A 55,173-nucleotide genomic window follows, 5' to 3' on the forward strand; every position below is an offset into this window, starting at 1 on the left:
TCACCCTGTCCCTCTCCCGCACGGGAGAGGGGAGTTGCGTCTCATGCCGGGGCGCAGGCCTGTCGGTGACGGCGCCTGCACGCGTGTTCTCTGATGTCGACGGGGCAACCGATCAGAAAAACCGCAAACCCTCAGAACGCATGGAAAGGTTTGGATGGCCCGCAGAGCGCGCTGCCGCCATTCATTGTGAACGAAGCAAAGCAAGCCGGCGCAACGCGCGCTCCGCGAACGTCGCGCGGCGCGATCCGATCGAACTCACCGCCCCTCGGACTTCTTCACCGCCGCGGAGACGGTGTTCTTCTGCGACGGGGCCGCCGCGTTCATCTTCGGCACGGCCTTCTTCGGCTTCTTGGTTTCGCGATTGCCGCGCTGCTTCTCGGTGGCCATGCTGTCGATCCTTCTTGTCGGTGAGGGTGACGTATCGGCGCGGTCCGGGCAGCGTTTCCCTACGGTTTGACGTGCGCGATGAAGCGCCCGCGGGCCCAGAGCTCGATCCGGTGCCCGTCGAGCAGGGTGACGGCGTGACGCTCGGCCGCGTCGTCGTTCAGGGCATCCACCGGGACGGTCGAGCGGACGCTGCCGTTCGATGAGAACCGGTAGGCCTGATAGGTCGCCGCCGCGCTGGACGACGCGATCGGGAATACGAGGAGATCTGCCATGTGTCCGGCCGCCGAGCACAGGCGGGGACATGCCGTCCTCAGTCACCGGAGCCTGTGGCCGCTTTTCCGATGATCGGGCGATCCTGCGCCCAGGCGGCGGTAAAAGATAGTCTCTTCGCGGTTCGGCGACGGAGATCGGCTCGGGACCGTCTGCCCGGAGCCGCAGGGCACTTTTGCGGTATCCCGCGCCTCATCTATGAACGAGGCGTCGATTTCACCGGGATGCGTCCCTGATCTGCCGGCCGTCGCCGTCGCGGCCCGTTTTGTTGGGAGGACATCTTTCATGAGCCTCGAATCGGTCCGCGCATTCTTCGCCGAGAAGGCGCCCGACATCGCGGTGATCGAACTGGCCACCAGCACGGCGACCGTGGCGGAGGCCGCCGCCGGCCACGGGGTCGCGCCCGCCCAGATCGCCAAGACGCTGTCGATCCGCATCGGCGACCAGGTCGCCCTGGTGGTGACACGGGGCGATGCGCGGCTCGACAACCGCAAGGCCAAGGCGATGTTCGGCGCCAAGGTCCGGATGCTCGATCTCGGCGAGGTCGAGGCGATCACCGGGCATCCGGTCGGCGGGGTCTGCCCATTCGGGCTGATCGCGCCGTTGCCGGTCTATTGCGACGTCTCGCTCAAGGCCTTCGACGAGGTCGTCCCCGCCGCCGGCAGCACCCGCAGCGCCGTGCGCATCGCGCCGGATCGCATGGCCGAGCTGGCCAGGGCGGTTTGGGTCGATGTGTGCCAGGAGCCGAGGTGAGCGAGGGTTTCTAGCGCCCCGTCCAGGCCGGCGTGCGCTTGCCGAGAAACGCCTCCATCCCCTCGCGAAAATCCTGGCTCATGTAGCAGAGGAGGATCAGGTCGTCGCCCGGATGAGGGGCGCCATCGGCGGTGGGCTCCTCCTCGGCGAGGCGGCGCAGGCCCTCCTTGGTGGCCTGCATGGTCAGCGGCGCGTGGCCGGCGAGCAGCTCGGCCAGGACGTCGACTCGCTCAGTCAGGGCCGCGCGGTCGTCCACGACCTCGCCGACCAGGCCGATGGCGAGCGCTTCTTCCGCGCCGACCAGACGGGCGGTGAAGAGGATGTCCTTGACCCGGGCCGGGCCGATCAGCCCGGAGAGGCGCTTGAGATTGCCCTGGCTGAGGCAATTGCCCAGCGTTCGGGCGATCGGGAAGCCGAACCGGGCGTCGCGCGTGGCGATCCGCAGGTCGCAGGCGGCCGCGATGGCCGCACCGCCACCGGTGCAGGCCCCCGCGATCGCCGCGATGGTCGGCACGCGCAGCCGCTCCAGGGCGCCGAGCACCCGGTCCATGAACCGCTCGTAGCCCAGCGCATCCTCGGCGGTCTCGAAGCTGCGGAACTGGGCGATGTCGGTGCCGGCCGCGAAGGCCTTGTCGCCGGCGCCGGTGATGATCAGCGCCTTCAAGGCCGGGTTGGCAGCGATCGCCTCGCAGCAGGTGATCAGGCCCTGGTACATCGCGAAGGTCAGCGCGTTGCGAGCCTGCGGCCGGTTGAGGACGATCCGGGCGATCCCGGCCTCGTCGGTGGTGAACAGCAGCTCGTCGGTGGCGGGCTTGGCACTCATCGCAGATCCTCCCGGTATCGGGCTCAAGCCACGGTCTCGCGGACGACGCCCCGGTCGATCAGGCCGTCGATCTCAGAGGCGGTGTAGCCAGCCTCCGCCAGGATCGCCCGGGAATGCTCGCCGAGCAACGGCGCCGGGCCGTGGACCCGGCCGGGCGTGTCCGAAAACTTCACCGGCAGACCGAGCGTCTTCATCCGGCCGACCCGGCTGTGCTCGACCTCCACGACCATCTCGCGGGCGAGCGCCTGCGGGTCCCGGTGCATGGCGTTGACGTCGAGCACGGGGCCCGCCGGGACGCCGCCGGCTTCAAGACGGGCCAGCCAGATCTCCGAGGTTTCCGCCTTGAAGACGGGCGCCAGGGTGGCGGAGAGGTCGTGGCGGTTGGCCATGCGGTCGCGGTTGAGGGCGAAGCGCGGATCCTCGGCCAAAGCCTCCGCGTCGATCGCCTTGAGCATCCGCAGCCAGTTGGTCTGGTTGGCCGCCCCGATGGTGATCCAGCCGTCCGCCGTCTCGAACGCCTCGTAGGGGGCGTTCAGCGGATGGGCCGAGCCCATCGGCCCCGGGGCGATCCCGGTCGCCATGGCGATGGCCGATTGCCAGTAGGTGTGGGTGATCCCGGCCTCGAACAGCGACGTGTCGACCGCCTGGCCCTTCCCGGTCCGGAGTCGGTGCGAATAGGCCGCGAGCACGCCCATGGCGGCCAGGATCCCGGCGGTGATGTCGGTCACCGGCGGACCGCACTTCATCGGCGGCCGGCCCGGCCCCTCCCCGGTCACCGACATCAGCCCGCTCATGCCCTGCGCGACCAGGTCGAACCCGGCCCGGTCGGCATAGGGGCCGGTGCGGCCGAAGCCCGAGAGCGAGCAATAGACCAGCGCCGGAAATTCCTGCCGCAGGGTCTCGTAGCCGATGCCCAGCCGCTCCATGGTGCCGCCGCGGTAATTCTCGATCAGCGCGTCGGCATTCCCGAGCAGGCGGCGCAGCACCGCGACGCCGTCCGGGCTCTTCAGGTCGAGGCTGAGCCCGCGCTTGCCGCGGTTCATCATCATGTAGGCGGCGCTCTCGCCCTCCAGCGCCGGCGGGACGGTGCGGCGGGTGTCGTCGCCGTCCATCTTCTCGACCTTGATCACCTCCGCGCCCATGTCGGCAAGCATCAGCCCGCAGACCGGGCCGGCCATGATATGCGCCAGCTCGATCACCCGCATGCCAGCGAGCGGCCCCGAACGTCCCGTCTGTTCCGCCATCGCGGCGCTACTCCCCGGCCGGCACGGTCGCCACCGGGCCGACCGGCCCGGTGGCGGGCTCCACGAACTCGCGCTCGGGATGCATGGTGAAGGCCAGGGCGGCGCCGAGCAGGCACAGGCCGACCGAGCCGACGAAGGGCAGCGTCCAGCTCCCGGTCAGATCGACGATGAGGCCGAACACGATTGGCGAGACGATCGCGGCCACTGCCGAGCCAGTGTTCATCAGGCCGCTGGCGGTGCCGGCATATTTCGGCGCGATGTCCATCGGCACCGACCAGATCGGCCCGATCACCAGTTCGGCGAAGAAGAACCCGGAGGAGAGCAGCAGGGCCACAAGGGTCAGGTCGCGGGTGAGGAACACCCCGGCCAGGCTCGCGGCCGAGCCCAGGAAGCCGATCACGATCACCGACAGGCGGGCGAGCTTCACGTTGCCGGTGCGGTGGAGGATCGAGTCGCTCAGCATGCCGCCGACCGTATCGCCGACGACGCCCGCGAAGAAGACCCCCGAGGCGAACAGGGCCGAGTTCTTGAGATCGAGCCCGTAATTCTCCTTGAAGAAGCTCGGCAGCCAGCCGAGGAACAGCCACAGGGTCCAGCCGTAGCAGAAATACGTGACCGTCACCGGCAGCATCCGCCGGGTCAGTGCGCCCCACGGCACCGATTGCTTCGCTCCGACCTTGCGCGGCGGCGGCAGGGCCTCGAGTTCCCGAGGCGTGATGGTCGGGTGGTCGGACGGGTCGTCACGAAAGTACAGGTACCAGATCACCACCCAGACGAGGCTGACCCCGCCCAGGATCACGAAGCTGGTCCGCCAGCCGAAATGGATCATCAGGAAGGCCACGATCGGCGGCGCCACCGCGTTGCCGAGCCGGGCGAAGGCGTGGGTGATGCCCTGCGCGAAGCCGCGCTTGCCCGGCGCCGTCCAGTTCTGCATCGCCCGGGTCGCGGTCGGGAAGGTCGCGCCCTCGCCGAAGCCGAGCAGCACGCGGGCCAGGAACAGGCTGATCAGGCCGCCGACCAGGCCGGTCAGGATCGTCGCCGAGGCCCAGATCATGCCGCAGACCAAGAGCGTGCGCCGGGCGCCGAACTTGTCGCCGACCGAGCCGCCGATCACCTGGAAAATCGCGTACGGGTAGGCGAAAGCCGAGAGGATCAGGCCGAAATCGGTCTTCGACATGCCGAATTCGCGGATGATCTCGGCACCGGCCGTGGCGACGTTCACCCGGTCCAGATAGGTGATGAAATACATCACGCAGAGCAGGCCGAGCACGCCATGGGTGGCGCTCATGCGCTTCAGCATCGACCATTCCTCCACACTGACGATGCCGCGTTTCGCGGTCGCCCGGCGCCTCGTCGCGGGGACGGACGCTCTTTGGTATTCGTTATTCAAACGCCTCTTAAGCCGGAAGGCAACCGTGCGTCGAGGGGATCGGCAGGAATTCAATCGCCTCCGTGAAACGCAAAACGGGAGCCTCGTGGCTCCCGTTCGGTTTTTCTGATCGATCGTCGGTATGGCGTTCAGACCGTCGCCGGCCGGAGCTGCCCGGTCTCCGTCTCGGTGCCCAGCGCCTTGCCGCGGGGACCGACCCAGCTGCCGACCCATTTGCGCTGCCACAGCATCAGGCAGCCGAGCACGGCGGCGGTGAACACCGCGTAGCCGATGAAGCCGGTGGAGAACGAGCCGGTATACTGCTTCGACAGACCCATGACGTTCGGCAGGATCGCGCCGCCCAGCGCCCCGACCTCGCCGATCATCGAGCCGGCGACCGCGGTGTTGCTCGGCCAGCGCAGGGGCACGAGCTGGAACAGCGCGCCGTTGCCGGCGCCGAGCGCCGCGAAGCAGAGCATGAACAGGAGGGTGGTCACCGCGAGCGAGGGCGTCGCCATCAGCGACAGGAAGGTGGCGATCGCCGCGAGCAGCACGACCGACAGGACCGCGATCCCGCCCATCCGGTCGGCGAAGTAGCCGCCGACGATGCGGATACCCGAGCCCATGAAGGCGGCCAGCATGGTCAGCCGCCCGGCCTCGACCTTCGTGACCGAGAACTGCTCGTAGAAGAAGGTCGGCAGGAAGTTCGACAGGCCGACGAAGCCGCCGAAGGTGATCACGTAGATCAGCGAGAACGCCCAGCCGTCCTTGGTGAACAGGCAGGAGATGTGATCCCTGAACGACTGGTGGGCATTGTCCGGCGGCTCCTTGGCGAACACGATCATGACCGCGAGCGGGATCAGCATCACCAGACCTGCGAAGGCGTAGGTGGTCTGCCAGCCATAGGCCTGCGCCAGCGGCGGGGCGAACAGCACGGCGAGCACGGTGCCCGAGTTGCCGGCGCCCGCGATGCCCATCGCCAGGCCCTTGTGCTCCGGCGGGAACCAGCCCGAGCCGAGGGACAACGCCACGCCGAAGGAGGCGCCGGCGATGCCGAGCAGCACGCCCATGGCGAGCACATCGTTGTAGGACGAGACCACGAAGTATCCGTAGGCCATCGCCAGCATGATCACGCTCATCTCCGTGATCGCGGCGTTCTTGCGGCCGATATACTGAGCAAGAACGCCGAGCGGGAAGCGCATCAACGCTCCTGCGAGGATCGGCAGCGAGATCATGAACCCGGTCTGGGCGGGGGTCAGCTTGTAGGTCTCGGTGATGAACGGGCCCATGGCGCCATTCAGGACCCAGATGGCGAAGCAGAAATCGAAATAGAGGAATGCCGCGAACAGCGTCGGGGGGTGCCCCGACTTCATCACCGTCTTGAAGCTCGCCATAGCTGGTGCTCGTCTTGAGAGAGGCGAACCGTCACGCGGTCGCTCATGCCGGGGATCCGGACTCACACCGTCCGCTGTTTTGGAGCGTCGTTGCTCCGCCGCCGCAGCAGGCGCGGCATGGTTCGGCAATGCAGCATGCGTGCCAGGTTTTCTTGAGCGTCGCGGATCGGCGACGACGGTTTCCGCCCGCCACAGCAGGGCGGACCGCCTGTCCGCACCTGCGGTCTCAGTCGCGTGACGTTCGAGGGGGCGCGCGCATGAGCTTGCGCCATCATCGCGAATGCGGCGAGGGGGAGGTCTTGAGATGAGGAGGTTGACGGGACAAATCCGTCGACCAGATTCCGAGAAAGCCCGTCGTTTCTCAGAACTGGCTCCGGCTCACGGCAGGAATGCCATCGATCAAGGCAACCCTGCCGCTGAAACGGGCGGATGCTGAAACCCCGCGCGTCAGCGTCGACCGCTCACCGGCACGACAACACGCTGCGGACGATCCAGCCTTCTTCGGGCAGCCAGAACTTGCGGCGGGCGCGGCTGCAATCGCGCTCGGGCTGCTTGCCCGAGGTCCAGGTTCCGACCGGCTCCGCGACCTTGGGCGGCTCGGGCGTCGCATCGCGACGCGCCTCGGCCGTAGGGCCGAGAACCAGGCTGGCGGCCAGGATGGTAGCGCTCAGAAATAGTCTCGCGCGCACGGCCCAAAAACCCTCGTCCGGCGGGGATGCCGGTGGGGGACATCAACTCTGCGTTGAGGATCGGCGCAAGGCCGTTTCGTCCGGGAACCGGGACCGTCCCGCGTGATCGCGTGGCAGGGTAAATGGGCGGATCGTCGGTTGAGGCAGGAACGCAACACAGGCGAAGAGAAGTACCGGCCGAGACATCAGACTTCGACCATAGGGGACTCGCGCAACTTGGCGGTACCGCGCGATCTTTGCTAAGGCTTGGAATGAGCCTGGCCTTGTATTCGTGTTGGCCTGCTCGATCGCGCGCCGCCGCACGAGTTCGGTGACGCCGCGCCATCCAGGGAAATCCGAACCATGTCCGCCCCGATCCGCCGCCTCGTCCTGGCCGGCTTCACCGTCCTCGCGCTCGCCTCGACAGCCCACGCTCAGGGCCGCGGCCCGGTGGCCGAATCCGGTATCGACGGGCTCGGCGATGACGGCCAGCTCTACCAGGACCAGAACGGCGCCTTCTACGTGCGCCGCGGCGACCGTTACCTGCCCTATACCGGCCGCCCCCCGGTGGTCCGCTCCGCGCCGCAGGCAGCCCCGACGTCGCAGGCGGCCCCGGTCTACGCGCCGCAATCCGCTCCGGTCTACGCGCCGGACTACGACGACCCGACCGCGCCGCCGCGCCGGGCCGCCGGAGCGCCGCCGGCCGAGGGTCTCTCGCCGATCGAGGCCGCCAAGGCGAAAGCCGTGCTGCGCACCCCCGATGACGGGCCGATCGACTACGCCAAGGCGTATGGGCCGATTCAGGACGACGTGTTCCCGGTCCAGGCCTTCAACTACAAGAAGATGAGCCCCGCCTTCCTCCGGCAGGAGATCGCCTATAACGGCCCCTACGAGCCCGGCACGATCATCGTCGATCCGCGCGCCCACCAGCTCACCCTGGTCGAGACCGGCGGTCGCGCCCGCCGCTACGGGGTCGGTGTCGGCAAGCAGGGTTTTTCGTGGTCCGGGACCGCCACGGTCAATTCCAAGCAGGCCTGGCCGGATTGGTACCCGCCCAAGGAGATGATCGCCCGCAGCCCGAAGCTCGCCAGCGAGGTCGACAAGCTCCAGAGCGGGCTCGGCGTCGAAGGCGGCCTGCGCAACCCGCTCGGCGCGCGCGCCATGTATCTGTGGCAGGGCAACAAGGACACGCTGTTCCGCATCCACGGCACCCTTGAGCCGTTCTCGATCGGCAAGAGCGTGTCCTCGGGCTGCATCCGGATGATCAACCAGGACGCGATCGACCTGTTCAGCCGGGTGAATGTCGGCTCGAAGGTCGTCGTCCTGAACTGATCCTGTTCGGGACTTGGGGGCGCCGTCAGGCGAGGCCGCGGCGGTGCTCCCCCAGGATCCGCCGGACCGTGCCGGCCTCCGAGCGATAGACCACCGTCTCGGTCTGGATGCGGTCGGGCCGGAACCGGACGCCGCGCAGCAGCGCGCCGTCGGTGACGCCGGTGGCGGCCACGATCACGTCGCCGCTGGCGAGATCGACCAGATCGTATTTCCTGTGGAGGTCGTCGATGCCCATCTCGGCGGCCCGGCGGCGGCGCTCCGGCGTGTCGAGGATCAGCCGCCCCTGCATCTGGCCGCCGATACACCGCATCGCCGCGGCGGCTAAAACCCCCTCGGGCGCGGCGCCGGTGCCGAGATAGATGTCGATGCCGGTTTCGGCCGGGCTCGCCGTGAAGATGATGCCGGCGATGTCACCGTCCGAGATCAGCCGGACCGCGGCGCCGGCCGCGCGCACCTCGGCGACCAGGGCTGCGTGGCGCGGACGGTCGAGGATCAGCGCCGTGATCTGGTCGGGCTCGACGCCCTTGGCCCGGGCGAGCGCCGCGATGTTGTCGGCGGGGCTGGCGTCGAGATCGACCAGACCCGGCTTGTAGCCCGGGCCGATCGCGATCTTCTGCATGTAGACGTCCGGGGCGGCCAGCAGCGAGCCGCGCTCGGCCATGGCCATCACGGCGATGGCCCCGGGCATATCCTTGGCGCAGAGCGTCGTGCCCTCCAGGGGATCGACCGCGATGTCGACCTCCGGCCCCTCGCCCTGCCCGAGTTGCTCGCCGATGAACAGCATCGGCGCCTCGTCCCGCTCGCCCTCGCCGATCACCACGGTCCCGCGGATCGGCAGGCTGTTGAGCTCGTCGCGCATCGCGTCCACGGCCGCTTGGTCGGCGGCCTTCTCGTCGCCCTTGCCGCGAAGCCGCGCCGCCGCGATGGCGGCCCGCTCCGTAACGCGGGCGAGTTCAAGGGCGAGCGTGCGCGGGACGCCACGCGGTTCGGACTTGGGGGCCACGGCCATCGTTTCCTAACCTGTGTCCGGGCCCGATCTTGGAGTCGGATCCCGTCTTGATCGTCGACCGGCACCGGTCAACCTACACGAGGCGTAACATTATCACTTATCTTGCATCAAGATTTAGGCACTTTGCCCATTTGATGCACTCTTATTCCCGCTCGATGCGGATCACCTGCGGCGGTTCGGCCAACAGGCCGTCGGCGTCGATCGCGTCGAGGGCCGCGCGAATCGTGCCCTCGGTGGCTGCATAGGTGATCAGAACCAGTGGCACCGGCCGGCCCGAGCGCCCGCGCGGATCGGACCCAGCGCTCTCGGTCCGGCGCTGCAGGATGCTTTCCAGGGAAATCTCCCGCTCGGCCATCCGCTGCGCGACGCCCGCGGCGACGCCGGGCCGGTCATGCACGGTGAGGCGAATGTAGTAGCCGCCCTCGTGGCGCTGCATCTCGACCCGCTCGCTGGCGCGCATCGCGGCGGCCGGCACCCCGAAGGTCGGGCGCACGATGCCACGGGCGACGTCGGCGATGTCGGCGACCACCGCGGAGGCGGTCGCCTCGCCGCCGGCGCCGGGGCCGATCAGGGTCAGCTCGCCGACGGCGTCGGCATCGATGGTGACCGCGTTGGTCACGCCCATCACCTGGGCGATGGCGGAGGATTTCGGCACCATGGTCGGGTGGACGCGCTGCTCGATCCCAGCCTCCGAGGCCTGGGCGACGCCGAGCAGCTTGATCCGGTAGCCGAGCTCGTCGGCCATGCGCAGATCGAGGGGCTGCACCCGGGAGATGCCCTCCACCGATACGCCATCGACATCGATGGCGGTGCCGTAGGCGAGGCTCGTCAGGATCGCGAGCTTGTGCGCGGTGTCGAAGCCCTCGACGTCGAAGGTCGGATCGGCCTCGGCATAGCCCAGGGTCTGCGCATCCCTGAGGCAGGCCTCGAAGGTCAAGCCCTCGCGCTCCATGCGGCTGAGGATGTAGTTGCAGGTGCCGTTGAGGATTCCGTAGACGCGGGCGACGGCGTTGCCGGGCAGGCCCTCGCGCAGGGTCTTGATCACCGGGATGCCGCCGGCCACCGCCGCCTCGTAGGCGAGCGCCACGCCGTTGGCCTCGGCCAGCGCCGCCAGCGCTGCGCCGTGGCGAGCAAGCAGGGCCTTGTTGGCGGTCACCACAGTCTTGCCGGCCTGGAGCGCCGCCTCGACCACCTCTTTGGCTGGTCCCTCGGCGCCGCCGATCAGTTCGACGACGCAATCGACCTCTTCCGAGCGGGCGAGCGACACCGGATCGTCGAACCAAGTCACCCCGGCGAGATCGAGCCCGCGGTCGCGGCCCCGGTCGCGCGACGAAACGGCGGCGACGCGGATGTCGAGGCCCGAAGCGCTCAGGGTGTCACGGCGGCGGGCGATCATCCGGACGACGGACGCGCCGACGGTGCCGAGCCCGGCGACGCCGATGCGGTAGCTCACTGTCATGATTCCTTCCGTGCCGGGCGCCCGCAGGAAACCGGGTCTCCGATGCGCCGCATCTCTGCAAGAATTCCGTCCGGCCCGCAAGAAAACCGCAGGCCGGCTCAGCCCGCGACAGCGCGGTGCCGGATCGCCGTAGCAACGAGGGCGTAGAGCACCAGGGCGTTGAGGAGGTGCCACAACGCATGCGTGCCGGTCGGCAGCACCGCGCAGGCGGCCCGGTCGACGGTGCGCGCGGTCAGCGAAATGAGGAACAGCACGCCCACGATCATGAGTCGCCGGCCGGTGCCGACGAAGCGCGTCTCGGGACGATCGAGCGCCGCCACGGTGAACAACGCCAGCACGGCGGGCAAGTAGTCGATCGAACCGTTGGTGACGGCGGAGATGTCCGAGCCGGTCAGACCGTCGAGGGTCGGCACCAGCGTGAAACTGAACAGGACGAAGCCCGCGGTGGCCGCCTCGACCCGAAGGCGGGGCAGCTTCAGGAACCGGTGCAGCGCCAGCGCCAGATAGGCGACGATGAACAGCGTGATCGGCAGGATGTCGGCATACATCGCCCAGGTCACCGCCAGCGTGTGGAACAGGAATGAGCCGATCCCGACCAGAGCGATCAAACCGGCCAGCCCCAGGCAGGCGCGATCCGGCGGCTCCGCAGCGCGGGCCCGACGCGCCGAGGCGGCGGCGGCCAGCAGGAAGGCAACGTTCGACGCCGCATTGACCGGCTCGGCCCAGAAATCCGGCCCGGTCCGCTCGCAGTACGCCATCACCGGCTCGAACCACTCCATCGTCATCCCGGCGCCCATACCGCCCCAATCTTGCGCGGTGGTGGCCTTGTCAGCGCGCCGCGAAGCGCGGATGACGGCCAGGCGACCATCGGAAGCGAGGCGATGCGGATCACCACCTGGAACGTCAACTCGATCAAGCAGCGGCTGCCGCATCTGCTCGGCTTCCTCGACGAGGCGAAGCCCGACGTGGTCTGCCTGCAGGAGTTGAAGTGCCAGGACGAGGCGTTCCCCCGCGCCGAGGTCGAGGGCGCCGGCTACGCGGTCGAGACCCTTGGCCAGAAGGCCTATAACGGCGTGGCCCTGCTGGTGCGTGCGCCGCTCGCGATGAGCGAGATTCAGCGCGGCCTGCCGGGCGACGAAACCGACGAGCAGTCCCGCTACATCGAGGCCCTGATCTCCGGCGCCGACACCAAGCCGGTGCGGGTGGCCTCGATCTACCTGCCGAACGGCAACCCGGTGGACAGCCCGAAATACCCCTACAAGCTCGCCTTCATGGAACGGCTGCAGCGCCACGCGCGCGCCCTCATGGCGGACGAGAATGCCGTGGTGCTGGCGGGCGATTACAACGTCATCCCCGAACCCGCCGACGCGGCCGACCCGGAGGCGTGGCGCTCGGACGCGCTGTTCCTGCCCAGCACCCGGGCGGCGTTCCGCGCGCTCCTGGCCGAGGGCTACACCGACGGCCTGCGCGCCTGCGACCCGCGCGACGGGCTCTACACCTTCTGGGATTACCAAGCTGGCTGCTGGCAGCGGAATGCCGGCATCCGCATCGACCACCTGCTGCTCTCACCCCAGGCCGCCGACCGTCTGGTCTCGGCCGCCGTACAGAAGCACCTGCGCGGTTTGGACAAGCCGTCCGACCATGTGCCGGTCACGGTGGAGCTGACGGCGGGGTAGAGCGCGCTCCCGGGGCGTGAACCGTGGCGCCCCGTCCAGGGCCTTCGTGTCCACCATAGGGCGGTCGGTGTACACAACGGTCGTTTCACCAGCGGATCCGATAGGCGCGCAGCGTCGCAAACGGACTAACCAACCATGCCGGCCCGCCCCCTCGTCCTGTTCCCTGATTCTCGGCTCTCACTTCCGGCCGCCCCGACCGATGCGTTCGGGCCCGATCTGAAAGCCGTTGTGGACGATGTGTCGGACACGCTCATGGCCGCGAGCGCCATCGGCCTGACGGCACCGCATATCGGCATCTCCGAGCGCGTCATGGTGATCCGGCTGTCGCCGGATGAGGATCTGCGCCTCTACGTGAACCCGGAAATCCTCTGGGCCTCCCCCGACACGGAGACCCACGACGAGGGCAGCGTCAGCATGCCGGGCGTGCGCGAGCGGATCACCCGGCCAGCCCGCATCCGGTTCGGCTTTCGCGACCTCGACGGATCGACCCACCAGGAGGAGGCGGAAGGCTTTTTCGCTGCCGTCGTCCAGCATGAGATCGATCAGCTCGACGGCGTCTTCTGGATCGATCGCCTGTCCCGACTGAAGCGGGATCGTCTGCTCAAGCGCTTCGAGAAGCTGAAATCGGCTTCTTCCCTGTAAGCGATTGCCAAAGCGCGCGCCGACGAAGTCAATCTCAGCGCTGCGCAAGCAACTATGGAAGATCAAAGGCTTAGACGCACGCCGCCGATTGCAGCGCGATCGGCATCGGGTCTAGGAATCCACCGATTTTTCGGGGGATTCGATCATGATCGTCTATGGCAGCAGCATTTCGCCCTTCGTGCGCAAGGTCCTCGTGGCTCTGGCCGAGAAGCGTATCCGGTACGAGCATCGTCCGGTGGCCCCACAGGCGGAGGATCCGGGTTTCCGGACCGCGAGCCCCCTGGGCAAGATCCCAGCAATCGACAATGGCGGTTTTCGGCTGGCCGATTCAAGCGCGATCCTCGACTATCTCGAGCGCCAGTCGCCGCTTCCCGCGCTCATCCCGGCCGACCCCGAAGACGCCGCCCGCGCCCGCTGGTTCGAGAAGTTCGGCGAGGTCGAATTCAACCGTCAGCTCTCGGTCGTGTTCACGGAGCGCTTCCTGAAGCCGCGGCTGTTGAAGGTGCCGGGCGACGAGGCGCTGGCGCAGCAGGCGATCGACACGGATCTGCCGCCGCTGTTCGATTACCTGGAATCGCAGATCTCCGGACCGTTCCTGGTCGAGAGCGCGTTCGGGATCGCCGACATCGCGGTCGCGGCCCCGTTCCACAATCTCCGGCTCGGTCAGGTCGAAGTCGACGCCGCGCGCTGGCCGAAGTTGGCAGGCTGGGTCACCCTGACTCTCGACCGGCCCTCCTTCGTCACGGCAATCGCCGCCCCGGCTTGGTGAGCTCCGTAACCTGATCGTAAATCACTGAGGGTGGCCCGGTCGGCAGGCCGACAATCGGCCCTATCTCCACCGCTATGGATCGGCGGATCGACATCCGGCGGTCCCGTCCCCGATGGAGTTCCAATGATCGTCTACGGTACCGGTTATTCGCCCTACGTCCGCAAGGTCCTGGTCGCGCTCACCGAGAAGAACGTGCCCTACGAGCATAGGCCGGTGATGTTCCACGCACCGGACCAGGACTTCCAGGCGGCCAGCCCCCTTGGAAAGATTCCGGCCATCGAGGATGGCGGATTCAAGCTGGCGGATTCCTCGGCGATCCTCTGGTATCTGGAGCGCAAGCATCCGACCCCGGCCCTGGTCCCGGCGGACCCGCAGGCGCTCGGCCGCGCGGTCTGGTTCGACAAGTTCGGTGACACCGAGCTGTTCGCGAAGCTCGTCGTGCCGTTCGTCGAGCAGGTCCTGAAACCCAATATGATGGGCCAGCCCACCGACGACGCTGCTGTCGCCAAAGCCCTCGACAAGGACCTGCCGCCGCTGTTCGACTATCTGGAGCGGCAGATCTCGGGGCCATACCTCGTCGGCGACGCGTTCAGCATCGCCGACATCTCGATCACCACCGGCTTCTACAATTTTCACTTGGCCGACGCGCAGGTCGATGCCGGCCGCTGGCCGAAGCTTTCGGCTTATGTCGCCGAGATCCTGGCGCGCCCCTCGTTCAAGGCCGCGCAAGACGCCAAGAAGGGCTGAGCCCGCACGGCGGCGGCTTCAGAACCTGCCGCTGTTTTCCGGAAACAGCGGCAGGGTCCTGCTCTTTCTTATCGCATGATGATTTCGGAAAACCGGAATCCACTTTTCCGCATCAGGCTTCAGTGCCGCCGCCGGATCGATCCGACGGTCTGGAGCTGGCTCTGGGCCTCGGCTCGGTCGTCCTCGTTGGCGGCCGCCCAGTTCTTGTCGTAGAGCGCCACGATCCAGTCGTCCTTGCGGCCCTCGGCACCCTCGCGGGCCAGAGACAGCCACATCAGGCCCTTCACGCGCTGGATCGGCACGCCGCCCAGCCCGTTCAGGAGCATGTCGCCAAGGAGCGCCTGAGCCGGGTGATGGCCCTTCTCCGCCGCCAAGTTGAACCAGCGCGCCGCCTGCCGGGGATCGGCCTCGACGCCGGTGCCGTCGAGGTAGAGGCGGGCGAGGTTGTACTGCGCGTTCGGCTCGCCGTAATACGACGCCGCGTAGTTGAACATATCGTAGGCGCGCTCAGGGTTCGGACGCACGTAGGTGCCCTTGATCCCCTCCAGGAAATAGGTGCCGAGCGCCGTGAACGCGCTGCCGGTCACCGCGGAATTCTGCGGATCCGGGCCATCGTCGGTGCTAGCATCCGCGATCCGGGAGAAGAACTCGAACGCCTTCAGGTCGTCATGGGGCACGCCGTCGCCCTCAGCGTACATCCGGCCGAGCTTCCACAGCGCCAGCGCATGACCCTGGCCGGCGGCGTATTCGAGGGCGCGGGCGGCGCCCTGCTTGTCGCCGGCATTGTACTCGCGCACGCCGGCGCGCAGCGCGTCCTTGGCCGAGCGGTAGCTCTTGTCCGCCACCGGCACCTGCACCGGCGTGCGAACGCTGGCGTCGAGCGCCCGGGGGGCATCGGTGGGCAGGGCAAGCAGGACCAGGACGCCGGCCGCCGCCGCGATCTGGCCGAGGAAGCGGGACCGACCGGGATCGGCCCCGGCCGGCGCCCTGCGCCGGCTGAGGTCAGTCCTAGACGTCCGCATAGCTCTCCATCTCCTTGGCGCCCCCAGGATGGGTGACGGCGCCGTACAGTGCTGGGCCGACGCCCTGCGCGTATTTCCACAGATAGCCGGAGGTCGCCGTGTTGGTCCGGGGCGCCCAGGCCTTGCGGCGCTCGGCGAACTCCTCGTCGGATAGCGCGACGCTGAGCGTGCCCTGGATCGCGTCCAGGGTGATGATGTCGCCGTCTTGGATCAGGCCGATCGGGCCGCCCACCGCCGCCTCGGGGCCGACATGGCCGACGCAGAAGCCGCGGGTCGCACCGGAGAAGCGCCCGTCCGTGATCAGCGCGACCTTGTCGCCCATGCCTTGGCCGTAGAGGGCCGCGGTGGTGGACAGCATCTCGCGCATGCCGGGGCCGCCGCGCGGACCCTCGTAGCGGATCACGAGCACGTCGCCCTCCTTGTACGTCCGCGACTGCACCGCCTCGAAGCAGGCCTCCTCGCCGTCGAACACCCGGGCCGGGCCGGTGAAGACCTGTTTCTCGGCCGGCATGCCGGCGACCTTCACGATCGCGCCCTCAGGAGCGAGGTTGCCCTTAAGGCCGACGACGCCGCCGGTGGGGGTGATCGGGCGGTTGGCCGGGTAGACCACGTCCTGGTCCGGGTTCCAGGTCACCCGGTCCATGTTCTCCGCGATGGTGCGGCCGGTGACCGTCAGGCAGTCGCCGTGCATGAAGCCGTGGTCGAGCAGGGTCTTCATCAGCAGCGGGATGCCGCCGACCTCGAACATGTCCTTGGCGACGTAGCGGCCGCCGGGCTTGAGATCGGCGATGTACGGCGTCCGGCGGAAGATCTCGGCGACGTCGAACAGCGTGAATTCGATCCCGCATTCATGGGCGATGGCCGGCAGGTGCAGGGCCGCGTTGGTCGAGCCGCCGGAGGCAGCGACCACGGTGGCGGCGTTTTCCAGCGCCTTGCGGGTGACGATGTCGCGCGGGCGGATCTGCTTGGCGAGCAGCTCCATCACCTTCTCGCCGGCGGTGGCGCAGAACTTGTCCCGGATTTCGTAGGGCGCCGGAGCGCCGGCCGAGTAGGGCAGCGCCAGGCCGATCGCCTCGGAGACGGTCGCCATGGTGTTGGCGGTGAACTGCGCGCCGCAGGCGCCGGCCGACGGGCAGGCGACCTGCTCGAGCTCGTCGAGGTCTTCCAGGCTCATGTCGCCGACCGCGACCTTGCCCACCGCCTCGAACAGGTCCTGCACGGTGACCGGCTTGCCGCGGAACGAGCCGGGCAGGATCGAGCCGCCGTAGATGAAGATCGACGGGACGTTGAGGCGCACCATCGCCATCATCATGCCGGGCAGCGACTTGTCGCAGCCGGCCAGGCCAACCAAGGCGTCGTAAGCGTGGCCGCGCATGGTCAGCTCGACCGAGTCGGCGATGACCTCCCGGGACGGCAGCGAGGCGCGCATGCCGCCATGGCCCATGGCGATGCCGTCGGTGACTGTGATGGTGCAGAATTCGCGTGGGGTGCCGTGGGCGGCGGCGACGCCCTTCTTCACCGCCTGCGCCTGGCGCATCAACGAGATGTTGCAGGGGGCGGCCTCGTTCCAGCAGGAGGCGACACCCACCAGCGGCTGGTGGATCTGCTCCCGGGTCAGGCCCATCGCGTAGAGATAGGAGCGATGCGGGGCACGGTCCGGACCCTCCGTGACGTGACGGCTGGGCAGCTTCGACTTGTCGTTCAAACGCGTGTCCATCAACCCGAACCAAGCCTTCGCGCCGCCAGTCCCGAGGGTGCAGGAGACCGCGGCGCGTCGCCGTTCGCGATGCGCCGGGAGGGCCGTCCGCGTGCTCGGGAAATCCTCGTTTCGAAACGGTAAATCGTTGTCGAACTTGCCGTTTACCGCGGATGCTGAGGTGGGCTCGGACTATGGCGGGATCGCGGCGTTTGCGGGCAGGTCTCGGGGCAGACCCGGGATCGTTTTACGGTGTTGCGACCCCGCCACAGCCACGCTTCGGGTCGATTGCCGCGCGAGATTAGGTTAAGGATAATCCTTCACCCAACAATTTGCGGGCCGCCCTGTACAGGGGCTGGTTTTTGGCGGCCCGAGCCGGGGCGGCCCCGGATCGCCGGGCCGCGAAGGTGCGCGCAACGCTCTCAGCCGGTGGTGGAACCCGGCAACGCTTGTGACGCGACGCCGGCCTCGAGGGCGCGGTCGCTCTCATCCTTCAGCGTCACGCCGCTGAGGCCGAGGGTGAGCGCACGGGCGAGCAGCCAGTGCAGCTTGAACGCGGCGCGCGCATGGGTGAGGCCAGCCATCCGCACGTTCGAGATGCAGTTGCGCTCCGCATCCGAGCGGCCGATCCTGGGACCGAAGGTCAGATAGATGCCGAGGCTGTCGGGCGAGGACAGGCCGGGCCGCTCGCCGATCAGCACCGCCACTGCCCGAACCTCCAGGGCCTCGCCGATCGCGTCGCCGAGCGCCACACGGGCCTGACGGGCGATCACCACCGGGGCGACGTGCCAGCCGGCCTTCTCCGCCAGGGGCTTGAACGCGTCGATCAGCGGCGCCGCGTTCTCGTGCACGGCTCGGGCCGAGAGCCCGTCGGCCACAACCAGGGCGAGATCGGCGGCCTCGGCTGCGGCCTGCAGTTTCGAAAGATCCGCCGGGTCGAGCCGGCGGCCGAGATCGGGGCGGCGCAGATAGGTCGCCCGGTCGGGGGCCTGCGAGGCGACGGGGATCGTCGTAAAGCCGAGATTCGCGATGGCGCCGGCCAGCGCCTCCGCATCCATCGGCGCGTGCACGGCGTCCCGGGCCTGAGCGTGGTCGAGGCCGAAGCGCAGCACCTCCCGGGTCGGTAATCCGCTGCCGGCGCGGCCGAGACCGATCCGGGCCGGCGTCAGCCCGGCGAGCCGCGCCCAGATCTCCCGGGTGTCGCTCACGCGGCGAGGTCCGGTGCGGCGGCCAGGAGCGGGGCACCCGATCCCGGCACCAGGACGCCGGCCTCGTCGGTCAGGCCGATCCCGTGCAGCCACGCCTCGAATTCGGGGGCGCGCTTCAGGCCCAGCACCTCGCGCAGGTAGAGGGAATCGTGGAACGACGTGGATTGGTAGTTGAGCATCACGTCGTCGGCCCCCGGGACGCCCATGATGTAGGTGCAGCCGGCCGCCCCGAGCAGCGTCAGCAGCGTGTCCATGTCGTCCTGATCGGCCTCGGCGTGGTTGGTGTAGCAGACGTCGACGCCGAGCGGCACGCCCATCAGCTTGCCGCAGAAATGGTCCTCCAGCCCGGCCCGGATGATCTCCTTGCCGTCGTAGAGGTATTCCGGCCCGATGAAGCCCACGACGGTGTTGACCAAGAGCGGCCGGAACGGCCGGGCGACCGCGTAGGCGCGGGCCTCCAGGGTCTGCTGGTCGATGCCGTGATGGGCATCGGCCGAGAGTGCGGAGCCCTGTCCGGTCTCGAAATACATGCAGTTGTCGCCGAGCGGACCGCGCTTGAGCGCCAGGGCCGCCTCGTGGGCTTCCCTGAGCAGGTCCAGCGTCACCCCGAAGCCGGCGTTCGCCTTCTCGGTGCCGGCGATCGACTGGAACACGAGATCGACCGGCAGCCCCCGCTCCATCGCCGCGAGGGTGGTGGTGACGTGGGTGAGCACGCAGGCCTGCGTCGGGATGGCGTGCTTCTGGATCAGCCCGTCGAGGAGCTGGAGCAGGTCGCCGAGCGCCTGGACGGAATCAGAGGCGGGATTGATGCCGATCACCGCGTCGCCGCAGCCCAGCGTGAGCCCATCAAGGATCGCAGCGGTGATGCCCTTCGGATCGTCGGTGGGGTGGTTGGGCTGCAGCCGGACCGCGAGCGTCCCGGCCAGGCCGATCGTGTTGCGGAAGCGGGTGACCACACGGGCCTTGCGCGCCACCGAGATCAGGTCCTGGTTGCGCATGATTTTTGACACGGCCGCGGCGATCTCGGGCGTGACGCCCGGGGCGATCCGGGTGAGCACCTCCGGGGTGGCCGTCAGCAGGAACTCGCGGAAATCGCCGACCGTCAGATGCGTGATTTCTCTGAACGCAGCGGCGTCGTGCGTGTCGAGGATCAGCCGGGTGACGTCGTCCTGCTCGTAGGGGATCAGCGGCCGGGCCAGGATCTCGGACAGCGGCACCTCGGCGAGGCACCAGCGTGCCGCCGCGTTCTCCTCGGCGGATTCCGCCGCGACGCCGGCGAGCCGGTCGCCGGAGCGAACCGGCGTCGCCTTGGCCATCAGGGTGGCGAGGTCGGCGAAGACGTGGGTGCGGGGGCCGACGACGTGGCGGTAGGCCATGCGGTTTCACCCCGTATCTGCTTCCGAGGATCACAGGATAGCGTGATCCGGTGCGGCTGTCCGGTCAGGCGGCGCCTGCGTTCGGCGCCGGGACCTCGGTGGAGATCGCGTCGACCGTGCGAGGCATCGGGCTGCCCTGCCCGTCCGAGCGCTGGATCCGGACCTGCTGGTTGACCGGCTGCATGTTGCCGAACGGCGTCGAGAAGGCGATCTCGGCGGCGTCACGGCCGACGCCGATGCGCACCAGCCCGTCGAGATCGGCCTGGCGGGTCGCGTCGAACAGCCACCAGCGCCCGTCGAGATAGGCCTCGAACACCGCGTGAAAGTCGCTCGGCACGAGACCGTGGGCGTAACAGCTGACGAACCGCGCCGGGATCCCGAGCGCCCGGCAGAACGCCGTGCCGATATGCGCGAAGTCGCGGCAGACGCCGGCTCGCTTCAGCAGCGACTCGTCCGCCGTGGTCTCGCCGTCGCTGGTGCCGGGCTGGTAGGTGATGTGGTCGTGGATCCAATTGCAGATCTCGTTCACGCGGCTGTGGCCCTTGGGCAGCGCGCCGAATTCGGCCTGCGCGAAGGGCGTCAGCCGGTCGGAGGAAACGAACCGGCTCGGCAGCAGGAACGGCAGGATGTCGAGGGGGAGCACCCCGATCGGCGTCTCGTTGATGGTCGCCGGGTCGGCCCGGTGGACGGTCAGGTCCACCTCCGCGTTGTACTCCAGCGCGAACTGGCCCATCGGCACGTTGACGCCGAGATAGCGGTTGAGCAGGTCCGGGGTGGTGTAGAGGTCACGCTTCAGGTTCGGCGTGAGCACCAGGCTCTCGCTGAGGATCTCCACGCTTCTCAGCTTAGCGACTTCCAGGTTGAAGATGAAGGTCGTGTCCGAGAGTATATTGTAGGACAGACTGCAACCGAGGGTATAGCGCATCGGATCTCCTTGCCGGGCGACGAGATGATCGCTGCCCAAGCAAGCGGCGCGCCCGATCGCGGTTCCCGGTCAGCGCGGCAGCAGCAATACCGTGAGCGAGCGAACCCCCTGCGCTCCATGGATCAGCACACCCTCGATATCGGCAGTGGCCGAGGGTCCGGTGTGCAGCACCGCGTAGGCCGAGCGGCCGAATTCCGGGCGCTTGTAGGCGGCCTGCACGTTGGGCAGGATGTCGGCGGGATCGAGTAGCACGATCAGGTGTTGGGCGAGGTAGGCGACCGCGTTCACGATCAGCTCGCCCTCGGTGAACAGCACCGAGCCGGTCTCGGCGATGCCGAAAACCGCGCGCACCACCGCCACGTCGACATCCTCGACCTCCTGCGGATAGCGCACCGCCCGCAGGTCGCGGTTACCGTCGATCTCCGGGACGGCAGATGCGATCACCTTGGCCTCGGCCAGCCGCTCGCGCACGCCCGCCAGCGGCTCGCCGGTGCGGCCATCGGCGATCCGGCCGCCCATCTTTTTCAGCCGCTCGCCGAATTCTTCGAACAGATCGTCGCCGACGAGCGGCGTGAAGGACGGCACAACCGGCAACGGGTAATCGCCCGCCGGACGGTTCGCCTTGAGCGCCGCGAGGATCCCGTCGCGCGCGCTCATTGGCCGGTGTCCTTCGGGGCCGCGTCCTTTGCCGGCTTCTGCATCCGGTTCTGCTTGTACCAGGCGTGGAAGGTCTGGCGCGGCGCGTCGGGCATCTCGCGCTTCTTCCCCCAGGTGTTGAGCGGGTTGTAGACGGCGAAACGCGGCAGCACCTTGAGCGCCGAATCCGCCGCGCCGATCGCCGCCCGGTAGGCGGCGGGCCGGGACAGGACCGCGCCCGCGGCCTTCATCATGCCCTGCTTGAGCGCCGGGATGTGATGTTCCTCGACCAGCACCTTCCGCCAGGCGAAGATCTGCTCGTGGATGTTGATCTTCACCGGGCAGACGTTGGTGCAGGACCCGTTCATCGTCGAGGAGAACGGCAGGGTCGAGTATTTCCGCTTGTTGAAGGTCGGGTCGATGATCAGCCCGATCGGCCCCGAATAGGTCGCCCCGTAGGAGAGGCCGCCGGAGCGCCGGTAGACCGGGCAGGTGTTCATGCAGGCGCCGCAGCGGATGCATTTCAGCGAGGTCCAGAACTCCTCCAGCCCGAGCCGGGCCGAGCGTCCGTTATCGACCAGCACCATGTGCATCTCGGTGCCCTTGCGGGGGCCGCGGAAATGCGAGGTGTACTGGGTGATCGGCGAGCCCAGCGCCGATCGCGACAGCAGCCGGATGAACACCCCGAGATGCTCGACCTTCGGGATGATCTTCTCGATGCCGATCGAGTGGATCTGCAGCGGCGGGACATTGCCGGAGAGATCGGCATTGCCCTCGTTGGTGCAGGTGACGACCGTGCCGGTCTCCGCGATGGCGAAATTGCAGCCGGTCATGCCGGCATCGGCCTTCAGGATGTAAGGCCGGGTCGTCTCGCGCTGGCTCTCGGCGAGATAGTGGGCGTCGTCGTTGTCCGGGTCGGTGCCGAGCGTCTTGGCGAAGACTTCGGCCACATCCATCCGAGTCTTGTGGACCGCCGGGGCCACGATGTGGCTCGGCTCCTCGTTGTCGAGCTGCTGGATGCGCTCGCCGAGATCGGTCTCGATGATCTCGATGCCGTTGGCCGCCATGTGGTGGCGGAAACCGCATTCCTCGGTGAGCATCGATTTCGACTTCACCAGGGTCTTGGCGCCGCGGCTGCGCAGGATCTCCAGGACGATGCGGTTGTGGTCGGCGCCGTCCGCGGCCCAATGGACCTGCACACCGTTGGCCTTCGCAGCGGCCTCGAACTGCTCGAGATACTGGTCGAGATGCGTAAGCGTGTGCGCCTTGATGGCGGAGGCCAGCTCGCGCAGCTCCTCCCATTCTGGGATGCCGTGGGCCGAGGCATCGCGCTTCTTGCGTAGATCCCACAGGCGCTCGTCATGGGCGGCCTGGTGGAGCGGCGCGGCGAGGAAGCGCTCGGCAGCCTCGGCCTGGTCGATCGGCCTGTCGCCGCGGATCTTGGCGCCCCGGGGCTGCGCCTCGCGGGTCTGCGGTGCCCGGATCGGCTTGGTGGCGGCCTCGGCGTGCTGGAGGCGGCCGCCATCCTGGCCGCGCTCGCTCTCGTCGTCGCCGGCGCGGACCTCGGGGTGGATGACGCCGTCGCGGGCGCGCGGGTTCAGATCCTCGACGCTCATGCGGTTGCTCCGTTCAGCACTTGCGCGATGTGGATGTAGCGGAGCGGCAGCCCGAGACGCTCGGCGCAGCCCTTCTGGTGCATCAGGCACGAGGAATCCGCCGAGACCACGTATTCGGCCCCGGCCCGGTTCTGATCGGCGACCTTGTCGTAGCCCATCTTGGCCGAGACCGCGGGCTCGAACACTGAGAAGGTGCCGCCGAAGCCGCAGCACTCGTCGGGCCGGGCGAGGTCCACCAGCTCGACGCCCTTCACCAGGCGGAGCAGGTCGAGGGGCTTGGAGAAGTACGGCTTCACGATCTCGGACGGCCGGGCGTGGTGGATGCCGCGCAGCGCGTTGCAATTGCCGTGATAGGCGACCTTGTGCGGGAACTCGGCCCAGGGCAGCGCCTCGATCTTGAGCACGTCGTGCAGGAACTCGACCAGCTCGTAGGTGCTGGCCCGGACCTTCTTGACCGCGTCCGTCTGTGGGATCGCGGTCAGGTGCTCGCGCACCTGATGCACGCAGGAGCCAGAAGGCGCCACCACGTAGTCGAAGCCCGAAAAATTCTTGACGAACAGGGCCTCGGTGGCGGCGGCCTCGGCGTGGCAGCCGGTATTGGCCATGGGCTGGCCGCAGCAGGTCTGGTCGAACGGGTATTCGACGGTGCAGCCGACCCGCTCCAGCAGTTCCAGCGTGGCGATCCCGACTTCCGGCTCGAAGGCGTCGACGTAGCACGGCACGAACAGGCCGACCCGCATGGTCCGGAACCTCCCAGGATCGCCCGCCCCAGCGGTCTGGAACGGGTCTAGATTATCCTGTGAGGTCTACCGGATGAGGTTGGTTTTGGCGAGGTCGAGAACTGCGTCACCGCGCCCATCCATGACAGCTCGCAGCACATAGAGGCTGAAACCCTTCACCTGCTGCCCGTCGATCTTGGGCGGCATCGACAGCTCGTTGCGGGCGGTGCGGACATCCAGCAGCGAGGGGCCGTCGAAGGCGAGGAACTCGCCCATGGCGGCCGGCAGATCGGCCGGGTCCTCGACCCGAATCGCAAAGATGCCGGCCGCCCGGGACATCGCGGCGAAGTCCGGATTGTCGAGGGCGACGCCGGTCTCGAGATAGCCCGCAGCCTTCATCTCCAGCTCGACGAAGCCGAGGGTGCCGTTGTTGAACACCACGACCTTCAGCGGCAGGCGGTGCTGTCGGAGCGTCAGGAAATCGCCCATCAGCATGGCGAAGCCGCCGTCGCCGCAGAGCGCGATCACCTGCCGGTTCGGCTCCGCGGCCTGGGCGCCGATGCCGTGCGACAGGGCGTTGGCCATGGAGCCGTGGACCCAGGAGCCGAGCAGACGGCGCTTGCCGTTCATCGCCAGGTAGCGCGCCGCCCAGATCGTCGGCGTGCCGACATCGGCGGTGAAGATCGCGTCGTCCGCGGCCGCCTCGCTGATCGTCTTCGCCAGATATTGCGGGTGGAGCGGGCCGCCGGCCTTGCCGGTGGCGAGCTCGTCGAGGCCGGCACGGGCCTTGGCGTAGTGCTTCAAGCTGGCATCCAGGAACGACCGGTCGGCCTTGGGCTTCAGGCGCGGCAAGAGCGCCCGGATCGTCGCCCCGACATCGCCGACCAGCCCGTGCTCGATCCGGCAGCGGCGGCCGAGCTCCGACGGGCGCAGGTCGACCTGGGCGATCTTGGCGTCCTGCGGGTAGAACTGCTTGTAGGGAAAGCCGGTGCCCAGCATCAGCAGGGTGTCGCAGGCCATCATGGCGGCGTAGCCGGACGCGTAGCCGATCAGGCCGGTCATCCCGACATCGTAGGGATTGTCGAACTCGACATATTCCTTGCCGCCGAGCGCGTGGACGATCGGGCTCTTGAGCGCCTCGGCGAGCTGCAGCAGCTCGGAATGCGCGCCCGCGCAGCCGCGCCCGCACAGCAAAGTTACGCGCTTGCCGGCGTTGAGCAGGGCTGCCAGGGCGTCGAGCTCGGAATCGGCCGGGCGCACCACGGGCTTGGCCGGGATCAGCCCGGCATGGGGGGCGAGCGCGCGCTTGGGCGCGTCGCGCAACGCCACGTCGCCCGGGATGACGATGACGGCGACGCCCCCCTCCCCCACGGCGGCGCGGATCGCGTTCTCCAGCACGAACGGCATCTGCGACGGGTCGGAGACCAGCTCGCAATAATGGCTGCACTCGCGAAACAGCTCGGTCGGCCGCGTCTCCTGGAAATAGCCCGAGCCGATCTCGGCGGAGGGGATCTGGGCAGCGATCGCCAGGACCGGGGTCCGGCTGCGATGCGCGTCGTAGAGGCCGTTAATCAGGTGCAGGTTACCGGGGCCGCAGGAGCCGGCGCAGACAGCGAGCTTGCCGGTGACCTGCGCCTCGGCGCTCGCCGCGAAGGCCGCCGCCTCCTCGTGGCGGGTGTGGATCCAGTCGATCCGCCCGCGCGCGCGCAACGCCTCGGTGATCCCGTTCAGACTATCGCCGACCACTCCGTAGATGCGGGCGACGCCCGCCTCCTGGAGGGTCTCGGCGATGAGGTCGGCGACGTTCTCGATGCGCATGGTTCGGCACTCCGTCTTTTCGGATCCGAACCGCATGGCCGCTAACGATGTTCCGCCGCCGGCCGCCTCATGGTGCAATGCACACCTGACCGCGGCGGCGGTCGTCCCGCTGCGGGCTCAGACCTCAATGCCGAACGGCGTCGACATCCCGGGCAACGACAGCGAACAGGTCGCCCAAAGCCGCGAGGCTGGCCGCCTGGAGCTGCGCCGCCGACACCACCGAGCCGTCCGGCGCCGGGAGATCCCGCGTCGCGGTTGCGGAGGCGATCACGGTGGGCTGGAAGCCGAGGTTGAAGGCCGAGCGGGCCGTCGAATTCACGCACATGTGGGTCATGAAGCCAGCCAGGATCAGGTCGGTCACGCCAGCGCGCTTGAGCCGATCCTCCAGGTCCGTGCCCACGAAGGCGCTGGGGAAGGCCTTGGTGATCACCGCCTCGCCGTCCAGCGGCGCCACCTCCTCGGAGATCTGCCCGCTCGCGGCCGTGAGGTCGTAGGGTGAGCCAGGCCCGGCATTGTGCTGGATATGGAACACCGGCGTTTCGGCCTCCCGCGCCCGCCGCAGCAGGATCTTGGCCTGCGCAACCGCCGGTTCGACACCGGACAGGCGCAGAACCCCGTCGCGATAGGTGTTCTGGATGTCGATGAGGATGAGCGCGGCCTTCTTCAGGCTCGCGGGCTCCGGGCTGAGGCCGGAAAGGCCGCGCAGGGTCTTCAGATCGCTCACCCGTGTCTCCCAATGCATGTGCGGTCGATCCGCCGGTGAGGCCGAACGGCGGCGGCCAGAATCGCCGCACCGTCGGCTACCCAGTTCGGACCTTAAACCGGTCCTGCTTCGCCGCCTACGAGGCCATTGCGCGCCGCGAGCCGGCAAAGTTGGATCTCTGATTGCGCAGACCGGCGCCTCTCGGGCTCAGCGGCACGGTTTCCCAGGGAAGTCGGGACGCGCGCTTGATTTCCGGCGCCTCAGAGTCGAAGGACGTCTGGAAACGTTCCGAAGAGATCAGCGTCATGGAAGAATTGCTCGCCCGCGTCACCGCCCGCACCGGGCTCGACGCCGCGACCGCACAGACGGCCATCGGGCACATCCTCGCCTTCCTGCAGAAGGAGGGTCCCGAGACCGAGGTCAATCAGCTTCTGGCCGCGTTGCCCGGCTCCGAATCGCTGGTGGCCGAATCGAATGCCGGCGAGGGCGGCGGCGGCGGCTTGATGGGCATGCTGGGCGGGATGATGGGCGGTGGCGGCGTCATGGCGCTCGGCCAGAAACTGATGGCGGCCGGCGTGCCCATGGGCCAAATGCAGCCGCTCGGTCAGGAGCTGTTCGCCTTCGGCCGCGAGAAGGTCGGCGAGGACGCGATGGGGCCGATCATCGGCTCGATCCCGGGGCTCAACCAGTTCATCTGACGCGACCATCGTCCCGAATGTGCGAATCACCTTTCGAGGTGCATCGAGGATTGGAGGCATGTGTGCGGCCGCACTGTTTTCGGGCCGCTCCTGAACGATCGTAAAAATGTGGTTTCGCCGCGCAAGCTCGGCGGAACCCCTCCACGCGATCCCCGTTATTCGGGATGCGATCCGGGCCAGCGCCATCGGCGGATGACCGGGCCGCACTCATGCAGGCCGGCCATGCCCGTCTTCGAAGCCAAGAATTTGGACAGCGCGTTCGAGGGCCAGGCGCTCCTCGCCGCGATCCTGCATCCGACCCGCGCCGCCCAGACCCGGGCCCTGCGCCACGGTCGCCGGCGGGCCGAACGCGCCGCCGTGATGGCCGATCCGTTGACGATCGAGCCGCGCTTCCCAACCGCCAATGACGAACTTGCCATGGCCACCTTCCACGGTCGCTGAGCCCTCCGGTCGCTTACCAGGGCTGGGGCGTCACAAGGCCCTGGCGGGTCACCACGACCCATTCCCGGCCGCGGCGCTCGACGCCCTCGACCCGTCCGACACCCGGTAGTACGTCGCCCGGACCGACCTCGACGATGCGCCGCCGACGGTTCTCCAAGACGGCAGCGCCGTCGTAGACATCGCGGACCGCCCAGCCGTCGATCACCGGCGGCTTGTCCGCCGCGACGGGCTTCGGCTTCGCGTCCGCTACCTTCGCCTCTGCACTCTTCAGATCAGTCGCCTTCGCTTCGGTGACCTTCGCGTCGACGCTGCGCGTCTCGGCGAGGCTCCCGGTTTGGGTCGGCTCGGCCTTCACAATCGCCAGCGATGCGGTGCGCCGCTCGAGCTGGGTGGCCAGGTTGGCGATCCGGCCGCTCTGCTCGCGCTCGACTTGCTCGAGGCGCTCGCCCAGGGCGGCGGTCTTGGCATTCAGGTTCTTGTCGAACTGCGCCAGCCGTTCGCCCAGCGCGCTGCTGCGGCTGCCGGCCTCCTTGCGGGCGGTGTCTGTGGCGGCGCGCAGGTCGGCGAGTACCTGATGGAGCTGGGCGATATCGGCACCGAGCCGGGCGGTCTCGGTCCGGCCGGCATCAACAGTGGCGCTCAGCGCCACGACGGCATCGCTCGGCACGCCACCGGACCCGGAACGGGCCGCGACGCCGGCCCCGAGCACCAGCCCGACCGCGAGGGCGGCACCCGGGATTGCGTAGCGCCGCAGGTCGATCCCGGCGAGCGACGGCATCGCGAAGCGCGGCGCCACCGGCGCGGCGACGGGATCGGCCTTCGGCTCCGCCTTGCCGGCCACGACGGCCTTGAGCAGTTCCTCCGGAGAGAGGGCCGGCTTGGCATCACTCTTCGTCATCGCCCCCAACTCCGCCTGCAGGGATTCTCTGCAAGCGTTCGTTAAGGACGTTTGTTTACGAAACCCTTACCGGCCATCCTCGCGTCAGGCGGCAAGCCCCCGCTTCTTCAGCAGCGGCGCGATGCTTGGCATGCGGCCGCGGAAGGCCGTGTAGGCGTCGCGCGGATCGCGCAGGTTGCCGGCGCCGTACACGAAGGTGCGCAGGCGCTTCGCCGTCTCCGGATCGAAGATGTCGCCGGCCTCCCGGAAGGCGTCGAAAGCGTCGGCGTCCAGTACCTCGGACCAGAGATAGCTGTAATAGCCGGCGGCATAGCCGTCGCCCGAGAAGATATGGGCGAAGTGCGGCGTCCGGTGGCGCATGCTGATTTCGGCCGGCATGCCGATCCGCTGCAGGGCGTCGGCCTCGAAGGCCGGCACATCGAGGCCGGATTCGCCGCCCGACGAGAGGTGGAGCGTCATGTCGACGATCGCCGAGGCGGTGTATTCCACCGTGGCGAAGCCCTGGTTGAAGGTGCGGGCCGCGAGCAGCTTGCGCAGCAGGGCGTCGGGCATCGGCTCGCCGGTCCGGTGGTGGCGGGCATGGGCCTTCAGCACTTCCGGCTGCTCCAGCCAGTGCTCGTAGAGCTGCGACGGCAACTCGACGAAGTCGCGCGATACCGATGTTCCGGAGAGCAGCGGGTAGGTCACGTCCGAGAGGAGCCCGTGCAGGGCGTGCCCGAATTCGTGGAACAGGGTGCGGGCGTCGTCGAAGGACAGCAGCGCGCTCTCGCCGGCGGGTGCCTTGGCGAAGTTCATCACGTTGACGATCACCGGCGTGACCGTGCCGTTCAGACGCTCCTGCGAGCGGAACGCGCTCATCCAGGCGCCGGAGCGCTTCGAGGACCGGGCAAAGTAATCGCCCAGGAACAGACCGACCTCGGACCCGTCCGGGTTGCCGACCCGCCAGACGCGCACGTCCGGGTGGTAGCGCGGCACGTCAAACAGTTCCTCGAAGGTCAGCCCGAACAGACGCGAAGCCGTGTCGAAGGCCGCCTGGATCATCCGGTCGAGGGGCAGGTACGCCTTGACCTCGCTCTCGTCGAGGTTGTGCTCGGCCCGCCGCAGCTTCTCGGTGTAATGGCGCCAATCATGCGCCTGGAGCGCGAAGTTGTGGCCCTCCTGCTGGACCAGCGCCTGAAGTCGCTCGCGCTCCTCGCCGGCCCGCGCCCGGGCCGGTGTCCAGACATCGCGCAGCAGGTCCATGGCGGCGTCGGGGTTCGCCGCCATCGTGTCGTCGAGCTTGAAATGCGCGAAGCTGTCGAAGCCCAGCAGCCGCGCGTGCTCGGCGCGCAGCCCGACCATCTCGACGATGATCGCCCGGTTGTCGGTGGCGCCGCCATTCTCGCCGCGCCGGGTCCAGGCCGCGTAAGCCTTCTCGCGCAGGTCGCGCCGGGTCGAGCACACCAGGAACGGCTCGATCAGCGAGCGCGACAGGGTGATGACATGGCCCTCGAGCCCGCGCTCCCGGGCCGCGCTCTCGGCGGCGGCACGCAGGAACGGCGGCAGGCCGGCCAGATCGTCCTCTCTGGTCAGCGGCAGGGTGAAGCTGCTCTCGTCGGCCAGCAGATTCTGGCTGAACTGGGTGCCGAGTTCCGACATCCGGGCGGCAATCTCGGCGATGCGCGCCTTGTCGGCCGGCGCGAGATCGGCGCCCGCGCGGCGGAACCGGATGCGGTAGCGGTCGAGCACCCGGCGTTCCTCCGGCCCAAGGCCCTCCGCCCCGGCATCGACCGCCGAGATCCGTGCCCAGAGCTGCGGGTTCAGGTAGATGGCGCTGCCGTGCCGGGAGAGTTTTGGGCCGATCGTCCGCTCGATCGCCTGCAGATCCGGATTCGTGTGGCTGCCGGTCAGATTGTAGAAAACGCCGGCCACCCGTTCGAGGGCTTGGCCCGCCCGCTCCATCGCCGCGACGGTGTTGGCAAAGGTCGCGGGCGCCGTGTCGGAGGCGATACCCTGGATCTCGGCATCGTGGGCAGCGAGCGCGGCGTCGAAAGCCGGCAGGTAATGCTCCGGCTGTATGCGCTCGAACGGCGGCAGGCCGTAGGGCGTGCTCCACTGCGCGTCGCGGAAGGGGTTGTCCTGCGGCAGGCTCGGGAGCCCGGCATCGGCGACATCCGGCATTCGGTCCTCGGTGGTGTGTGGGTCCGGCGGGTGGTTCGGGCCGCGAGAGGGTATCCGCGGCCGCTTGAGGGAAGACAGAGGCTCCTTCGGTAGCCCCGTCAACCGGATTGGAGCGATCCGAATGCGGTTCCGTTCGTTTCCACACGGCCCGCGCCCGCGCTTCGAGGATCCATGCCGCTCCGCCGACCGACGATCTTTCTGGCCCGAAGCACCCTCGGCCTCGGCCTCTGGGCGCTGGCATCTTCCCCCGGCTTGGCAGCCGAGGCTCCGGCCGTCCCGGTGCCGCCCCCGCTTCCGCCGGAGCGGCCGAGCGAGCTGAAGCCGGCCCAACCGGCGGAGCAGAAGCCGGCCCCGACATCCGAACCCGCGATGCCGACACCACCGGTCCGACCGGCGGAACTGACGACGCCCGCCAAGGATCCCGCTCCGGAGGCGCAAAAGCCGGAGATCCCGACGCCGCCCCCGACCCCGCCGGAGCGGCCGGCCGAACTCTCCGGCGAGGCGGCCCTGGCCCTCAAGGTCGCACCGCCCGACGACACCGCCTGCCGCGCACGCCTCAGGCGCCTCGGCGTCGCCTTCGAGCCGCTGCCGGCCATCGCCGAGGGCCAGTGCACGGCTCCGCTGCCGCTGAAAGTGACGAAGCTCGCCGACGACATCGCGCTGCCGGGCGGCGCGACCCTCACCTGCCAAGTGGCCGAATCCTTCGCCCGCTGGGCCACCGAGGTGCAGGTCGTGGCGGATCGGACGCTCAAGCATCCGCTCACCGGGCTTGACCTCGGCGGGACCTATGTCTGCCGGGGCCAGAACCACGATGTCGACGCCAAGCTGAGCGAGCACGCCTTCGCGGCGGCCGTCGACGTGATGGGTTTTGCCTTCGCGGGGCACCCGAGCATTGCGGTCAAGGCGATGCCGGCGGGGTCCGAGGAGGAGGAGTTCTTGACATCCGTCCGCGGCAAGGCCTGCGGGTTCTTCCGCACGGTTCTGGGCCCCGGCAGCAACGCCGCCCATGCCAACCATTTCCACCTCGACGACCGCGAGCGCAACGCCGGCCATCGGCTGTGCGAGTAGGGCGGCCGTGGCAGCGGAACGTTCAAGCCGGCTCGATGCTTGTGCGACCGGAGCGCGCCCGCTCCCGGAGATTTTGACGGCGATGATGCAGAGAACCACGCGGCCGGTTTGCGCGGCTCTGCTGGCGATGAGCCTCACGGCACCGGGAGCGTCGGCGCAGCCCGACAAGGCGCCGGCCCTCACTGCCGAGGCGATCAACACCGCGACTTTCAAGGTGCCGGAGGCCGACAAGGCTGATCAGAAGAAGCCGGAGGCCAAGACATCCGCCAAGAAGGCGCGCGACGCCAAGAAATCCGACGACAAGCCCGATCCGCTCATCGTGAAGGCGCAGGTCCTGCTCGACCGGGCGCGGTTCTTTCCGGGCGCGATCGATGGCCTGAAGGGCGAGAATTACCAGCGCGCGCTCTCGGCCTTCGCGGTGGCGCAGGGCCTGCCCGCCACCCAGGACCTGACGCCCGAAATCTGGGACAAGCTCCAGGCCACGAGCGACAAGCCGGCCGTGTCGGACTACGCGATCACCGAGGCGGACGCCTCCGGTCCCTACGTGGACAAGATCCCGCCCAAGATGGAGGCGCAGGCCGACCTCAAGGCCCTCAGCTACACCAACCCGCGTGAGATGCTGGCCGAGCGGTTCCACATGAGCCGGGACCTCGTCAGCGCGCTCAACCCGGACAAGCCCCTCGACAAGGCCGGCACGTCGATCCTTGTGGCGGCGGTGGACCCGATGGGCACGAACAAGCCGAAGGGCAAGGACCTGCCGCAGGAGCCCAAGGTCGAGCGGATCGAGGTGGACAAGTCGAGCCGCGACGTGCGCGCCTTCGGGGCCGACGGCAAGCTGCTCGGCTATTACCCGGCCTCGATCGGCAGCACCGAGAAGCCGGCGCCGAGCGGCGACACCAAGGTCAAGGGCGTCGCCTTCGACCCGGACTACACCTACAATCCGAAATACGCGTTCAAGGGCGTTAAGACCAAGCAGAAGTTCTCGATCAAGCCGGGGCCGAACAATCCGGTCGGGCTGGTCTGGATCGATCTCGCGATCCCGAGCTACGGGATCCACGGCACGCCCGAGCCCGAGAAGGTCGGCAAGACCGAGTCCCACGGCTGCATCCGGCTCACCAACTGGAACGCCCGCGACCTGGCGGCGCACGTGACCCGCGGCGCCAAGGTGTCGTTCAAGGACGACTGAGCCAAGGCATCGCACCGTCATGGCCCGGAAGCCGACAAAAATGTATCGCCGGTTAACATCAATGCGGTCATGGCCCCGGGAACGGCAAGGGAACGCTTGACACGTCCGGTATTCCGGGCGACGCCACGGGTGATCTCGCGGACCGCCTGGCAAAGCCGCTTCGGCGCCTCCAAGCGCCGCTCTTGCGGCTCGCGAGGCGAACCAATGGCACGGCAAGATCCCCGGTACGGGGGCGATCGAAGGGAAGACGGCCCGGCGTGACTGCTGACCCCAACGATGACATCCTGACCGGCGTCCGCGTGCTCGTCGTCGAAGACGAAGCCGCGATCTCTATGCTGCTCGAGGACATGCTGCTCGACTTCGGCTGCGCCGTGGTCGGCCCGGCCGCGCGCCTGTCGACCGCCCTCGAAATGGCGTCCCAGGAGACGTTCGAGATCGCGATCCTGGACGTGAACGTCGCCGGTGAGCCGATCTACCCGGTCGCCGAGGCGATCGTGCAGCGCGACCTGCCGCTCGTGTTTTCCACGGGTTATGGCGGAGCGGGCATCCGTGAGCCGTTCCGCGACCGGCCCGTAGTCCAGAAGCCGTTCAGCCAGGCTGATCTCAAGCGCACGCTGATCGGCGCGATCCGCGCCGCTCGGGGCTGAACGAATCCCCTACAGCCCCTCAATGGTGAAGACCTCCGGCAGATGCGCCGGCCATTCACCGGGGCCGACGAACACCGCGTCAGCCCGCAGTGTCATCCCGGTGCACCAGGGATTGCGCCCGACCCAGGCCCGTACGGCGCGGGAGAAGCGCCGCCGCTTGGCCGCGTCGATCGCCGTGCGGGCATCATCCAGGCTGGATCGCGCTTTCACCTCGACGAACACGATGGTGCGCGCCCGGCGGACGATCAGGTCGATCTCGCCCCCGGCAAAGCTCACCCGGCGCCCGATCGGCCAGTAGCCCTTCAGCAGCAGCGCCGCCATCGCCATCCATTCGGCATGGTGTCCGCGCAAATAGGCGGCGCGACGCCGCAAGGCTTGGTCCGGCACGGTTCCGTTCAACCCTGGCTGTCCCGGGCCAGCACCAGCGCCCGGGCGTAGATGGTTCGACGCGGCTGCCCGGTCTCGTCCGCGACGAGGCTCGCCGCATCCTTGATCGAATGCCGTTCGAGCGCGGTACGGATCAACCCGTCGAGGGCGGCGTCCCCCTCCGCCGGGCGGTCCGGCGTGATCGCGGCGCCGATGATCACGACGATCTCGCCCTTCGGGGCGCCTTCCTGGCCGAAGCGTTCGCTCAAGGAGCCCAACGTGTCCCGGCGGATCGTCTCGTAGAATTTGGTCAGCTCCCGGGTCACCGCGGCCGGACGGTCGGCGCCGAGCACGGCGGCGGCATCGGCCAGCATCTCCGGCAGGCGATGGGGCGACTCGAACAGCACCAGCGTGCCCGGGACCTGGATCAGGGCTTCGAGCCGGTTGCGCCGGGCACCGGCCTTCTGGGGCAGGAACCCCTCGAAGAAGAACCGGTCCGTCGGCAGGCCCGCCGCCACCAGGGCGGTCATCACCGCCGACGGCCCGGGTACCGGCGTGATCGCGATCCCGGCCTCGATCGCCGCCTGGACGAGCTTGTAGCCGGGATCGGAAACGAGCGGCGTGCCGGCATCCGAGACCAGGGCCAGGGCCTCCCCGGCCTGCAGCCGCGCCACCATCCTGTCGCGCACGGTCTCGTTCGAGTGCTCGTGATAGGCGAGCAGCGGCGTCGTGATGCCGTAATGCGCCAGCAGCGTCCGGGTCACGCGGGTGTCCTCGGCCAGGACGGCGTCGGCCGCCGCCAGGGTCGCGAGTGCCCGGATGGTGATGTCGCGCAAGTTGCCGATCGGCGTCGCCACGATGTGCAGCCCCGGCGACAGCGGCTCGGTCTCGCTGGCCAGCCCGAAGGCCGTGAAGGTGGTGTTCCGCGGACGGTCGGCGCTAGGCTTTTGGGGCGTGAATTTGCTTGAAATCGGGGGCCCCGGGTCATCGAATCGACGTGTCATCGTGGGCGATCTTGCCACACTCCTCGCCCCGCGTCGCGGCCGCACGTCGAGACCGGGGGCAAGTCGGCACCGGTGCGTTTACATTTGAAAATTGCCCGGTCAGGTTGTTCATGCCTGCCCGAAGGAGACCGCGCCATGGCGCGTCCGAAGTGTCGGCGGGACCGTCTCGCGCGCGTCGCCGTCCTGACCGCCGCCCTTGGCGCCCTGTCGCTGACGCTGGGCGGCTGCCTTGGACTCGGCGGTTCAAGCGCGTCCCGGCGTGCGCCTCCAGCACGGGCCGAGCTGTCGCCGCCGGCAGACGTGCCGCTGGATGTCGCCCCGGCGAATCCGGCGGGCGCCCCGGTCGCTCCGCTGACTCCGGCCGCCTCGGGCGGCAACCGCATCGGTTCGGGGACCGTGAAGGTCGCGCTGGTCCTGCCGCTCACCGGCACCGGTGTGGCGGTCGGCAGCGCGATGCGCAATGCCGCACAGCTTGCCTATGACGACGGGCAGCAGCCGGACCTGACGATCCTGGTCGAGGACGACCGTGGCAGCCCGGACGGCGCCCGGGACGTGACCCAAGAGGCCCTGAAGCAAGGCGCCGATATCGTGCTCGGCCCCGTCTTCGCCGCCAACGTCCAGGCCGCCGCCCTGCCCGCCAAGGCCGCAGGCAAGCCGGTGATCGGGTTCTCGACGGACGAGTCTGTCGCGGCCCGGGGTGTCTATCTCCTGAGCTTCCTGCCGCAGCCGGAAGTCGACCGGATCGTCGACCAATCCGTCGCCGACGGAAAGCGCTCCTTTGCGGCTCTGATCCCGGAGACCGCCTACGGCAATGCGGTCGAGGCCGAATTTCGCGAGGCGGTGGCCCGCAAGGGCGCCCGGGTGGCGGCGGTCGAGCGCTATCCGGCCGGCGCGCCGGGGCCGGCGATCGAGCGGCTGGCCCGGGTAATCACCGGCGCCGGCGCCACGGCCGACACTTTGTTCATCCCGGAGACCGCGGAGGCCATGCCGGCGGTGGCTGCGTCCCTGACCAAGGCCGGCTACAACCCCGCCCGGGTCAGGCCGATCGGCACCGCCCTGTGGAACGAGCCGGCCCTGTACGCCCTGCCGGCGCTCCAGGGCGGACGCTTCGCCTCGCCGGACCGGAACGGTTTTTCCAACTTCAGCGGCCGCTACCAGGCCCGGTTCGGTTCGGTGCCGCCGCGGGTCGCCTCGCTCGCCTACGACGCCGTGATGCTATCGGCGGCGCTGTCCCGCCAATACGGCTCCCAGCGCTTCGCCGAGACGACGCTGACCAACGCGTCCGGCTTCGCCGGCACAGACGGGACCTTCCGGTTCCGCCCAGAGGGATTGAGCGAGCGGGCCCTGGCGGTCTACGAGATCCGCAACAACGCCGCGACCCTGGTCAGCCCTGCGCCGCGCGTCCTGGCGAAGCCGGGAACCTAATCAAGCGGCCAACTCGCCCACGAGAGCATTGAGGACAGGTGCCCCGCGGGGCGTGGCGGCGATGCGCCCATTGGGCAGGCGGTGCAGCAGGCCGTCGCCGACCAGCATGCCGATGCGGTTGCCGTTGAGCGGCCGGCCTTTCAGGGTGGCGTAGCGCTCGGGGTCGATCCCCTCGGCGAGCCGCAGGCCCATCACGAGAAACTCGTCGGCCTGGTCGGCGGCCGAGAGCGTCTCGGTCTCGACGATGCCGTGGCCTTCGCGCTCGACCCGCGCCAGCCAGGCCTCCGGGCCGCGCTCGGTGACGGTGCCGAGCCGACCCTCCGGCGTCACCAGCCGGCCATGCGCCCCGGGGCCGATGCCGGCATATTCGCCATAGCGCCAGTAGAGCAGGTTGTGGCGGGACTCCGCGCCCGGTCGGGCGTGGTTGGAGATCTCGTAGGAGGGCAGGCCCGCCCGTCCGCAGAGCTCCTGGGTCACGTCGTAGAGGATGCGGCCGGTCTCGTCGTCCGGCGTCACCAGCTTGCCGGCAGCGGCGAGGCCATGGAACGGCGTGCCGGGCTCGATGGTCAGCTGGTAGAGCGACAGATGCTCGGCGGCCCGCGCCAGCGCTTCGGTCAACTCGGATCGCCACAGATCAGGCGTCTGGTCGGGCCGGGCATAGATGAGGTCGAAAGAGGTCCGCGCGAACACGGCCTGCGCGATCCCGATAGCAGCAAACGCCTCCGCGGCATTGTGCAGCCGGCCGAGTTTTTTGAGGGAAGCGTCGTCGAAAGCCTGCACGCCGAGGGAAACCCGGTTCACCCCGGCGGCGCGGTAGCCACGGAAGCGGCTGGCCTCGACGCTCGACGGGTTGGCCTCCAGGGTGATCTCGGCGTCGGGCGCCATCGACCAGTGGCCGGCAACCGCGTCGAGCAGGCCCGCCACCGTCGCGGGATCCATCAGCGAGGGCGTGCCGCCGCCGAGGAAGATGCTGGTGACGGTGCGGCCCGGGGTGCGGGCGGCATTGTGAGCGATCTCGGCCCGGAAAGCGTCGAGGAAGCGTGGCTGATCCACGCCACCATGCCGGACATGGCTGTTGAAGTCGCAATACGGGCACTTCGCGGCGCAGAAGGGCCAGTGCAGGTAGATCCCGAAGCCCGCGTCGCGGGTCGGATGGTCCGGGCCGGTGGAACTCATGATCGCCCGGATGTGAGAGTGCCGGCCCGGTTTGGCAATCAGGATGCCGGCGCCAGGCAGGCGCGGCTCAGGAGCACGAAGGCCCGGGCGCGGTGCGACAGCCCCTCCCCCGTCTGCCAATCGACCCCGTGCTTCTCCTCGGCGCTCATCTCGCCGAAGGTGCGGGCATGTCCATCCGGCCGGAAGATCGGATCGTAGCCGAAGCCGGCATCGCCGCGCGGCGGAACGAGGGTGCCGAACACGCGGCCCTCGAACAGCGCGGTATGGCCGTCCGGCCAGGCGAGCACGAGGGCGGAGACGAAATGCGCCGTCCAGTCGCTCGCCTGACGCTGCTCCAGTTCCGAAAAGATCCGCGTCATCGCGCCGGAAAAGTCCTTGGCCGGCCCGGCCCAGCGGGCGGAGAAGATCCCCGGCGCCCCGTCGAGCGCAGCGACGCAGAGGCCGGAATCATCCGCGAAGGCCGGAAGCGCCGTCGCCTTCGCGGCGGCATGCGCCTTGATGGCGGCGTTCTCGGAGAACATCGTGCCGGTCTCGTCGGGCTCCGGCAGACCAAGCTCGCCGGCCGAGACTGCCTCGATCCCGAACGGCGCCAGAAGCTCGCGCATCTCCGTGAGCTTGCCCGCATTGTGGGTGGCGATCACCACCTTGCCGGTCAACCTGCGACTCACGCGATCGCCTCCTTCTGAAGCGCCACCAGCCGGTCCGTGCCGGCGCGGGCCAGCCGCAGCAATTCGAGGAGCTGCGCTTCGGTGAACGGCTCCATCTCGGCGGTGCCCTGCACCTCCACGATGCCGCCCCGGCCGGTCAGCACGAAGTTGGCGTCGGTCTCGGCCGCCGAATCCTCGGCATAGTCGAGGTCGAGCACCGGCGTGTTCTTGTACAGGCCGCAGGACACCGCGGCGACATGATCGCGCAGCGGGTCCACCGAGATGATCGAGCGGGTGCGCATCCAGGCAAAGCACTCGTAGAGCGCCACCCAGGCCCCCGTGATCGCGGCGGTGCGGGTGCCGCCATCGGCCTGGATCACGTCGCAATCCACCGTGATCTGGCGCTCGCCCATGGCCGGGAGATTCGTCACCGCCCGGAGCGAGCGGCCGATCAGCCGCTGGATCTCCTGGGTGCGGCCGGAGGGCTTGCCCGAGTTGATCTCGCGCCGGGTCCGGTCGTGCGTGGCGCGCGGCAGCATGGCATACTCGGCCGTGACCCAGCCCTTGCCGGAGCCGCGCAGCCAGGGTGGCCCGCGCTCCTCCAGGGAGGCGGTGCAGAGCACGCGGGTGTTGCCGAAGCTGACCAGGCACGAGCCCTCGGCATAGCGCGAGACCGCGCGCTCCAGGGTGACGGGCCGCAGCTCGTCGGCGGCGCGCTTCGAAGGCCTCATGGCGGGCCCTTTCCGGTGAGAGAGTGAGGGCCGGGCTCTTAGGCCGCCGGGCCGGCGCGGGCAAGCATCGCCGTACGGATTGATCCCCGGACACCGGGCGGACATGATCACACGACAGGATGACCGCGTGACCGACCCGAACACCCCCTTTCCGCTAGACCCTTCGATGCAGGCTCTCGCCGCCCTCAACGACCGCGCCCGCGAGATCTTCCGGCAGATCGTCGAGAGCTATCTCACCACCGGCGAGCCTGTGGGATCGCGCAACCTCGCGCGCATCCTTCCCATGGCGCTGTCGCCGGCCTCGATCCGCAACGTCATGGCGGATCTGGAGCATTCCGGCCTGATCTTCGCGCCGCACACCTCGGCCGGCCGCCTGCCGACCGAGCTCGGCCTGCGCTTCTTCGTCGACGCCATGCTCGAACTCGGCGATGTCGGCCAGGAGGAGCAGGCCCGGATCGAGGCGGAGATGCGCGCCGCCGCCTCAGGACACACCTTCGATTCGGCTCTGGCCGCGGCTTCGACCATGCTGTCGGGCATCTCGCGCGGCGCCGGCGTGGTACTGACCACCAAGGCGAACGTGCACCTCAAGCATATCGAGTTCGTCCGCCTCGATCCGGCTCGCGCCCTGGTGGTGCTGGTCTCGGATGACGGCTCCGTGGAGAACCGGCTGGTCGACCTGCCGCCGGGCCTGCCGGCCGGCGCGCTTCAGGAGGCGACGAATTTCCTCAACGCGCGCCTGCACGGTCGCACCCTCGGGACCCTGCGGGCCGAGATCGAGGCCGGCCGCACCGCGATGAAGCGGGAGCTCGACGCGTTGACCGAGCGCCTGGTCGATGCCGGCTTGGCGACCCCGGTGGGCCCGAGCGAGGCCCGGCAGCTGATCGTGCGCGGCCAGGCGAACCTGCTCGACGACCTGCGCGCCGTCGAGGACCTCGAGCGCATCCGCCTGCTGTTCAACGACCTGGAGACGCAGAAGGACGTCATTGACCTTCTGGCCCGGGCCGAGGGCGGCGACGGCGTGCGGATCTTCATCGGCTCGGAGAACAAGCTGTTCTCGCTGTCCGGCTCGTCGCTGATCGCGGCACCGTTCCGGGACGGGTCGCAGAAGATCGTCGGCGTCGTCGGGGTGATCGGCCCGACGCGGCTGAACTATGCCCGCATCGTCCCGATGGTCGACTACACCGCCCGCGTGGTCTCGAAGCTGCTCGACGGCGGGCGGTGACGGTTTCGGCTCAGGCGACCCGCACATTGTGCAGGAACCCGGCGACTTCCTGCGTGAGCTGGGCCGATTGCCGCGAGAGTTCGGAGGCGGCGGTCAGCACCTGATGGGCCGCCGCGCCGGTCTGCTCGGCCGCGCCGGCGACCCCGGTGATGTTGGTGGTGACCTCGTCCGTGCCGCCCGCCGCCTGGCCGACATTGCGGACGATCTCCTGGGTCGCCGCACCCTGCTCCTCAACCGCCGCCGCCACCGCGCTGGTCACGTCGTTGATGTAGCGGATGCGCGTCACGATCCCGTCGATCGCCTGCGTGGCGTGATCGGTCGAACCCTGGATGCGGCCGATCAGACCGGTGATCTCTTCGGTCGCCCTGGCGGTCTGGCCGGCCAAGTCCTTCACCTCGGCGGCGACCACAGCGAAGCCGCGGCCGGCCTCGCCGGCGCGCGCGGCCTCGATCGTGGCGTTCAGCGCCAGCAGGTTGGTCTGCGCCGCGATGCTGGAGATCAGCCCGACCGCGTCTCCGATTCTGGCGACCGCCTGGGCCAGCTCATGCACCAGCTGGCCGGTCTGATCCGCCTCGCCGACCGCGGCCTGGGCGAGGCTCGCCGAGCCCTCGACCTGCCCGGCGATCTCTTGAACGCTGGAGCCGAGCTGCTGAGCCGCCGCCGCCACGGTGCGGACATTGGTGGCTGCCTCTTCGGCCGCCGCCGCGACGCTGGTGGATTGTGCCGCCGCCTGCGTCGCGCTCGCTGTCAGGGTCTGCGCCGTGGCCTCCAGCTCGGTCGCCGACGATGAGACCGTGCCGACGATGCTGCCCACCGCCCGCTCGAAATCGTCGGCCAGCGCGATCATCGCGCGCTTGCGCTCGGCTGCCGCAGCCGCGTCGGCCAAGCGTTTCACCTCGGCCTGCCCGGCTGCCTTCCGCGCGACCAGCGCCTTGATGTCTTCTACGGCGCGGCCGACCATGCCGATCTCGTCGCTGCGCCGGGCCTCCGCGATCTCGGCATCGATCGCCCCCCGGCTCATGCGCCGCAACGCCTCGACGAGGCGGTTCAATGGACGCGACACGGTGATGGTCATCAGCCGGCCGACTACGAGGCCGAGCACCAGCAGCGCTATGAGGGTCGCCGCCGCCAGCAGGAGCGCCAGACGCTCCACCGGCGCGAGGGCTGCGGCTTTGTCGACCGAGAGGGCGACGTACCAGTCGAGCGAGGCCGGAAGGTTGGGCACCCGGGCGAAGACCGTCAGCGTTGCCCGATCGCCCTCCCGGGTCTCCGTCACCTGCTCACCGATCTTCGGCAGCGGCCCGGACACCAGATCCGACAGCGGCTTGCCGATCAGCTCGGCGCGCGGATGAATCAACACCTTGCCGGCACCGGTGACCAGATAGGCGTAGCCGTCACCGGTGGCCACCCGGCTGATCATCTGGGCGAGCACGCCGGAATCGAAGTCGCTCCCGACTGCGCCGTGGAAGGTTCCGGTCTCGTCCAAGACCGGAGCCGCGGACGTAATCGTGATTTTATGGGTGCTCGCCGCAACATACGGCTCCGTCAGGAACAGGCCTTTGAACGCTTCGGCGCCCTTGTACCAGGGGCGCTGACGCGGATCGTAGCCGGGCGCGATCTCGCCCTTCGGCATCTTGGTGTAGAACCCGTCCGTGCGGCCGAAGGAGCTCAAGAAGAAGGCCTCGCGGGCAATGGGCGCGCCAAGGACGCGGTCCGCCTCCGGGCCGGCCCCCACGGCAACGATCTCCTGCGCGATCAGCTGCGTCAGATCGAGCTTGCCCCGCAGCCAGTTGCCGACGCTCTGCGCCGCCGAGGCGCTCAGATCCGTCATGGTGTGCGCCAGGTTGCCACGGAGGGCAGCGGCCTGAACGACGTAGATGTAAGCTGAGCAGGCCACGAAGACGGCGCAGACGATTCCAAGGATGAGGAACGTCGCCCGACCGGCGACGCCGAGGCGCGGACGCGGGATGGTCGCAGCCTCGAACGCCTCGCCGCCCAGGTCAGACACGCGGTTTTCCTAGAATCAGGAGACGATCAACATCACGCCACCGTGAGGATGGCGCTTTCGGCCCCCGCCGTCCAGCAACCCTGACGCGAACGTACGCAATCGAAGCGTCATAAGGCGCAGATGTCCATTCTTCTCCGGATCAGACTCGATATCTTGCGCCAATCACGATTAATTTCTCACTTTTTCGAAGGATATGCGCAAGTATAAACTTTCGCATCGGATCATTTAATATTGTCTATAAGAAATATAAAAGGTACTTTTTCTCCAAGCCTGAGTTTCCGAAAACGACAATGCCGGCGGCCATCGTTCGAGAAATGGCCGCCGGCTCCAGGCAGGCATGCCGGGCGTGTAGCCGGTGTCCCGAAGGCGGGGCCCGTCTGATCAGGCAGCCCGTACCGTATGCAGGAAGCGGGCGACTTCCTCTGTGAGCTGCGCCGATCGCTGCGAGAGTTCGGAAGCTGCGTCCAAAACCTGATGGGCCGCGGTACCGGTCTGTTCCGCTGCTTCGGCGACACCGGTGATGTTCGTCGTCACCTCGTCCGTGCCGCTCGCCGCCTGCGTGACGTTGCGAACGATCTCCTGTGTCGCCGCGCCCTGCTCCTCCACCGCCGCCGCCACCGCGCTGGTCACGTCGTTGATGTCGCGGATGCGCGTCACGATCCCGCCGATCGCCTGCGCGGCCTGGTCGGTGGAGCCCTGGATCCGGCCGATGTGACCGGTGATCTCTTCGGTCGCCCTGGCGGTCTGCGCAGCGAGCTCCTTCACCTCGGACGCCACCACGGCAAAGCCCCGTCCCGCCTCGCCGGCGCGCGCCGCCTCGATCGTGGCGTTCAGCGCCAGCAGGTTTGTCTGCGCCGCGATGCTGGAGATCAACCCGACCGCGTCGCCGATCTTGGACACCGCCTGAGCGAGTTCCTGCACGAGCCGGCCGGTCTGGTCCGCCTCGCCGACGGCGGCTCGCGCGAGGCTCGCGGAGCCTCCGACCTGTCCGGCGATCTCCTGCACGCTGCTGCCGAGCTGTTCGGCGGCGGCGGCAACGGTGCGGACATTGGTGGCCGCCTCCTCGGCCGCCGCCGCGACGCTGGTGGATTGCGCAGCGGCCTGGGTTGCGGTGGCTGTCAGGGTCTGGGCGGTTCCCTGGAGTTGCGTCGCCGAGGATGCGACTACGCCGACGATCGCGCCCACGGCCCGCTCGAACCCATCCGCCAGCGCAATCATGGCATGCTTGCGCTCGGCCGCCGCAGCCTCATCGGCGAGGCGCTTAGCCTCGGCCTGCTCCGCGGCCTTCCGCGCGACCAGCGCTTTGATGCCCTCAACGGCGCGGCCGACCATGCCGATCTCGTCGTCGCGCCGTGCCTCCGCGATCTCGGCATCGATCTCGCCCTGGCTCATGCGCTGCAGGACGCCGACCAGCCGGTTTAACGGACGCGATACGGTGATCGTCATCAGCCGGCCAACCACGATCGCAAGGACGAGCAGCACCAGGAGGGTGGCGGTCGCCAAGTCCCGCATCAGCGCGGTGGTCGGGGCCAACGCAGCGGCGCTGTCGACCGAGAGGGCGACGTACCAGTCGAGCGACGGCGGCAGGTTCGGGACGCGAGCGAACACCGTGAAGGTCGCCCGGTCGCCCTCGCGGGTCTCGGCCAAATCGCCGCCGATCTCCGGCAGGGGCCCGGACAGCAATTTCGACAGCGGCTTGCCGATCAGATCCGCACGGGGGTGGACCAGCACCGTGCCGGCGCCCGATACCAAGTAGGCGTAGCTTTTGCCGCCTGTCGCAACCTCTGCGATCATTCGGATGAGGGCCGCGCTGTCGAAATCGCCGCCGATCACGCCGAGGACCGCCCGGTTCTCGCCGAGGATCGGACCCGCCACGGTGATGGTGACGACGTTCGTCGCGGCATCGGCGTAGGGCTCGGTCAAGACCGCTTGCCCCGCCAAGAGGGCATCCTTGTACCAGGGACGTTCACGGGGATCGTAGCCGGGTGGCAGTTCGGTCTTGGGCATTACGGTGAAGAAGCCATCCGGACGGCCGAGATAGGTGCTGAAGAAGACCTCGCGCGCCAACGGCAAACCGAGCACGGCGTCCGCCTTTGGTCCGACTCCGACCGCTGCGATCTGCTGGGTCATGAACTGCGTCAGTTCGAGCTTGCCGCGCAACCAGTTGCCGACGCTTCGCGCCGACGCGGCACTCAGGCTCGACATGTTGGCGTTGAGATCGGCCCGGAGGGCTGAGGATTGCGTGGTGTAGAGATAGACGGAACTCGCCCCGAAAGCGGCGCAGACCACAACGAGGATCATGAGCAGGGCACGACCGGACACACCGAGGCGCGGGCGCGACACGCGCGTCAGTTCAGTCGCTTTGATATCCAGTCCTGACATGCACGCCTCTGAACAACCGATGATTGACCGACTGTCCGGCACATTCTGCATCCAGTAGAATGCAACGGTGCCCATCGCTGCTCACTGGATCGCGCATCACCTGCACTGGACGATCGATCGACCGTCAAGTTGTCGCAGAAAAAACTCCCAAACGCATCCGCTGCCCGACAAATCTTTCCACGTTTCAGTCTGCGCTCTTGTCTTGCCGCGATCCGCCTGGCGCCGGAAGGATCATGGGATTGTCTTGAACGTAGCGATGGGTTCCCTGACCGCCGCACCGCCTCTTGAGGAGGCGCGGCGGTCCGCTTCAGGATCAGGCCGGGATCACGTCGACGATCTCGTAGGTGTCGGGATCGATGATCACGATGTCGTCGCGCACCAGGATGAAATCGTAGCCCTCGTATTCCGGCACGATCTCGACGATCGACGGCGGCAGACGGTGCAGGCTGACCGAGCGCGGGATCGCGGTGCCGATCGCCAGCCCGAACGCCACGTCGCGGAGCGGCGAGACGCCGAGACGGGTGATCGAACCGCGGAACTCCGAGCGCTGGCGGGTGTCGAGCCGGTTGACCGCGCCGCGGGCGGAACCGCCGGCGCGGGCACCCCGGGCACCATCACGACCACCCCGATCGCCGCGATCACCCGCCGCGCCGCGATCGCCGCGCTGGCCGGGGCCGGTCTCTTCACGCCCGCCTCGATCGCCGCGCTGGCCCGGACCGGTCTCGTCGCGACCGCCGCGCTGCTCGGCCGGGCCGCCGTCACGCCCGCCCCTTTCGGCGGCACCGGGATTGCCACCCGGCCCGTTCCTGTCGGCACCGCCGGCCGGTCCGGGCCGGCCGGGACCCTCGGCACCGCGCGAGGCCGGACCGCCGGGCTCGACGCCACCGCCGCGCATCCCGCCGCCCTCGGCTCCGCCGGCACCGCCGCGCATGCCACCGCCGCCGGCGCCGCCCGGCCCTGCGCCGCCGCCGCCTGCCGGTCCAGCACCGCCGCCGGGGCCGCCGGCGCCCGGACCGCCGCCTCCGCCCGGGCCGCCCTGCGCGAAGGCCGTCGCCGCGCCGGCGATGAGGATGGCGACCGCCACCGTGTCCCTGAAGATCCGCGTCATGGCATTTCGTCCCGTTGTGGTTGAGGCGCCCTCGGCACCCGTGCCGGCCCGCAACGGGGTCCCGCGCGAAACCGTTCCGTCCCGGGCCGCCATCGACGCCGATGAGACATGACACAGGCGGCAGCTGTCCCGACCAAAGTCCGATCACGGACTTGCGATCACGGTCATCGCCTGTAACGTCGCGGTTATCGAAGAATAGGCCGGCTGTTACCGGCTACGGGTGATGAGACGGAGACGCCATGTCCGCCTTGAGGGACGATACGATCGGTATCGCGCCGAGCGCCGCCGACGGCGCGGCCGACCGCCGCCGTCGGATCTGGGCGATCGTCGGCTCGTCCTCGGGCAATCTGGTCGAGTGGTACGACTTCTACTGCTACGCGTTCTTCGCGCTCTACTTCGCGCCCGCCTTCTTCCCGAAGGGCGATTCCACGAGCCAGCTCCTCCAGACCGCAGGTATCTTCGCGGTGGGCTTCTTCATGCGGCCTGTGGGCGGCTGGCTGTTCGGGCGCATCGCCGACCGGGTCGGACGCCGGACCTCGATGGTCGTGTCGGTGCTGATGATGTGCTTCGGCTCGCTGCTGATCGGCATCCTGCCGACCTACGAGCATGTCGGCACCCTGGCGCCGGTGCTGCTGCTGCTCGCCCGCATGCTCCAGGGCCTGTCGGTGGGCGGCGAGTACGGCACCTCGGCGACCTACATGAGCGAGGTGGCGATCAAGGGGAAGCGGGGATTCTTCGCTTCGTTCCAGTACGTCACGCTGATCGGCGGCCAGTTGCTCGCCTCGCTGGTCCTAGTGCTGCTCCAGACCGTGATGACCGCGCCGGAGCTATCCGCCTGGGGCTGGCGCATCCCGTTCTTCATCGGCGCCGGGCTGGCGGTGGTGGCTCTCTATCTCCGGCGCTCGCTCGCCGAAACCAAGGAAGCCGGCGACAAGGAGAGTGCCGGCACCTTCGCTGAGCTGTTCAAGCACTGGCGAGCGTTCTGTGTCGTCCTAGCCTACACGGCCGGCGGGTCCTTGAGCTTCTACACGTTCACGACCTACATGCAAAAATACTTGGTCAACACCGCCGGCATGCCGAAGACGTCGGCGTCGCAGGTGATGACCGTGGTGCTGTTCGTCTACATGGCGATCCAGCCCCTGTTCGGCGCGCTCTCCGACAGGATCGGCCGCAAGACCAACATGCTGCTCTACAGCGGCCTCGGCACGCTCATGGTGGTGCCGCTGATGACGGCTCTGGGGACCAACAAGGATCCCTACCTCGCCTTCGCGCTGATCACCCTCGGCCTGGCCGTGGTGTCGTTCTACACGGGCATCAGCGGCATCGTGAAAGCCGAGCTGTTCCCCACCAACGTGCGGGCGCTGGGGGTCGGCCTATCCTACGCCCTCGCCAACGCCCTGTTCGGCGGCACCGCCGAGTTCGTCGCCCTGTGGTTCAAGGACAACGGCATGGAGAGCACGTTCTTCTGGTACGTCACCGTGCTGATGGCGGTGGCCTTCGTGGGCTCGCTGATCATGCCGAACCCGAAGGTGCACGGCTATCTCGACGGCGCGGGCACCGTGGAGGAGGCGCTCGGGAAAAAGCGCCGCTTCGCCCACGCCTGAAACCCGCAGACCGGGAGTTCGGGTGGACCGCCTGGTATTTTGTCGCTGATATACTCTCAGGCGGACGCGTCAGACGTCCGCGGGAGGATATCATGCTCAAGATAGCCGCTGCCGGCGCGCTGACGCTGTTCTACCTCGGGGTTGGCTTCGCCCAGGCTGACGATTTCGGGCCGTTCAAGCCGACCCAGCCTTCCGGCTACTTCTTCGTCGACGGCCGCTACGAGACTGCGAACGGCCGGACCACCGCCCTCGGGCAGATGTTCGTCGAATACCGCGCCCCGGCGCGGATCACGCAGCCCTATCCGGTGGTTATGGTCCATGGCACGGCGCAGACCGGGACCAACTTCCTCGGCACGCCCGACGGGCGGCCGGGCTGGGCCGACCGCTTCGCCGCCAAGGGTTTTGCGGTCTACGTGGTCGATCAGGTCGGGCGTGGCCGCTCGGGCGGCGACGCGGAGACGTACGGCCCCTATGCGCGCCTACCCGCAGAGGATCTGGAGACGGTCTTCACCGGGCAGGAACGCTCGGCGCTCTACCCGCAGGCAAGGATGCACACGCAATGGCCGGGCGGGCCAGGCCTGCGCGGCAACGCCGCCTTCGATCAGTTCTACCGCTCGCAGGTCCCCTACATCGCGAGCGCCTTAAAGAGCGAGGAGCTGGTCGACCCGGCGCTGATCGCGCTCCTGGAAAAAATCGGTCCGGCGATTGTCCTGACCCATTCGCAGGCCGGCGTGTTCGGCTGGGCGGTCTCGGACCAGCGGCCCGACCTCGTGAAGGCGCATGTCGCCGTCGAGCCGAACGGGCCGACGTTCTTCGACATCCGGTTCAAGGGCGGCACCGATTGGTACGAGCGGGTCGGCGACGCCCGGGCCCGCCCCTACGGGATCACCCGGGTGCCGCTGCATTTCGAGCCGCCGGTGAGCGGCCCGACCGACCTGACCGTGGTCCAGGCCGAGCGCGCGACTGCTCCGGACCGGATCCGCTGCTGGCTGCAGGCGGATCCCGCCCGCGCCCTGCCGAACCTCGCCAAGGTGCCGGCCGTGATCGTCACCGCGGAGGCCTCGTTCCGGGCTACCATGGACGATTGCACGGCGGCCTTCCTCACGCAGGCGGGCGCCAAGCCGGACCGGCTGGTGCTGGCCGATCACGGCATCCACGGCAACGGCCACATGATGATGCTGGAATCGAACAGCGATCTGGTAGCCGACGCGATCGTCGGATGGATCGAGACGCGGATCGGCGCCGGCGCAGCCCGGCCTTAACCCCCTGCTTACCCTCTGCCGCGAGGGTACGGCCCGTCATACGACGAGGCTTTGCATGACCGACATGACCGACACCGTGGGCGTCGCGGGCGACCGCATCCGCTCGATCATCGAGCGCGTGGAGCGGCTGGAGGAGGAGATCAAGGACCTGATGGAGGCGAAGAAGGAGATCTTCGCAGAAGCCAAGGGCGAGGGCCTAGACGTCAAGATCCTCAAGGAAATCCTGAAGATCCGCAAGCAGGACAAGGACGAGCGCGACGAGCACGAGACGCTGCTCGACGTCTACCTGCGCGCGATGGATGCGCCCGCCCCGGCCCCGATCAAGGCGGCCGCCTGACGGTATGGGAGGGGACGGCGCACCGCGTGCCGTCCCGCCCTCAGACGATCGGGTTGTCCGCCAGGTAGACGGCGATGTTACGGTGGACGCGTTCGAGCGGCGCCTCGTTCGAGTCGGGCAGCATGAAGCGCGCCCCGGTGATTGTCTCGTAAGCGCGGATGTAGACCGCAGCGGTCTCCAAGATGATTTCCGCCGGGATCTCGGGGATCGGATCCTTGTAGGGATCGCAGCGGGCCACGACCCAGTTTCGCACGAAGTCCTTGTCGAAGCTTTCCGGGGCTGAACCCGATGCGAAGCGTTCGGGGTAGCTCTCTGCGAACCAGTAGCGGCTGCTGTCCGGGGTATGGATCTCGTCGGCGAGAACGATACGGCCCGCCGGGTCGGTGCCGAACTCGTATTTCGTGTCGGCCAGGATCAGCCCGCGCTCGGCTGCCAGGTCTTGCCCGCGGGCGAACAGGGCCAGGGCCGCCTCGGAGACGGTTTGCCACTGCTCCGGGCTGAGCAGGTTGCGCTGCAGGATCTCGGCTTCCGTCAGCGGCTCGTCATGGCCCCCGTCGAACGCCTTGGTCGTGGGCGTGATGATCGCCTCCGGCAGGCGCTGGTTCGGACGCATCCCGTCCGGGAAGCGATGCCCGTACATCTCCCGCTCGCCGGCCCGGTAGCGCGTGAGCACCGAGGTTGAAGTCGTGCCCGCGAGGTAGCCGCGCACGACCACCTCCACGGGCAAAATCTCGAGACGCCGGCCGACCACCACGTTCGGGTCCGGATAGGCCAGGACGTGGTTCGAGCAGAGATCGGCGGTGCGCTCGAACCAGTAGCGCGCCGTCTGCGTGAGCACCTGCCCCTTGAACGGGATCGCGGCGAGCGCCCGGTCGAAGGCGCTGATCCGGTCCGAGGTGATCAGGATGCGCCGCCCGTCCGGCAGGTCGTAATTGTCCCGGACCTTGCCGCGGTAATGGTTCGGCAGTTCGGGCAGGGTCGCCTCGCGCAGGACCTGATGGGCGTGCGGGGCGAGATCTGCCGTGTTCATCGAAGGGTTCCGTGGGGCTGCACGGCGATCGCGCCGTCCGCCGTGTGTGCGCGGACGGGACTGAGATTTCCAGCCCCCGTCGCTTCTCACATCACCGACGGCCGCACGATCGAGGCTATCGGACATGATGTCGACGATCTCAGCCTCGGAACGCGGCGTCGCTGCGTCCGGCCATGTCATCGGCACGAACCATCTTTGTCGGATTGCGCTTTTGCTCGTGGCACCAGAAAAGCCCTGCCCCTAAGGGCAATGTCATCGATAATCGATCAACCCTACGATGTTTTTAGCCGACGCATATGCGGGTGATCCGTGTTGCGGCTTACAATCGAGATCTCAGTCAAAATGAGACTCTATCCAGTTCCGATTTTTGAATGGCAGTCTTCCCTCTATGGCTAAGGTGAAGTCCTGCTGCTATGCCCTGCCCAACTCAGCCCGCGAGTATGAACGCTGATGGCAGCGAGACCGCGTGTGCTCGCCGGCCAGCGGAGGCGCGATGACGGGATCTCTGCAGCAGACCAGCAAACATCCCTTCGTTCGCAAGATCGACAGCATCGCCCTCTTCACCCTCACGGACGACGAGCGGACCGCGCTCCACGCTCTGCCCATGCAGATGGCGCAGTTCGAAGCCTATCAGGATATCGTGCGCGAGGGAGACCGGCCCGCGCGCTGCTTCGCCCTGCTCGAAGGTATCGCCTGCACCTACAAGGCCACGCAGGCCGGCAAGCGTCAGGTGATGGCCTACCACGTCGCCGGTGATGTGCCGGACGTGCAGAGCCTGCACCTCAAGGTCCTCGACATCAGCATCGGTACCGTCGGCCCGTGCAAAATCGGGTTCGTGCAGCACGACGCGGTCCGGGCACTTCTGCGGGCTTTTCCGAGGCTGGGTGACGCCCTGTGGCGCGCGACGCTGATCGACGCTGCCCTGGTTCGCGAGTGGATGCTCAACACCGGTCGCCGGGATGCCTATGCCCGCATGGCCCATCTCTTCTGCGAACTGATCACGCGTCTGGGCGTCGTCGGTCTCGCTCCCGACCGGAGCTGTGACCTGCCGATGACGCAGCCCGAACTGGCGGATGCCCTCGGGATCACGCCGGTTCATGTCAACCGCACGATCCGTGACCTCAAGACCGCCGGATTGGTGACGCTGCGCAGCCGGCGCCTGACGGTTCACGACTGGGAGGGTCTGCAGCATGCGGCCGAGTTCGACCCAACCTACCTGCACCTGACTGATTCGGACCCGGCTTGATGCCCGTGACCCCGCTCAGTTCATCTGCGCGCGACGGGTATGCCGTTCCTGTTCTGCAAGCTTGCGTCCCAGGTCGAGCAGAAGCGCGTCGGCCCGGGCCTTGAGGGCCGGATCCTGCAGTTCGCAGATCGCCCGATGGGCCGCCATGGCGAAATCCGCCGCCCGCTCCAGCGGCGGCTCCGCCTCATGGAGCGCGGCCGGGTAGAGAGCGCCGGCGGCACCCGCGCTTTTCCGCACGTCCGTGATATCGACGATGATCCCGCGGCCGCTGACCGGCTGCCCCCGATGGTCGGACAAGAAGCGGCCCCGGCCGAGCACCCACCGGGTGATGCCGTCAGCTGAGCAGACTCGGTATTCGATCGCGTAGAGATCACCGTCGCGGCTGCGCTGACGGATGAGGGCCAGCACGCGGTCCCGATCTTCCGGATGAATGCCGGCCACGAAGGCCGCGAGCGGCAGCCCCGCTTCGGCGGCTTCCGGATCGACATTGAACAGCAGCGCCACGAACATATCGGCTCGGATAAAATCCGAAGCACCGTCCCAGAACCAGTTGCCGATCACATCGAGCGCGTCGAGTGCCCCCTGGAAAGCCGTCGAGAAACTCTGGTATACAAAAAGCTTGGATTTGGGCATCGCAAGGTTTGGTTCCGAACCGGAATCTAACCATGTCTAGTCGATCGTTTCACAACTTCAAGGGGAAATAAGACTCATAAGATCAACCGTTGCGTGTTTGTAACGGTTTATGCGCGAGGACTTCCGGCTCGCTTTGCGGAGATCGAGCCGTTAATCCGGCGCGGGGGGCAGGATCAGTCGCCGATGCGGTCGCCAGACTCACTGCGACGGTGCTGGTCCGGACTCGATCCGCGATCGCCCCATCATCGAATGCTGCGATGTTCCGGTCGGTCCTGCCTGCCGTCAACCGGTTCCGGCGCTCCGTCGTGCCAGCCGTTCGGCCTCGTCCCGCCAGGAGTCGCGCTCGGCCTGGACCGCCTCGATCCGGGCGTGCAGATGGCCGGCATCAATCGCCGTCTCCATCAGCATGTCCTGGGCGGAGGCGAGTTGCGCGCGCAACTCCGCATTCTCGGTGGCCAGCGCCAGGAGGAGAGCGGCCACGTCATCGCCCATCCATGCGCCTCGCCGCCCGCGTCCGAGCAGGCGCATCTACCTGGGCCGGGCGCCGGCTACAACCGTACCCGGCAAACCTTCGCGCGGCCCTGGTGGCGCCGGACGTGCTTCGCGCGCGCGGCGCTGGGCCCGGTCATCCCTCGATCACCCGCTCATCGAGCTTCCGGTCGACGATCTGGACCGTGCGGTCGATCTCGGCATCGGGGGTGCCGAGCTGGTGCGAGATCAGCTTCACCAGCAGGTCGACGCGCTCGATGAACGGTGTGCCGTTCGCCACCGCCCGGGCGGCCGAGGACGGCTTGAGCAGGCTCTCGGCGGCCTTGGCGTATTTCTCGAACGGCACCTGATCCTGTGGGTCTGCGCCCAGCTTTCGGGCGATGCCGTCGACGTGCTCGTAGATCGCGCGGGACTTGGCGAGATCGCCATGCACCGCGTCGCGGATCGATTGCGGCTCCTGGGGGGTGATGCAGCGGTAGTTGCCGGTGAGCAGCATCGACCATTTCGCCAGCGGGACGAACAGCGAGTCGAACACCTTGAGCTTCACCGGGACGTCTTGGCCGTCGAGACGCACGGCGTCGATATCGGCCTCCAGTTCGCGCAGCAGCCGGTTGTGAGCCTCGTCGGCGAAGGTCGCGGCCTTGAAGTTGGTGGGCAGTCCGACATGAAGAACGTTCGCGCCCTCGTCCGGCGGACGGAATGCCTGCGGATCGGGGGAGCAGAGGGAGACGAGGCCCGGCTCGAAGCGATCCCAGACGCCGGCATTGGTGTAGGCGTCCTCAAGGTCCATCGCGGCCAGGGCCGGAATTCGCTTCAGATACGGCAGGGGTGGCATGTTCATGATCGAGAGGCACGGTAGCTTGGCCGCCGCGATCTTGATCATCAGGACCCGGATCGTGTGGTTGTTGTATTGCGGCTCCTGCATGGCGAGGCCGACCAGGTCGTAGCGTGATGGGTCGATCTCTTCCGGCGGGGCGGCGTCCAGGGTGCCGGGCAGGTCGCGCGACTGGATCGCGCGGTGGTTCGGCTCATCCCGCAGCTTGATGCGGACTTCGGTCCCATCCTGATTGATCAAATCGGCGGTCTTCCGGCGGCAGACCAGCGTCACGTTGTGCCCGGCCATCAGCAGCTTGGTCGCCAGCAGGGAGCCGTACGAGGCTCCCAGGATCAGGATGTTGCGCGGCATGCTTCCACTCCCAAGCTATGTCTTTGTCGTATGCCGGGGCGAGCCCGTATGGCGTACGGGTTCAGGCTTTCCGCAAGCCGGGTCCGGCCCTGTGCCCGGCAGCGTAGCGAAGCTTGTTCTGGGATGCCACCAGCTTGGTATACCAAAAAATTTGACTGCGCCGGTGATCAGCATTTTCGAGCGCCGACGCTCTCAGCGAGGAACGTCGCTGGATTGGGATCGGTACGTGGCTGCAGAATGGCCTGCGAGCGAGGCCTGTTGCGAGCCGTGGAATTCCAGGCAGACGTGGCCAGGCACGATCGACAGGGCAGCCAGCCGACGGACTGCGCTCAAGCTGCAGGTTCTGGAGCGGATGATCGGGACGGCACCACGCTCGACGGTGAGTCGCTAGGAGCGCTGGATCGACCTCAAGGCCCACCATCGGCCGTCACGGGCCGCAAGGCTCAAAGCTGCGTCGGAGAGGTTTTATCAGCACCATCTCCCGCTCAGCGGGAGGATGGTGCCCAGGGGCGGAATCGAACCACCGACACTGCGATTTTCAGTCGCATGCTCTACCAACTGAGCTACCTGGGCGTCGCCCGCGCCACCGTGGGCCCCGGACGCCGCGGGGTATAGTCAGGCGTTTGGGGCTTGTCCAGCCTTGCCGTGACATCGGCGTGACGCGGATGCCGGAAAAATTTCAGCGCTCCGGATCGGGCTCCGGCGGTGGCGCGTCGGGATCGAGGTCCTCGGGAATCGCATAGCGCTCGTTCAGCCAGCGGCCGAGATCGACATCGGCGCAGCGCTGCGAGCAGAATGGGCGGAATTCTTCCACCTCGGGGCGCCGACAGATCGGGCAGGCCGGGCGACGCTCTCGGCGAATAGGCAACTCCATCATGCGAGGCTGCCCCAGGCGGCCCGGACCGGATAGCCCTCGCCGTCGAGCAGGCTCATGGTCTCGTAAAGCGGCAGGCCGACCACGGCGCTATACGAGCCGACCAGCTTCACCACGAAAGCGCCGGCCAGGCCCTGGATCGCGTAGCCGCCCGCCTTCCCGCGCCACTCGCCCGAGGCGAGATAGCCCTGGATGTCGCGGCCGGAGAGACGCTTGAAGCGCACGCGGGTCTCGACGATCCGCTCCCGCCGTCCGTTCGGCGACATCAGGCAGATCGCCGTGAACACCCTATGCGGCCGTCCGGAAAGGAGGCGCAGGCAATCGGCGGCCTCGTCCGGCCCCTCGGCCTTGGGGAGGACGCGGCGGCCGACCGCCACCACCGTGTCGGCCGCGAGGAGCCAAGTCGGCACCTTACGGTCCTGATGGTGGAGCGCAGCCTCCGCGGCCGAGAGCTTGGTGCGTGCGAGGCGCCGGGCCAACTCGCGCGGCGGCTCGGCCTTGCGCGGCGTCTCGTCGATGTCGGCGGGCAGAAGCGAATCCGGCTCGATGCCGATCTGCTGCAGCAGCGCCAGGCGGCGCGGCGAGCCGGAGGCGAGCACGAACCGGGTGGCCGGCCCCTGCGCCGGGCCGATCGCTTCAGGTGTGGCGTCCATGATGTTCCGCTCGCACGTTAGGCCTGGAGCGCTCGCCGCCGAAGTGGAGACCGGGTTCGGCGCCGGCGAGCGCATTCTATCAAGGACTTGGAGCCGAACCCGGTCGCGACGCGATCGGGTTCGGCTCGAGAGCGATACCGGTCGGACGAGCCCGCGCCGCAACGCGGAGGGGCGGCGTATCCCCCTTCCGCCGGGACCGTCTCGATCTCTCCCGCCTGATAAGGGATGGTGTCGGGCTTGTGAACCGGACCGATCGGCCCCGGTTGCGGCCCGCGATGAAACGCTTTCTCGGCACGGCGAGCACGAAGACAAGAATCTTTCGGGCTGGGGACACGTCAGAACAACGCCGGCCGATGAATGTCTCAGGCTCGTAGGCTTTAATTGATAGGCTCAAGATGACGCGAAGGTTTCGCACGGACTCGTAACCGATC

At 68.4% G+C, this 55,173-nt stretch carries 53 protein-coding genes and 1 tRNA gene; 17 read left to right on the plus strand and 37 right to left on the minus strand.

Annotation, left to right across the window (positions count from 1 at the left end):
- Positions 1-255: 255 nt before the first annotated feature.
- Complete coding sequence (locus MKL11_RS33165; protein WP_279600598.1) at positions 256-387, minus strand: hypothetical protein; 132 nt, start codon at positions 385-387, stop codon at positions 256-258.
- A gap of 59 nt (positions 388-446) precedes the next feature.
- On the minus strand, positions 447-659 hold the full coding sequence (locus MKL11_RS19445; RefSeq protein ID WP_243946465.1) for a hypothetical protein: 213 nt from the start codon (positions 657-659) through the stop codon (positions 447-449).
- A gap of 283 nt (positions 660-942) precedes the next feature.
- Here MKL11_RS19445 and MKL11_RS19450 point away from each other — a divergent pair, with 283 nt between their 5' ends.
- A complete protein-coding gene (locus tag MKL11_RS19450) occupies positions 943-1,410 on the plus strand; it encodes a YbaK/EbsC family protein (protein ID WP_243946467.1) in 468 nt (155 codons plus the stop codon).
- A 10-nt stretch (positions 1,411-1,420) separates the two neighbouring features.
- On the opposite strand, the gene MKL11_RS19455 is transcribed toward MKL11_RS19450, so the two are convergent.
- The 5 genes from MKL11_RS19455 to MKL11_RS19475 all read right to left on the minus strand — a co-directional run bounded on the left by MKL11_RS19455 (position 1,421) and on the right by MKL11_RS19475 (position 6,929).
- A complete protein-coding gene (locus MKL11_RS19455; RefSeq protein ID WP_243946474.1) occupies positions 1,421-2,233 on the minus strand; it encodes an enoyl-CoA hydratase/isomerase family protein in 813 nt (270 codons plus the stop codon).
- Positions 2,234-2,256: 23 nt separating this feature from the next.
- The gene (locus MKL11_RS19460; RefSeq protein ID WP_243946475.1) at positions 2,257-3,477 is read right to left on the minus strand and encodes a CaiB/BaiF CoA transferase family protein; all 1,221 of its coding nucleotides are present in this window, start codon (positions 3,475-3,477) and stop codon (positions 2,257-2,259) included.
- Positions 3,478-3,484: 7 nt separating this feature from the next.
- The gene (locus tag MKL11_RS19465) at positions 3,485-4,777 is read right to left on the minus strand and encodes an MFS transporter (protein ID WP_243946478.1); all 1,293 of its coding nucleotides are present in this window, start codon (positions 4,775-4,777) and stop codon (positions 3,485-3,487) included.
- A gap of 218 nt (positions 4,778-4,995) precedes the next feature.
- A complete protein-coding gene (locus MKL11_RS19470; protein WP_243946479.1) occupies positions 4,996-6,240 on the minus strand; it encodes an MFS transporter in 1,245 nt (414 codons plus the stop codon).
- Positions 6,241-6,701: 461 nt separating this feature from the next.
- Positions 6,702-6,929: a hypothetical protein gene (locus MKL11_RS19475; RefSeq protein WP_243946481.1), complete on the minus strand. Its 228-nt coding sequence runs from the start codon at positions 6,927-6,929 to the stop codon at positions 6,702-6,704.
- Between the two features lie 342 nt (positions 6,930-7,271).
- Here MKL11_RS19475 and MKL11_RS19480 point away from each other — a divergent pair, with 342 nt between their 5' ends.
- Positions 7,272-8,240, plus strand: a complete 969-nt coding sequence (locus MKL11_RS19480; RefSeq protein ID WP_243946483.1) for a L,D-transpeptidase — start codon at positions 7,272-7,274, stop codon at positions 8,238-8,240.
- 25 nt (positions 8,241-8,265) lie between these two features.
- Here MKL11_RS19480 and glpX read toward each other — a convergent pair whose 3' ends face one another.
- The 3 genes from glpX to MKL11_RS19495 form a co-directional block, all read right to left on the minus strand.
- Positions 8,266-9,249, minus strand: a complete 984-nt coding sequence (glpX, locus tag MKL11_RS19485; protein WP_243946485.1) for a class II fructose-bisphosphatase — start codon at positions 9,247-9,249, stop codon at positions 8,266-8,268.
- 142 nt (positions 9,250-9,391) lie between these two features.
- Positions 9,392-10,708 carry a homoserine dehydrogenase gene (locus MKL11_RS19490; protein WP_243946487.1) on the minus strand — a complete coding sequence of 439 codons (1,317 nt, stop codon included), beginning with the start codon at positions 10,706-10,708 and terminating at the stop codon, positions 9,392-9,394.
- Between the two features lie 98 nt (positions 10,709-10,806).
- Positions 10,807-11,487: a ceramidase domain-containing protein gene (locus MKL11_RS19495; protein ID WP_243946602.1), complete on the minus strand. Its 681-nt coding sequence runs from the start codon at positions 11,485-11,487 to the stop codon at positions 10,807-10,809.
- Positions 11,488-11,589: 102 nt separating this feature from the next.
- Between MKL11_RS19495 and xth the strand changes: the two genes are divergently transcribed.
- The 4 genes from xth to MKL11_RS19515 all read left to right on the plus strand — a co-directional run bounded on the left by xth (position 11,590) and on the right by MKL11_RS19515 (position 14,542).
- Positions 11,590-12,384: an exodeoxyribonuclease III gene (gene xth / locus MKL11_RS19500; RefSeq protein WP_243946493.1), complete on the plus strand. Its 795-nt coding sequence runs from the start codon at positions 11,590-11,592 to the stop codon at positions 12,382-12,384.
- Between the two features lie 135 nt (positions 12,385-12,519).
- Positions 12,520-13,026, plus strand: a complete 507-nt coding sequence (locus tag MKL11_RS19505; RefSeq protein WP_243946495.1) for a peptide deformylase — start codon at positions 12,520-12,522, stop codon at positions 13,024-13,026.
- 145 nt (positions 13,027-13,171) lie between these two features.
- Entirely contained in the window at positions 13,172-13,795 is a 624-nt protein-coding gene (locus MKL11_RS19510) for a glutathione S-transferase family protein (RefSeq protein WP_243946498.1), read from the plus strand.
- 123 nt (positions 13,796-13,918) lie between these two features.
- Positions 13,919-14,542 carry a glutathione S-transferase family protein gene (locus tag MKL11_RS19515; protein WP_243946500.1) on the plus strand — a complete coding sequence of 208 codons (624 nt, stop codon included), beginning with the start codon at positions 13,919-13,921 and terminating at the stop codon, positions 14,540-14,542.
- Between the two features lie 119 nt (positions 14,543-14,661).
- Here MKL11_RS19515 and MKL11_RS19520 read toward each other — a convergent pair whose 3' ends face one another.
- The 10 genes from MKL11_RS19520 to MKL11_RS19565 all read right to left on the minus strand — a co-directional run bounded on the left by MKL11_RS19520 (position 14,662) and on the right by MKL11_RS19565 (position 26,282).
- The gene (locus tag MKL11_RS19520) at positions 14,662-15,564 is read right to left on the minus strand and encodes a tetratricopeptide repeat protein (protein WP_243946502.1); all 903 of its coding nucleotides are present in this window, start codon (positions 15,562-15,564) and stop codon (positions 14,662-14,664) included.
- The gene (ilvD, locus tag MKL11_RS19525; RefSeq protein WP_243946503.1) at positions 15,551-17,281 is read right to left on the minus strand and encodes a dihydroxy-acid dehydratase; all 1,731 of its coding nucleotides are present in this window, start codon (positions 17,279-17,281) and stop codon (positions 15,551-15,553) included. The genes MKL11_RS19520 and ilvD overlap by 14 nt, the downstream gene beginning before the upstream one ends.
- Before the next feature lie 401 nt (positions 17,282-17,682).
- Positions 17,683-18,468: an ethanolamine ammonia-lyase subunit EutC gene (eutC, locus tag MKL11_RS19530; protein WP_243946505.1), complete on the minus strand. Its 786-nt coding sequence runs from the start codon at positions 18,466-18,468 to the stop codon at positions 17,683-17,685.
- Positions 18,465-19,844 carry an ethanolamine ammonia-lyase subunit EutB gene (locus MKL11_RS19535; RefSeq protein ID WP_243946507.1) on the minus strand — a complete coding sequence of 460 codons (1,380 nt, stop codon included), beginning with the start codon at positions 19,842-19,844 and terminating at the stop codon, positions 18,465-18,467. The genes eutC and MKL11_RS19535 overlap by 4 nt, the downstream gene beginning before the upstream one ends.
- A gap of 64 nt (positions 19,845-19,908) precedes the next feature.
- The gene (locus MKL11_RS19540; RefSeq protein ID WP_243946509.1) at positions 19,909-20,769 is read right to left on the minus strand and encodes a transglutaminase-like domain-containing protein; all 861 of its coding nucleotides are present in this window, start codon (positions 20,767-20,769) and stop codon (positions 19,909-19,911) included.
- Between the two features lie 69 nt (positions 20,770-20,838).
- Positions 20,839-21,426 (minus strand): lactate utilization protein C, encoded by a 588-nt coding sequence (locus MKL11_RS19545; protein ID WP_243946517.1) that lies wholly within the window; start codon positions 21,424-21,426, stop codon positions 20,839-20,841.
- On the minus strand, positions 21,423-23,021 hold the full coding sequence (locus MKL11_RS19550; RefSeq protein ID WP_243946519.1) for a lactate utilization protein B: 1,599 nt from the start codon (positions 23,019-23,021) through the stop codon (positions 21,423-21,425). Before MKL11_RS19550 ends, MKL11_RS19545 begins: the two co-directional genes overlap by 4 nt.
- Positions 23,018-23,761 (minus strand): (Fe-S)-binding protein, encoded by a 744-nt coding sequence (locus tag MKL11_RS19555; RefSeq protein WP_243946521.1) that lies wholly within the window; start codon positions 23,759-23,761, stop codon positions 23,018-23,020. The genes MKL11_RS19550 and MKL11_RS19555 overlap by 4 nt, the downstream gene beginning before the upstream one ends.
- A gap of 66 nt (positions 23,762-23,827) precedes the next feature.
- Entirely contained in the window at positions 23,828-25,558 is a 1,731-nt protein-coding gene (gene poxB / locus MKL11_RS19560) for a ubiquinone-dependent pyruvate dehydrogenase (RefSeq protein ID WP_243946523.1), read from the minus strand.
- Between the two features lie 124 nt (positions 25,559-25,682).
- Positions 25,683-26,282 (minus strand): cysteine hydrolase family protein, encoded by a 600-nt coding sequence (locus MKL11_RS19565; RefSeq protein ID WP_243946525.1) that lies wholly within the window; start codon positions 26,280-26,282, stop codon positions 25,683-25,685.
- 284 nt (positions 26,283-26,566) lie between these two features.
- Between MKL11_RS19565 and MKL11_RS19570 the strand changes: the two genes are divergently transcribed.
- Together MKL11_RS19570 and MKL11_RS19575 are read left to right on the plus strand one after the other, a co-directional pair.
- Positions 26,567-26,959: a DUF2267 domain-containing protein gene (locus tag MKL11_RS19570; RefSeq protein WP_243946527.1), complete on the plus strand. Its 393-nt coding sequence runs from the start codon at positions 26,567-26,569 to the stop codon at positions 26,957-26,959.
- Between the two features lie 222 nt (positions 26,960-27,181).
- Positions 27,182-27,400: a hypothetical protein gene (locus MKL11_RS19575; protein ID WP_243946529.1), complete on the plus strand. Its 219-nt coding sequence runs from the start codon at positions 27,182-27,184 to the stop codon at positions 27,398-27,400.
- 13 nt (positions 27,401-27,413) lie between these two features.
- On the opposite strand, the gene MKL11_RS19580 is transcribed toward MKL11_RS19575, so the two are convergent.
- Positions 27,414-28,298, minus strand: coding sequence for a hypothetical protein (locus MKL11_RS19580; protein WP_243946531.1), 885 nt, complete (start codon positions 28,296-28,298; stop codon positions 27,414-27,416).
- A gap of 84 nt (positions 28,299-28,382) precedes the next feature.
- The gene (locus MKL11_RS19585; RefSeq protein ID WP_243946533.1) at positions 28,383-30,458 is read right to left on the minus strand and encodes a M3 family metallopeptidase; all 2,076 of its coding nucleotides are present in this window, start codon (positions 30,456-30,458) and stop codon (positions 28,383-28,385) included.
- A 171-nt stretch (positions 30,459-30,629) separates the two neighbouring features.
- On the opposite strand from MKL11_RS19585, the gene MKL11_RS19590 reads away from it, so the two are divergent.
- The 3 genes from MKL11_RS19590 to MKL11_RS19600 all read left to right on the plus strand — a co-directional run bounded on the left by MKL11_RS19590 (position 30,630) and on the right by MKL11_RS19600 (position 33,359).
- A complete protein-coding gene (locus MKL11_RS19590) occupies positions 30,630-31,526 on the plus strand; it encodes an extensin family protein (protein ID WP_243946535.1) in 897 nt (298 codons plus the stop codon).
- Positions 31,527-31,608: 82 nt separating this feature from the next.
- Positions 31,609-32,712, plus strand: coding sequence for a L,D-transpeptidase (locus tag MKL11_RS19595; protein ID WP_243946537.1), 1,104 nt, complete (start codon positions 31,609-31,611; stop codon positions 32,710-32,712).
- 257 nt (positions 32,713-32,969) lie between these two features.
- Positions 32,970-33,359 (plus strand): response regulator, encoded by a 390-nt coding sequence (locus tag MKL11_RS19600; RefSeq protein WP_243946539.1) that lies wholly within the window; start codon positions 32,970-32,972, stop codon positions 33,357-33,359.
- Between the two features lie 9 nt (positions 33,360-33,368).
- Here MKL11_RS19600 and MKL11_RS19605 read toward each other — a convergent pair whose 3' ends face one another.
- Positions 33,369-33,758: a YraN family protein gene (locus MKL11_RS19605; protein WP_243946540.1), complete on the minus strand. Its 390-nt coding sequence runs from the start codon at positions 33,756-33,758 to the stop codon at positions 33,369-33,371.
- The gene (gene rsmI / locus MKL11_RS19610) at positions 33,755-34,729 is read right to left on the minus strand and encodes a 16S rRNA (cytidine(1402)-2'-O)-methyltransferase (protein WP_243946542.1); all 975 of its coding nucleotides are present in this window, start codon (positions 34,727-34,729) and stop codon (positions 33,755-33,757) included. Before rsmI ends, MKL11_RS19605 begins: the two co-directional genes overlap by 4 nt.
- A gap of 135 nt (positions 34,730-34,864) precedes the next feature.
- On the opposite strand from rsmI, the gene MKL11_RS19615 reads away from it, so the two are divergent.
- Entirely contained in the window at positions 34,865-36,154 is a 1,290-nt protein-coding gene (locus MKL11_RS19615) for a penicillin-binding protein activator (RefSeq protein ID WP_243946544.1), read from the plus strand.
- On the opposite strand, the gene hemW is transcribed toward MKL11_RS19615, so the two are convergent.
- Genes hemW through rph form a run of 3 tightly spaced genes read right to left on the minus strand, consistent with a single transcriptional unit; the run spans position 36,155 to position 38,708 of the window.
- Complete coding sequence (gene hemW / locus MKL11_RS19620) at positions 36,155-37,330, minus strand: radical SAM family heme chaperone HemW (protein WP_243946546.1); 1,176 nt, start codon at positions 37,328-37,330, stop codon at positions 36,155-36,157.
- 38 nt (positions 37,331-37,368) lie between these two features.
- Positions 37,369-37,998, minus strand: coding sequence for an RdgB/HAM1 family non-canonical purine NTP pyrophosphatase (gene rdgB / locus MKL11_RS19625; protein WP_243946548.1), 630 nt, complete (start codon positions 37,996-37,998; stop codon positions 37,369-37,371).
- Entirely contained in the window at positions 37,995-38,708 is a 714-nt protein-coding gene (rph, locus tag MKL11_RS19630) for a ribonuclease PH (protein WP_243946550.1), read from the minus strand. The genes rdgB and rph overlap by 4 nt, the downstream gene beginning before the upstream one ends.
- A gap of 166 nt (positions 38,709-38,874) precedes the next feature.
- On the opposite strand from rph, the gene hrcA reads away from it, so the two are divergent.
- Positions 38,875-39,930, plus strand: a complete 1,056-nt coding sequence (hrcA, locus tag MKL11_RS19635; protein WP_243946552.1) for a heat-inducible transcriptional repressor HrcA — start codon at positions 38,875-38,877, stop codon at positions 39,928-39,930.
- A 10-nt stretch (positions 39,931-39,940) separates the two neighbouring features.
- Here hrcA and MKL11_RS19640 read toward each other — a convergent pair whose 3' ends face one another.
- From MKL11_RS19640 to MKL11_RS19650, 3 genes are all read right to left on the minus strand, one after another.
- Positions 39,941-41,938: a methyl-accepting chemotaxis protein gene (locus MKL11_RS19640; protein ID WP_243946554.1), complete on the minus strand. Its 1,998-nt coding sequence runs from the start codon at positions 41,936-41,938 to the stop codon at positions 39,941-39,943.
- A 381-nt stretch (positions 41,939-42,319) separates the two neighbouring features.
- Entirely contained in the window at positions 42,320-44,320 is a 2,001-nt protein-coding gene (locus tag MKL11_RS19645; RefSeq protein ID WP_243946557.1) for a methyl-accepting chemotaxis protein, read from the minus strand.
- A 313-nt stretch (positions 44,321-44,633) separates the two neighbouring features.
- Positions 44,634-45,428, minus strand: a complete 795-nt coding sequence (locus MKL11_RS19650; RefSeq protein WP_243946558.1) for a DUF1236 domain-containing protein — start codon at positions 45,426-45,428, stop codon at positions 44,634-44,636.
- Positions 45,429-45,667: 239 nt separating this feature from the next.
- On the opposite strand from MKL11_RS19650, the gene MKL11_RS19655 reads away from it, so the two are divergent.
- The 3 genes from MKL11_RS19655 to MKL11_RS19665 all read left to right on the plus strand — a co-directional run bounded on the left by MKL11_RS19655 (position 45,668) and on the right by MKL11_RS19665 (position 48,631).
- The gene (locus tag MKL11_RS19655; protein WP_243946560.1) at positions 45,668-47,032 is read left to right on the plus strand and encodes an MFS family transporter; all 1,365 of its coding nucleotides are present in this window, start codon (positions 45,668-45,670) and stop codon (positions 47,030-47,032) included.
- A 92-nt stretch (positions 47,033-47,124) separates the two neighbouring features.
- Positions 47,125-48,294, plus strand: coding sequence for an alpha/beta hydrolase (locus MKL11_RS19660; RefSeq protein WP_243946562.1), 1,170 nt, complete (start codon positions 47,125-47,127; stop codon positions 48,292-48,294).
- Positions 48,295-48,349: 55 nt separating this feature from the next.
- On the plus strand, positions 48,350-48,631 hold the full coding sequence (locus tag MKL11_RS19665; protein WP_050734557.1) for a DUF2312 domain-containing protein: 282 nt from the start codon (positions 48,350-48,352) through the stop codon (positions 48,629-48,631).
- Positions 48,632-48,671: 40 nt separating this feature from the next.
- On the opposite strand, the gene MKL11_RS19670 is transcribed toward MKL11_RS19665, so the two are convergent.
- A complete protein-coding gene (locus tag MKL11_RS19670; protein WP_243946564.1) occupies positions 48,672-49,661 on the minus strand; it encodes a phosphoribosylaminoimidazolesuccinocarboxamide synthase in 990 nt (329 codons plus the stop codon).
- Between the two features lie 493 nt (positions 49,662-50,154).
- On the opposite strand from MKL11_RS19670, the gene MKL11_RS19675 reads away from it, so the two are divergent.
- The gene (locus tag MKL11_RS19675) at positions 50,155-50,907 is read left to right on the plus strand and encodes a Crp/Fnr family transcriptional regulator (RefSeq protein ID WP_243946604.1); all 753 of its coding nucleotides are present in this window, start codon (positions 50,155-50,157) and stop codon (positions 50,905-50,907) included.
- A 15-nt stretch (positions 50,908-50,922) separates the two neighbouring features.
- Here MKL11_RS19675 and MKL11_RS19680 read toward each other — a convergent pair whose 3' ends face one another.
- From MKL11_RS19680 to MKL11_RS19705, 6 genes are all read right to left on the minus strand, one after another.
- Entirely contained in the window at positions 50,923-51,540 is a 618-nt protein-coding gene (locus MKL11_RS19680) for a PAS domain-containing protein (protein WP_243946567.1), read from the minus strand.
- A 282-nt stretch (positions 51,541-51,822) separates the two neighbouring features.
- Positions 51,823-52,032, minus strand: a complete 210-nt coding sequence (locus MKL11_RS19685) for a hypothetical protein (RefSeq protein WP_243946569.1) — start codon at positions 52,030-52,032, stop codon at positions 51,823-51,825.
- A 133-nt stretch (positions 52,033-52,165) separates the two neighbouring features.
- Complete coding sequence (locus tag MKL11_RS19690) at positions 52,166-53,215, minus strand: ketopantoate reductase family protein (RefSeq protein WP_243946571.1); 1,050 nt, start codon at positions 53,213-53,215, stop codon at positions 52,166-52,168.
- Between the two features lie 497 nt (positions 53,216-53,712).
- Positions 53,713-53,788 (minus strand) — tRNA-Phe (locus MKL11_RS19695).
- Between the two features lie 106 nt (positions 53,789-53,894).
- Positions 53,895-54,077: a DNA gyrase inhibitor YacG gene (locus MKL11_RS19700; protein ID WP_409565882.1), complete on the minus strand. Its 183-nt coding sequence runs from the start codon at positions 54,075-54,077 to the stop codon at positions 53,895-53,897.
- A gap of 11 nt (positions 54,078-54,088) precedes the next feature.
- On the minus strand, positions 54,089-54,742 hold the full coding sequence (locus MKL11_RS19705) for a Maf-like protein (RefSeq protein ID WP_243946576.1): 654 nt from the start codon (positions 54,740-54,742) through the stop codon (positions 54,089-54,091).
- Between the last annotated feature and the right edge of the window lie 431 nt (positions 54,743-55,173).

The organism is Methylobacterium sp. J-077 (genome assembly GCF_022829365.1).
Taxonomy (GTDB): Bacteria; Pseudomonadota; Alphaproteobacteria; order Rhizobiales; family Beijerinckiaceae; genus Methylobacterium.

What these genes read in the sequence shown, in the direction of transcription:
- MKL11_RS19460 (WP_243946475.1), bottom strand. Translation starts at nt 3,477, where the DNA reads ATGGCGGAACAGACGGGACGTTCGGGGCCGCTCGCTGGCATGCGGGTG.
- MKL11_RS19490 (WP_243946487.1), bottom strand. Translation starts at nt 10,708, where the DNA reads ATGACAGTGAGCTACCGCATCGGCGTCGCCGGGCTCGGCACCGTCGGC.
- MKL11_RS19590 (WP_243946535.1), top strand. Translation starts at nt 30,630, where the DNA reads ATGCCGCTCCGCCGACCGACGATCTTTCTGGCCCGAAGCACCCTCGGC.
- MKL11_RS19480 (WP_243946483.1), top strand. Translation starts at nt 7,272, where the DNA reads ATGTCCGCCCCGATCCGCCGCCTCGTCCTGGCCGGCTTCACCGTCCTC.
- MKL11_RS19570 (WP_243946527.1), top strand. Translation starts at nt 26,567, where the DNA reads ATGGAAGAATTGCTCGCCCGCGTCACCGCCCGCACCGGGCTCGACGCC.
- MKL11_RS19665 (WP_050734557.1), top strand. Translation starts at nt 48,350, where the DNA reads ATGACCGACATGACCGACACCGTGGGCGTCGCGGGCGACCGCATCCGC.
- MKL11_RS19470 (WP_243946479.1), bottom strand. Translation starts at nt 6,240, where the DNA reads ATGGCGAGCTTCAAGACGGTGATGAAGTCGGGGCACCCCCCGACGCTG.
- MKL11_RS19705 (WP_243946576.1), bottom strand. Translation starts at nt 54,742, where the DNA reads ATGGACGCCACACCTGAAGCGATCGGCCCGGCGCAGGGGCCGGCCACC.
- MKL11_RS19535 (WP_243946507.1), bottom strand. Translation starts at nt 19,844, where the DNA reads ATGGCCTACCGCCACGTCGTCGGCCCCCGCACCCACGTCTTCGCCGAC.
- MKL11_RS19545 (WP_243946517.1), bottom strand. Translation starts at nt 21,426, where the DNA reads ATGAGCGCGCGCGACGGGATCCTCGCGGCGCTCAAGGCGAACCGTCCG.
- rsmI (WP_243946542.1), bottom strand. Translation starts at nt 34,729, where the DNA reads ATGACACGTCGATTCGATGACCCGGGGCCCCCGATTTCAAGCAAATTC.
- MKL11_RS19515 (WP_243946500.1), top strand. Translation starts at nt 13,919, where the DNA reads ATGATCGTCTACGGTACCGGTTATTCGCCCTACGTCCGCAAGGTCCTG.
- ilvD (WP_243946503.1), bottom strand. Translation starts at nt 17,281, where the DNA reads ATGGACACGCGTTTGAACGACAAGTCGAAGCTGCCCAGCCGTCACGTC.
- MKL11_RS19555 (WP_243946521.1), bottom strand. Translation starts at nt 23,761, where the DNA reads ATGCGGGTCGGCCTGTTCGTGCCGTGCTACGTCGACGCCTTCGAGCCG.
- MKL11_RS19645 (WP_243946557.1), bottom strand. Translation starts at nt 44,320, where the DNA reads ATGTCAGGACTGGATATCAAAGCGACTGAACTGACGCGCGTGTCGCGC.
- MKL11_RS19690 (WP_243946571.1), bottom strand. Translation starts at nt 53,215, where the DNA reads ATGCCGCGCAACATCCTGATCCTGGGAGCCTCGTACGGCTCCCTGCTG.
- MKL11_RS19580 (WP_243946531.1), bottom strand. Translation starts at nt 28,298, where the DNA reads ATGACGAAGAGTGATGCCAAGCCGGCCCTCTCTCCGGAGGAACTGCTC.
- MKL11_RS19675 (WP_243946604.1), top strand. Translation starts at nt 50,155, where the DNA reads ATGACGGGATCTCTGCAGCAGACCAGCAAACATCCCTTCGTTCGCAAG.
- MKL11_RS19670 (WP_243946564.1), bottom strand. Translation starts at nt 49,661, where the DNA reads ATGAACACGGCAGATCTCGCCCCGCACGCCCATCAGGTCCTGCGCGAG.
- poxB (WP_243946523.1), bottom strand. Translation starts at nt 25,558, where the DNA reads ATGCGCATCGAGAACGTCGCCGACCTCATCGCCGAGACCCTCCAGGAG.
- MKL11_RS19615 (WP_243946544.1), top strand. Translation starts at nt 34,865, where the DNA reads ATGGCGCGTCCGAAGTGTCGGCGGGACCGTCTCGCGCGCGTCGCCGTC.
- MKL11_RS19450 (WP_243946467.1), top strand. Translation starts at nt 943, where the DNA reads ATGAGCCTCGAATCGGTCCGCGCATTCTTCGCCGAGAAGGCGCCCGAC.
- xth (WP_243946493.1), top strand. Translation starts at nt 11,590, where the DNA reads ATGCGGATCACCACCTGGAACGTCAACTCGATCAAGCAGCGGCTGCCG.
- glpX (WP_243946485.1), bottom strand. Translation starts at nt 9,249, where the DNA reads ATGGCCGTGGCCCCCAAGTCCGAACCGCGTGGCGTCCCGCGCACGCTC.
- MKL11_RS19550 (WP_243946519.1), bottom strand. Translation starts at nt 23,021, where the DNA reads ATGAGCGTCGAGGATCTGAACCCGCGCGCCCGCGACGGCGTCATCCAC.
- hrcA (WP_243946552.1), top strand. Translation starts at nt 38,875, where the DNA reads ATGCAGGCTCTCGCCGCCCTCAACGACCGCGCCCGCGAGATCTTCCGG.
- MKL11_RS19495 (WP_243946602.1), bottom strand. Translation starts at nt 11,487, where the DNA reads ATGGAGTGGTTCGAGCCGGTGATGGCGTACTGCGAGCGGACCGGGCCG.
- MKL11_RS19520 (WP_243946502.1), bottom strand. Translation starts at nt 15,564, where the DNA reads ATGCGGACGTCTAGGACTGACCTCAGCCGGCGCAGGGCGCCGGCCGGG.
- MKL11_RS19650 (WP_243946558.1), bottom strand. Translation starts at nt 45,428, where the DNA reads ATGACGCGGATCTTCAGGGACACGGTGGCGGTCGCCATCCTCATCGCC.
- MKL11_RS19445 (WP_243946465.1), bottom strand. Translation starts at nt 659, where the DNA reads ATGGCAGATCTCCTCGTATTCCCGATCGCGTCGTCCAGCGCGGCGGCG.
- MKL11_RS19660 (WP_243946562.1), top strand. Translation starts at nt 47,125, where the DNA reads ATGCTCAAGATAGCCGCTGCCGGCGCGCTGACGCTGTTCTACCTCGGG.
- MKL11_RS19540 (WP_243946509.1), bottom strand. Translation starts at nt 20,769, where the DNA reads ATGCGCTATACCCTCGGTTGCAGTCTGTCCTACAATATACTCTCGGAC.
- MKL11_RS19505 (WP_243946495.1), top strand. Translation starts at nt 12,520, where the DNA reads ATGCCGGCCCGCCCCCTCGTCCTGTTCCCTGATTCTCGGCTCTCACTT.
- MKL11_RS19455 (WP_243946474.1), bottom strand. Translation starts at nt 2,233, where the DNA reads ATGAGTGCCAAGCCCGCCACCGACGAGCTGCTGTTCACCACCGACGAG.
- MKL11_RS19595 (WP_243946537.1), top strand. Translation starts at nt 31,609, where the DNA reads ATGATGCAGAGAACCACGCGGCCGGTTTGCGCGGCTCTGCTGGCGATG.
- MKL11_RS19685 (WP_243946569.1), bottom strand. Translation starts at nt 52,032, where the DNA reads ATGGGCGATGACGTGGCCGCTCTCCTCCTGGCGCTGGCCACCGAGAAT.
- MKL11_RS19585 (WP_243946533.1), bottom strand. Translation starts at nt 30,458, where the DNA reads ATGCCGGATGTCGCCGATGCCGGGCTCCCGAGCCTGCCGCAGGACAAC.
- MKL11_RS19655 (WP_243946560.1), top strand. Translation starts at nt 45,668, where the DNA reads ATGTCCGCCTTGAGGGACGATACGATCGGTATCGCGCCGAGCGCCGCC.
- MKL11_RS19680 (WP_243946567.1), bottom strand. Translation starts at nt 51,540, where the DNA reads ATGCCCAAATCCAAGCTTTTTGTATACCAGAGTTTCTCGACGGCTTTC.
- MKL11_RS19510 (WP_243946498.1), top strand. Translation starts at nt 13,172, where the DNA reads ATGATCGTCTATGGCAGCAGCATTTCGCCCTTCGTGCGCAAGGTCCTC.
- MKL11_RS19465 (WP_243946478.1), bottom strand. Translation starts at nt 4,777, where the DNA reads ATGCTGAAGCGCATGAGCGCCACCCATGGCGTGCTCGGCCTGCTCTGC.
- MKL11_RS19575 (WP_243946529.1), top strand. Translation starts at nt 27,182, where the DNA reads ATGCCCGTCTTCGAAGCCAAGAATTTGGACAGCGCGTTCGAGGGCCAG.
- rph (WP_243946550.1), bottom strand. Translation starts at nt 38,708, where the DNA reads ATGAGGCCTTCGAAGCGCGCCGCCGACGAGCTGCGGCCCGTCACCCTG.
- hemW (WP_243946546.1), bottom strand. Translation starts at nt 37,330, where the DNA reads ATGAGTTCCACCGGCCCGGACCATCCGACCCGCGACGCGGGCTTCGGG.
- MKL11_RS33165 (WP_279600598.1), bottom strand. Translation starts at nt 387, where the DNA reads ATGGCCACCGAGAAGCAGCGCGGCAATCGCGAAACCAAGAAGCCGAAG.